We start from the raw sequence: 55,716 nt of genomic DNA on the forward strand, positions 1-55,716 counted from the left end.
CACCCGTGGTATCAAACCACGCAACAGCTCTTTCTTCCTTGCAGGGAAGTACGGCTGGTTTAACGACGCCAACGAAGATGGTAATCCGTTCAAAACTTCGGGCGGCTCGGTGAGCAACAAGGAGTGGGAAGACCCCGCAGCAGCGACGATCCCTGATGGCTATGTGCTGGCCAGTCAGGCGCAACGCATGATCGCAGGTATTCGCAAATTCTTCGGTGCTGTCAGCTCGCAAAGTGGCACGATCTCGGCATCCGCTGTCAGTTCTCAACGCTTTACGGCTCGCTCGCCCAACGGAGATTTTTATTCACCCAGCTTCAGCTCGGGGGATTGGTCCGGCACGGTCATCAAGTCGGGGCTTAAACTGAATACCGCCACAAACGCCATCGAATCTCTACCCACCGTTACTTGGGATGCGGGCCAGATTTTGACTGCCGGTTCTATTCTCACCTCAGCAGACACATCAGCCGATCCTTACCTCAAGCCTGCCGAGCGGAGGATTTTCACCTACAGGCGTGAAACAAGTGTTAGTCCAGGCATTGCTTTCACCTCTGCCAATCTGAGTCAGTTCGATACCGTGATGCGAAACGCTCTGAACAAGAATCCAGCCGACAACAGTACTGATAGTCTGGGCGAGCAACGGATTGACTATTTACGCGGAGTCCGCACGCAAGAGAATGCAACGACCAACGCCTTTCGTCGCCGCGCGAGTGTAATGGGCGACATCATCAACTCCGGACCTGTATTCAAGAAGGAAGTTGACGAGAACATTAAGGGGGATAGCGACTATCCGACTTTTGTGCAGTCGGTCGCCTCGCGGACCGCAACGGTTTATGTGGGCGCCAACGACGGTATGTTGCACGCACTTCGGGCTAGTGACGGGAAGGAACTGTTTGCATATGTGCCCTTGGCGGTGGCCACGACACTCAACCGATTGACGAATCCCAGTTACCAACATACACCTTTCGTGGATGGCGTGCCAAGCGTCGGCGAGGCCAAAATTGGAACGAAATGGCGCACGGTTCTGGCCAGCGGTATGGGTGGGGGAGCCCAGGGGGTTTTTGCGCTGGATGTAACCGATCCAGACCACTTTGAAGATGGCTCAACGGATCAGAGCAAAGTGCTCTTTGAGTTTACTGACCAAGACGACCCCACGATGGGCAATGTGCTGACCCAACCCCAGTTGGTGAAGGTCAAGATTCCTGCTACGACCTCTGGAGGCTCCCCCACCTACAAGTGGTTCATCGCTGTCAGCAGCGGATACAACAACTACGTAAATGACGGTACCGGTCGCTATCAAAGCGATGGCTCGCAAGCCATTTTCTTCCTGAGTCTCGACAAGGCTACGGGTGCTGCCTGGGCAGAAGGAACCAATTACTTCAAGATTGCCGTGCCAGCCAATAACACGACGACGGCAAATGGTTTGGCCAACCCTGGCGTTTTGCTCGGTACCCAGGGCGAAGTCACCGCTCTGTACGCAGGCGATTTGCAAGGCCAGCTTTGGAAGCTGGATCTGAGCGAGGGGCTGAATGCACAAAATATCACTGATGGAAAGATTCTCAGAGGCGGAACTACGCCGATGTTCACGGCCACGGCGCCTTCAGGGGCGCGCCAACCCATCACCACGCCGCCCATGATCGCCAACACCGGTCAAGGTGCCAATATGGTTGTGGTGGGCACGGGCAAGTTTATGGAAAAGACCGACGCCACCTCCACTGGGGTTCAATCCATTTACGGCATCTGGGATGACAACGGCACAGCGACTTCGGACTTTGGCCTGACGCGCAGTGCGCTGGCCGTCAACGGTCTGTCTGAAGGCTCCACTGCAGTGGCCATTACACCGCCGACGACGAGCTATACGTTGGGGCGGGGCACTGGACAAAAGCGGGGCTGGTATTTTGATCTTGCTGCGAATCGGGAGCGGATCGCCGTGGAAGGCGCGCAGGGCTTCTCGACCATCACAATCAATTCGACAATTCCCACTGGGGATTGCTCAGGGGACGGTGATGGCCGGAGCTACACCTTGAATCCCATCACAGGTATTCCGGCGCTGCCCGTAGACCTCGGCACCGGTGGGGGCATGCTCGGTATCCCCATTTATTTGAGTGTAGAACTCGATGGGGGTAATTATTCGACACGCTATACATCCGGCGCCAGAAGTTTCACGTCTGCAGAGCGGATCATCAGCCCTACTACGAAGCTAACGGGTGCGAATAACATCGCCAAGGTCAAATCCTCACAGCTTCTACAAGATACCGTCCGCTCTGGGCGGGTCAGCTGGCGGGAAGTGCGCGACTTTAAGGACTAATGATGCATCGATCAAAAAAAGAAACGGGATTCACCCTCATAGAGTTGATGATAACGGTGGCTATCGTCGGAATATTGGCCGCCGTCGGCTACCCTGCGTTCACCGATCAAATTCGCAAGGGACGGCGGGCCGAGTGCCGTAGCGGATTAATGCAATCCATGCAGCAACAGGAACGATATTTCAGTCAATTCAATCAGTATGTCACTTTTGCCGACGGCGCAACGACGGCAAAAACAAAAGCGTTCTCAGGTGATTCGCTCGCAAAGAGTGCTTGCAGTATTGCGGCAGTTCAGTGCACCAGTGGCGGAACGAACCTGCCCCTGAACCAATGTGTCGACCTGCAGGCTACGGTCCGCAGTGGTAGTGACCCTGTCAGCATGTTGTCCGTCAATAGCAATGGCGACAAAGGCTGCACTGTAGATGGAAGCACCAAAAAAGCGCCGTCAGACACCATTCCAGAGAAATGTTGGCCATGAATCGACAACGCCTTGGCATATTAGGATTCACTCTGATCGAGTTGATGGTTGTCATTGCCTTGATTGCCATACTGGCCAGTCTGGCTGCCCCTAGTTTTCAACGAAGTGTTGCCCAACGAAAAGTCAGTGAGGCTGCCAGTGACTTGATGGTATCAACGTTACAGGCGCGCAGTGCGGCAATCACTAACAATCAACAAGCCATTGTTGAACCATTGGTTGTAACCGACTGGAGTAGAGGTTGGCGCATTTATGTTGATGTAGACAAGGACAAGGCCTATACGGCGGGCACCGACACACTCGTCAGCACGGTACCTGCAAAGGCCGATAGCATAGGAACCAACGAAATAATTCCTAGCACCCTCACGCTCATTGGGTTCAATTCCACCGGGTATTTACTAGAGAGCACTGCAGGCAGAGTCGTTTTTTCCTCTGCCGTCATCCCTTCAAGTCAATACAGGAAGGGCGTCGCTTTTTCAAGAACCGGACGAGTTCGGCTTTGTGAAAGCAATTCAATAAAAAATGAATGTTCTGGTTCTGAATGATTTAATAATAATTAAATTATTAAGATAGATGTGAAGCGTGAAGGCGGAGGCCTGTCGGTTAATGTGGTTGTGAAATTGATGATTTCTCCCCTGTTGATTATTATTTGCAATTAATTGCAGTTTTCGTGCGATCGTGAGGCCGCGTGTGGAATGGCTCTGGGTGTTTATGAAGCAACTCTTTCATGCTTGGCATAGTCGTCTTGCTGCACAGCGCTGACTGCGGCAACTGATAGTGGTACACGGCCACAAGATTCAGAAAGGTCAGCTCCATATCTTTGGAGCGGGTTGAATCGGTGGGTATTCAAAACCTCCGCTATTCACGCTTTGAAGCGCCCCACCATGTCATTGGTTCTCAGGATGCCGGTCTGGGCCAGCCGGTGCTCGATGCCAAACTTCTTGTGCAGCCCATCGAACTCATCGTTGTCGCAGGCTCGAGTTCCCCGCTGGCAAACAGGTGATCTATGAACTCTCAGCTGTTTTGGGTCCGCAGTTTGGTGATCCTGATCGGATAGGCCCTGTGCAGTGTTCTGGGTAAGGCTTGTTTACTGGCGGCCATCTTGTAGGACTTGAGTTATACGAGCACCCAACACATGGCCCTGTCGCTGACGATCTGTAGGCGATGCGTCGTGTGCGAGCGGTCCCCTGATGGCTCGCGCCTTTTCCGATTAAAGGCAGTCTGCTCGGTAATGCGTGAAAGTGCTGGGCCAGGACACCTGTGGTCTCGTTGCTGGCAGGAATCTCGGCACGCACTAGCCGGGTTCGCGCGGGCGTTCTTATGTGGGGCAATCAGCGTGGCTTCATCCCCGGTTCGATTAACAAGACTCTATTAACTGTTGCAAAACTGCTCGGACCATGAAGAGGTCATAGTGTTTGGAGTCGATGCAATCGTCTGGGATGCGGCAACTAATCAACGACACAGGTCAATTTCCCTTCGTAGTCACTATCTTGAAATTTGGTGCGTCCCGCCTCAAGTTCAGTGCAATTCGGAGGACTTAGACCATGCGTCTCGACAAATTCACCACCAAATTTCAAGAAGCCTTGAGCGATGCCCAGAGCATCGCGCTGGGAAATGATCACGCCTACATTGAGCCTGTGCACGTGCTCCAGGCCATGTTGCAGCAGGACGACGGCCCCAAGGCGCTGTTGCAGCGGGCGGGCGCCAATGTGCCGGGCCTGTTGGCTGGTGCTGAGGCGGCTGTCAAGCGCCTGCCGCAGGTGCAGGGCAACGATCAGGTTCAAGGAGGCCCTGAGCTGGGCCGTGTCCTGCAGGCCACCGAAAAGGAGGCCATCAAGCGCGGCGATCAGTTCATCGCCAGCGAGCTTTTCTTGCTCGCCCTGATCGACAGCAAGGGCGATGCCGCCAAAGTTGCCAAGGACAATGGCCTCACGCGCAAGAGCCTGGAGGCCGCGATTGAGGCTGTGCGTGGCGGTCAGAAAATGGACAGTGCCGAGGCAGAGGGCCAGCGCGGCGCGCTGGCCAAATACTGCCTGGATCTCACCGAACGGGCACGCATGGGCAAGCTCGACCCCGTGATCGGCCGCGACGACGAGATCCGCCGCGCCATCCAGGTGCTGCAGCGTCGCACCAAGAACAACCCGGTGCTGATCGGCGAGCCGGGCGTGGGAAAAACCGCCATCGTCGAAGGCCTGGCCCAGCGCATCGTCGCGGGCGAGGTGCCCGAGTCGCTCAAGGGCAAGCGCGTGCTGTCGCTCGACATGGCTGCGTTGCTGGCGGGCGCCAAGTTCCGGGGCGAATTTGAAGAGCGACTGAAAAGCGTACTCAACGAGTTGGCCAAAGACGAGGGCCAGACCATTGTCTTCATTGACGAGCTGCACACCATGGTGGGCGCAGGCAAGGGCGAGGGGGCGATGGATGCGGGCAACATGCTCAAGCCTGCCCTGGCGCGTGGCGAACTGCACTGCGTGGGCGCGACCACGCTCGACGAATACCGCAAGTACATCGAAAAGGACGCCGCGCTGGAGCGGCGCTTCCAGAAGATCCTCGTGGGAGAGCCCAGCGTGGAGGCGACGATTGCCATCTTGCGTGGCTTGCAAGAAAAGTACGAAGTGCACCATGGTGTGGACATCACCGACCCGGCCATCGTGGCTGCGGCGGAGCTGTCCAACCGCTACATCACGGATCGTTTCTTGCCCGACAAGGCGATTGATTTGATCGACGAGGCGGCGTCCAAGATCAAGATCGAGATGGACTCCAAGCCCGAGGTGATGGATAAGCTTGACCGTCGCCTGATCCAGCTGCAGATCGAGCGCGAGGCCGTGCGCCGCGAGAAGGACGAGTCCTCGCAAAAACGCTTTGCGCTCATCGAAGAAGAGATCGCCAAGCTGCAAAAGGAAATTGCCGACTACGACGAGATCTGGCAGTCCGAAAAGGCCCAGGCACAAGGCAGCGCCCATGTGCGCGAAGCCATCGACAAGCTCAAGTTCCAGATCGAAGAATTCACCCGCAAGGGCGACTTCAACAAGGTGGCCGAGCTGCAATACGGCAAGCTGCCCGACCTGGAAAAACAACTGAAAGAAGCGCAGGCACAAGAGGCCGGCAAGGATGGTGCGCCCGCCACGCGCCGCCTGCTGCGCACGCAAGTGGGCGCCGAAGAGATCGCCGAGGTGGTGAGCCGCGCCACGGGCATACCTGTGGCCAAGATGATGCAGGGTGAGAAAGACAAGCTCTTGCAGATGGAGGCCAAACTGCACGAGCGTGTGGTGGGTCAGCAAGAGGCGATTGCCGCCGTGGCCAATGCCATCCGCCGCTCGCGTTCGGGCCTGTCGGACCCGAACCGCCCCACCGGCTCGTTCCTGTTCCTCGGCCCCACCGGCGTGGGCAAGACCGAGCTGTGCAAGGCGCTGGCGGGCTTTCTGTTCGACAGCGAGGACCACTTGATCCGCATCGACATGAGCGAGTTCATGGAGAAGCACTCCGTGGCCCGCCTGATCGGGGCACCGCCCGGGTACGTAGGGTATGAAGAGGGCGGCTACTTGACCGAGGCCGTGCGCCGCAAGCCCTACAGCGTGCTGCTGCTCGACGAGGTGGAAAAGGCCCACCCCGATGTGTTCAACGTGTTGCTGCAAGTGCTCGACGATGGCCGCCTGACCGATGGCCAGGGCCGCACCGTGGACTTCAAGAACACGGTGATCGTGATGACGAGCAACATCGGCTCCCACCTGATCCAGGCCATGGTGGGGCAAGACACGGACGACATCAAGGAAGCGGTGTGGGGCGAGCTCAAGAACCACTTCCGGCCGGAGTTCCTCAACCGCATTGACGAGACGGTAGTGTTCCACGCGCTCGATGCGCAGCACATTGCCTCGATTGCCAAGATCCAGCTGCAGTTGTTGCAATCCCGGTTGGCCAAGATGGATTTGGAATTGCAGGTGTCCGACGCCGCCTTGGCAGAATTGGCCAAGGTGGGGTTTGACCCGGTGTTTGGTGCACGGCCGCTCAAGCGCGCGATCCAGCAGCGCATCGAGAACCCGCTGTCCAAGCTGTTGCTGGAAGGGCGCTTCCCGCCCAAGAGTGTGATTCCGGTGACCGTGAACCCTGTGCTGGAACCGGGTGTGTTCCAGTTTGGTGTCGCTGCGCAAGAGTGATTCGGGCTCGGGAAGGGGGGTGGCGAGGGGTAGCGCTGCAATCCCCTTCCTGAAGATGTGAAGGAGAGGTGTCGTTTGGATGAATTTGTTGCGGGCGTTGTGCGCCTGTTGCTGCGGGTCGTGGTCATCGCCATGGGGCTGGTGCTCTTTGCCAGCCTGCTGGTTGCGGCCGTGTTGCTGGCACTGGTGTGGGCGCTGCGTGCAGGCTGGGCGCGCCTCACGGGGCGGCCGGTGACGCCGTGGGTGATGCGCGTGGACCCTCGCAAGGGCGTCAATACCGTTTTTCGTTCTACTGAGCGTTGGTCCTCCGCGCGACGTGGCGAAGCGCCTGTCGACGCTGCAGGAGACGCCTCTACATCGCGCCGTGGGGGCGTTCTGCCGGGGGCGGCCCAGGTCACCGATGTGGAAGCGCGTGAAGTCCGGTGATGTGTCGATGACAGTCCCTGCGCCATAGTCCGCCCACACACGCACGGGTTGTTCGCCAGCGGATTCCAACCTGGGCTGGTCAGCCTTTTTTTGGACGCGCCCATCGGGGTGTCTTCTATCATCCGACCATGACACCCGCCGACATCCACGCTCATTTCGATCTTCAATTCCAGGCCAGTCGCGCGCATGTGGATGTGCCTCTGCTGGTGCGCCGTGAGCGGCTGCTGCGTCTTCGCAAGATGCTGGATGAGAATGGTTCTGTGCTGGCGGCTGCCGTGCAGGCGGACTTTGGCATGCGTTCACCCCGCCTGACCGAGGTGGCCGACTTCTTTGTACTGCGCACCCTGCTTTCGCACACGCTGCGCCACTTGGCAAAGTGGATGAAGCCGCGAAAGGTGCATACGCCGATTTATCTGCAGCCGGCCCATGCCTTCATCCAGCGCCAGCCCATGGGAGTGGTGGGGGTGATTGCCCCTTGGAACTACCCTGTGCAACTGGCCCTGGCGCCAGCCATCACCGCGCTGGCGGCGGGTAACCGCGTGATGCTCAAGCCCAGCGAGCTGACGCCGCACACCTCGGCCCAACTGGCGTTGTTGGTGGCGCAGTTCTTCTCTCCCGATGAATTCTGTGTGGTTCAGGGCGACGCCAACCTGTCAGCCCTATTTGCCTCATTGCCGTTCGACCACTTGGTGTTCACCGGCTCCACCGCCGTGGGCCGCAAGGTGGCCCAGGCGGCAGCGCAGAACCTGACACCGACCACGCTCGAGCTGGGCGGCAAGTCGCCCTGCATCATTGACGGCCATTGCGACATGCAGGATGCGGCGCTCAAGATCGCGCACGGCAAGCTGATCAACGCTGGGCAGACCTGCATCGCTCCCGACTACGTGCTGCTGCCGCGCGGTCGTGAGGGCGAGTTCGCGCAGGCCTACCGGGCCGCGGTGGCGCGCCTGTTCCCCACCATTGAGGGCAACGCCGACTACGCCTCCATCATCACTCCCCGCCACCATGCCCGCCTGCGCACCATGCTGCAGCAGGCGCAAACGCAAGGGGCCGAGGTGCATACCGTCGACCCCACGGACGGCAAGCAGGTGGCCCCCACGGTGGGTACGCTGGGTGACGGTGCGAGCCGCCAGATGCTGCCCACGCTGGTGTTTGGTGCCACTTCCCAGATGCAGCTCATGCAGGAGGAGATTTTTGGTCCCATCCTGCCGGTGATCTCCTATGAGCTGTTGGACGACGCCATTGCCCACATCAATGCCGGGCCTCGCCCGCTCGCGTTGTACTGGTTCGGCCAGAGCGAGGCCGTGCGCGACGATGTGCTGCGCCGCACCGTCAGTGGCGGCGTGACGGTGAACGACACGCTGATGCACATCGCGCACGACAACCTGCCGTTTGGGGGAGTGGGTGATAGCGGCTGGGGCGCCTACCACGGCGAGCAGGGCTTTTTGCGCTTTTGCCACCAAAAGTCGGTGCTGGTTCAGTCGCTCTGGGCGATGGGCTCGCTGTTCTACCCGCCCTATGGTGCCAAGTTCGACCAGGTCATGGGGCTGCTGAGGCGCTGGTTGTAGTGCTGCGCGGAGCCTCTGCGGGCCCCTCCTGAACGTCATCATCGTGCTCGTCGTCGGCCCCGATGGTGGGAAGGGGCGGCTGGGTGATGAGCTGCACCATTGCATCGCGCAACTGGCCGGTGGATACCGGCTTGTGCAGCAGTAGCGCCGAGGTGGACTGCGCGTCGCGCAGTCGCTGGGGCGAAGTGTCACCCGTCATGATGATTGCGGGCACGTTGGCGCCCAGGTAGGCGCGCAGCGCCTGCAGCACCTGCTTGCCGGTCTCTTCATGGCGCAGGCGGAAGTCTGTGATGATGATGTCGGGCGTCACATCGTCCAGCGCTTCCAGGGCATCCGCGCTGGACTCTGCCGTCATGCACAGGCAGCCCCAGCTTTGCAGCAGTGACTGCATGCCCAGGCGCACGGCTTCGTCATCGTCGATGGCCAGCACCTTCAGGCCGCGCAGACTGCGGGCGTCCTGGGGCACTATGACATCGTCTTCCAGCGCGCCCTGCCACCGGTCCAGCCACAGCCTGAAGACCGAGCCCCTGCCCGGTTGCGAGCGCAACTCCACGGAGGTGCGCATTTCACGCGCGAGACGCTGCACGATGGCCAGGCCCAGGCCCAGTCCTTTACGGCGGTCACGCTCCGGATTGCCGAGCTGATGAAATTCTTTGAAGATGTCTTCCCACTGGTGCTCGGGGATGCCTGCACCGGTGTCCCACACTTCCAGCGCCAGCCGCTTGCCGCGCGTGCGGCAGGCAATCAGCACACCGCCTTTGGCGGTGTAGCGCAGTGCGTTGGAGATGAAGTTGTGCATCACCAGGCCTACCAGCGAGCGGTCGGCAAACGCGGCGGCGGAGGTCTCGCGGGTGCGGTACACCAGCCCGGCTGTGTCCGCCTGTGCGCCAAACTCCTGCTCCAGGGCCGTGAGCAGGGGCTGCACCGCGAAGGCGCCGGGCCGCACCTTGACCACGCCGGCCTCCAGCCGGGAGTAGTCGAGCAGGGTGGTGAGCATTTCAGCCGCGGCGCCTGATGCGGCATGTGCGTGCTTCAATACGGTGCGCTGATGCTCGTTGAGCGGGCTGCGATGCAGCGATTCCAGAAACAGGCCCATGGCATGCAGGGGCTGGCGCAGGTCATGGCTGGCGGCTGCCAGAAAGCGTGATTTGTCGCGGTCGGCCTGCTCGGCGGCCTCTTGCGCCGCAAGTGCCCGCTGCGACTCGGCCCGCAGCTGGCTGACCAGGCGCTCGTTTTCCAACTTGAGGGCGATGCTGCGCCGCGTGGCCCGGTCGGCCGTGCGTGCCTGCAGGCAGGTCAGCGCGTAGTACACGCCGGTCAGGAACAAGGCGGGCCACATCACAGGCCCGCCCGCCAGCGCCACGGACAGCATCACGCCTCCGATGGCGCTGGTGAGGTAGGTCACGTAGGCCCGGTACAGCGGTGCGCCCAGCCCCAGCGCCCCCGAAGACACTGTGCTGATGATGCCGATGGCATAGATGACGCTGTCGGACGTGCCCCAGTACAACACCACATAACCCAGGCTGCCCCAGCTCAGGCCCATGGCAGCCATGCAGCCGATGAGCTTGCGCGCTGCGCGCGGTGCGGGGTCTACAAAAGGGGCAATGCTGCGCAGCGTGAGGTACACCCCGGCCACCACCAGCGTGTGTGACACCAGCCACACCGTGATGGCCTGCGTGTCTGCCACGCGGGCCATGACCCACAGGGTGCCCAGGGCCGTGGCCAGCGATGCCAGCAACGTCATCGGAAAGTTCTGCCGCAGCAGGGCCACTTGTTCGCGCAGCACCTCGTCGCGCTCCCACACCGGCCAGCCCCAGCGCGTGGGCGGAATCACCGGTTCGAGGGGCAGCGGACTGGTCTCAGAGGGGGTCATGGAGCTGCGGGGTGGACAGGCCCAGGCGCTGGGCCGCCAGCAGCGCGGCGCTGCGGCTGTTCACGCCCAGCTGCGCAAAGATGGCGGCCACATGCACACGCACCGTGTTCTCGCTCAGCCCCAGGTCGCGGGCAATCACCTTGTTGGGGCGGCCTGTGCACAGCAGCGACAACACATCCAGCTGGCGCGCCGTGAGCGACGGCGTGTCGGGCCCACGCACCGTGGCGCTGTTGCCGCTGTTGATCGGAAAACAGGGCCGGCCCGACAAAGCGCAGCTGATGGCCTCAAGAATGTCCTCTGCACTGGCGGACTTGGGCAAAAAGCCGTCAGCGCCTCGCGCGCGCGCTTCGTGAATGGCATCGGGCGCAACGCTGGCCGACACCAGCACGATGCGCGCCCGCGGGCAGGCCTGCCGCAGCAGCCGCAGGCCGTCCAGGCCACTCATCCCGGGCAGCTGGATGTCCAGCAGCACCAGATCGGTGTCGGCCTGCTGCAGCGCGCAGGCATCGGCAATCGAGCCGGCCTCGGCAATGCTGCCCACGCTGGGGTGGTCCTGCACGATCAGGCGCAGCCCTGTGCGGAACAAGGTGTGGTCATCCACAAGCAAAAGACGGGCAGTCATACAGGCAAGTATTGCGCACAACCGGGTGTTGCGGGCTAGTCCATTTGTGCGATGGACGCACGGATGTGCACTTTCTAGACTTTCCGTCAAGCATTGAAAAGCACCTTGGGTGCGCACCAATGCGCAAACCTTCGTAACCACATTCCGTTTTCAAGGGTTCTCCATGACGATCAATGCACACACCCGTGGCGTCAGCACCACCGAAGCAGGCTTGCATCACAGCGAACGAAGACCGGCGGCCACCCCTGGCGCAGGCCACGCGGCCTCGGGCCTGGGAGGCAATGCCGTGGCGCACATCGTTCAGGAGCATTGCCCCGACCTGCTCGCTGCTGCGGGGGTGGTGATCGAGCACCTGGACGCTCAGGCCGGCACCTGGCAGTTCTCGGCCGATGAAGGGCAGACCTGGCGGGCCATCCGCACCGATCTCATCAACCGGCCCGGCAACATGGGCCTGGCACTGGATCGCGATGCACGACTGCGGGTGCTGCCCTTTGGTGGGCACCGGGTGACCGGTGCACGGGTGGCTTTTCATACCGTGCAAAGGAGCCATGGACAGGGCAGCGGCAGCTACCGTGCGTATGCCAGCGAAGACCGCGATGGCGGTTCGCGCACCGTCACGTTGGTGCTCAGCCTTGCGGCCATCAACGGTGCACCGCCTGCCGTGCACGTGCCGCGCCCGCGCAACAAGCGCGCGATGGTGCAGCGCGCCGCTGCTGCGGCCGCAGTATCGGCGGCGGGCAGCGGGCTGTCGGGTGCCATGGTGATGGCCTGAGAAGGTGCGAGTGGCTGGCGGGCTGCTTGCACCTCAGCGGGTGCAGGGACCCCGACTGGGGTGAAAAGCGGGGCCGGAAGGCGTGGTCCACGGGACCGCGCTAACCGTCTGTCAGGGTGGAAAAACCGTTTGCGGCGACAATGCCGGTCCTTTTGTTTTTTCATTCCCCGTTTTCGTTCGGTTTTTTCATGTCAAGTATCCAGGTTCGTCCCGCTACGCTTCGCGATGCCAAAGCCATTGCCCAGATCCACACTGTCTCTGCCCAAGAGGCTTACAAAGGGCTGGTGCCAGACGAGCAGTTGAAATCCATGTCGGTCGAAAAGCGCCAGGCCTACTGGCGCGAGGCCATTGAATATTGCGAGCCCCAGGTCCAGGTGGCGGTCGATGGCGAGAAGATCGTCGGCTTTGTCGGCTACGACCGCTCACGCGATGAAAAGTCCCGGCCCACCACCGGTGAAATCTGGGCCATCTACGCTGCCCCCACCCACTGGAACCAAGGCGTTGGCCTGGCGCTGTGGGACGCCGCACGTGACGGCCTGCACGAAGAAGGCTGCACCAACGTCACCGCCTGGGTGCCGCTGCGCAACGAACGCGCGCTGCGCTTTCATGAGCTGGCTGGCTTCAAGCGCGAGCTGTCCACCGCCAAGACGGCGGTGATCGGTGGTGTGAAGATTGAAGAAGTGCGGCTGAAGCGCCCCATCAACGCATAAAGTGCCGCGATACCCCGCTGCATCGCTGCGCCCCTTTCCAACCCCACGGGCTGTGCGCAGCACTGTCAGATGCTGATACCAACGACTCCTCCCACGATCCACTGGACCCACCAGGGCCAAGCTCAGCAAGCCCTGTGGCGCTCCGAGAGTGGCGCCTCTGCGCCGCGCCGGGTGGAGACGGCTGACGACACGCTGGCTGCTGACACGGCCTACCGCATGGCCTGCGAGGGTACGGGGTTGTTGTGGCAGGGCGATTTTCAGAACGCGCGGCATCTGCTGCAGGCGCTGATGCGCCGGGTCGACAAGAAGCCACGCAAGGCGGCTGCGAAGGCGTCTCAAAAGCTGGCGACCGCCACGGCGGCCGAGGCCTTCCATCTGCACCGGCAGGCGCAAGCGCAGCGTGCGCGGGTGCTGGCGTCGGTGCTGATTCCTCTGGAGGGTGACTACAGCATCGCGCTGCGCCGTGCGCCCCATTGGCGCCAGGCCTGCACCGAGGCCTGGGGGCCAGCGACCGGCGAGCGCTCAGTGGCCACGCTGCGTGAGCTGCTGGGGCTGGTGGGCGCGCACGAGTGGCGCAAGAAGGGGGTCGAAATCCCTGCGCTCGGTGCCCCGCCGCTTAACCGCATTCACCCTCACTACGGTGTGTTCTCGCCCGTGCGTGGCGAATATGTGGGCCTGGTGGCAGCGGCCCCGCTGCCCGGCAAGGCCCTGGCGTTTGACATCGGTGTGGGCACTGGGGTGTTGTCTGCCGTGCTGGCGCGCCGGGGCGTGCAACGTGTGGTGGCCACCGACCAGGATCCACGCGCACTGGCCTGTGCGCGTGAGAACCTGCAGCGCCTTCAGCTGCTGGACCGCGTGGAGCTGCTGCAAGCAGACCTGTTTCCATCGGGCCGTGCGCCGCTGGTGGTATGCAACCCGCCCTGGGTGCCTGCGCGGGCCAACTCTCCCATCGAACACGCCGTGTACGACGAAGGCAGCCGCATGCTCAAGGGCTTTCTGGCGGGGTTGTCTGCACACCTGGAGCCCGGCGGCGAGGGCTGGTTGATTCTCTCGGACCTGGCTGAGCACCTGGGCCTGCGCCCGCGCGAGCAGCTGCTGGCCTGGATCGCCGAGGCGGGCCTGGTGGTACGCGGCCGCAACGATGTGAAACCGGTGCATGCCAAGGCCGCCGACGCGCAGGACGCGCTGCATGCGGCGCGCTCGGCCGAGGTCACGTCCCTGTGGCGGCTGGCCGCAGCCTGAACCGAGCCGATCTGCTCACTCCAGCAGCGCGGGCTGCGTCGCGACAAAGGCTTCGGTGACCGGGCTTGCGGGCAGCAGCTGATCCAGCCGCTCGCGCAGGCTGGCGGCACGTTCTGCACCTGCAGCGAGCGCCACTTCCTCGAACATGGCGTCGCCCACATCCAACATGCTGGAACGGTCCTTGGCGGCGCGCAGTGCTTCGCGAAAGTGTTGCGCCAGCACCGGGTCACGGCGCGCAAACAGGCGCTCGCAGGTGTCGAACAGGTACATGCGGGCACCGGCCAGCGACCGCAGGGACTCGCCGGGTGCCGGGCGTTCGATGGAGGGCGCGGCGGGCTCTGGCGCGGGCGGCAGGTCTGCCGGTCCGGTCAGGTAGCCCTGGCGCATCAGGTTCTCGACAATCTGCGCGCCAATGCCGTTGTACATGGCCTGCAGGTCTGACAACGGCTTGCCGTCGACCAGCAGGAGCAGCGAGCGCTCGCGCAGACTCAGGGTGCGCACACCTGGCGAGAGTTCCAGGCGGGCTTTTTCGGTTTTCTGCAGCAGCATGGGGATCTCCGGGGTGGTCGGTCTCTGGATCGGAGATTGCACCAGCCGGGCGTGACGCCGTGATGACCCCTTGCCGCACAATCGTGGGTTGGTTCGGTACCCGCGCTGGCACGGCGTACCTGTCTGTATGCTCCTTATTTGATAGCTGCTGGGGTATGTTGCACTAGCACTTGGTTCAGGTTTTGTTTGATTTTTGCTGCTGCGTGCCTGTGCTGGCCCTCTTGGGGAGGGTGCGCATCGCGCCATCAGTCCCTCTGTGATGACCTTGCTGCTCGCCCCGATGGAGGGGCTTCTTGATTTTGTGCTGCGCGACGTGCTGACCCGCGTGGGCGGCGTGGACCGTTGCGTGTCGGAGTTCATCCGCATCACCGGCACCCTGCTGCCCGACAAGGTGTTCCTGCGTTATGTGCCCGAGTTGCAGCACGGTAGCCGTACGCTGGCGGGCGTGCCGGTGCGGGCGCAACTGCTCGGGTCGGACCCGGTATGCATGGCCGAGAACGCTGCAAGGCTGGCCGCGCTGGGCCCGGAGGGGATCGATCTGAACTTCGGCTGCCCGGCCAAGGTGGTCAACCGACACGGCGGCGGCGCGGCGCTGCTGCAGGAGCCAGAGCGCATCGCGGCCGTGGTGGCCGCCGTGCGCCGCGCCGTGCCCGCGCACCTGCCGGTGTCGGCCAAGATGCGCCTGGGCTTCAACGATACGGGGCTGATGCGTGAATGTGCCCAGGCCATGCAGGCGGGCGGCGCGGCTGAACTGGTGGTGCACGCGCGCACCAAGGCCGACGGCTACCGCCCACCGGCGTACTGGGAGCACATTCCCTCCATCCGCATGGCGGTCTCGATTCCGGTGGTGGCCAACGGCGAGATCTGGACGGTGGCCGACGCCCGGCGCTGCCGCGAGGTGTCAGGCTGCGACGCACTGATGCTCGGGCGCGGCATCGTGGCGGACCCCGGCCTGGCACGCGCCATTCGGGCTGCCGATGCTGGGCGTCCGGACTCGGACACCGTGGTGTGGGCCGATCTGGTGCCACACCTGGCCGCCTTTTGGCAGCTGGTGTGTGACGACCTGGAGCCGCGTCAGCGCGCAGGGCGCCTCAAGCAATGGCTCAACCTGCTGCGCCGCCGGTTTGCCGAGGCGGAAGTGGCCTACCAGCATGTACGCACCATGACGGACCAGCGGGCCATCACCGTGTGGGTGGCAGAACTGCAGGCCCGGGCTGACTGCGCCCAAGGGGCTTAAGCGGGCTACAGCAGGTGGTCCGGTGCCAAAGGGCCCAGCAGCTGCAGCATCAGCCGCAGCGGGGCACTGGCGTCGGGCTCGGTCGTGGCATCAGACAGTCCGCTGCCCTCGGGGGCGCGCCAGCGCAGTCCCTGGTCGGTGGTCTGCACCTGCCAGGCGGCTTCTTTCAGCGCCGTCTCAATCTGCGTGGTGGCGCGGCGCGACAGCTCCGTGCTGCGAATCAGCAGCGCCACTTCGGTGTTCTGCCGTTGCGAACGCATGTCCAGGTTCATCGATCCCACCGCGAGCAGCCGGCCGTCCACGATCAGCAGCTTGGAGTGCAGCATGGCGCGCGAGCCGCCTTGCGAACCCACAACACCCGCGCTGTGGTTGCCCATGCTGCCCGACACGCCCAGAGCTCCCCGCAGCACGCCGGGCAGTTCGCTGTGCATCTCGTACAGCTCAACCCCCATGGCTAGCAGCTGCGGCCGGTGGCGTGCGTAGCCGGCGTGGGCAATGGGCGCGTCGTTGGAGGCCAGCGAGTTGGTCAGCACCCGCACCCGCACGCCACGTGCCCGCGCGGCGGCAAAGGCGGCTTCCATGTCCGGCCCGGGCACAAAGTAGGGCGAGATGATGAGCAGGTCGCGCCGCGCCTGGCCCATGAGCTGCAGCAGCCCGTCCACCACGGTATCGGTCTGCGCTTCGGTGGCTTCGGGGCCTGTGCGGGGGTTGTCCGGGGACGCGCTGGCTAAAGAAGGGGCGGGGGGGCTGACGGCCACGGGGGGGGCTGTGGATGCCGCCGCGCGGCTTGCCACCGGTGCTGTGCGCGAGCCCGAGACCAGGGCGGCGGCAGCGGCCTTGGGGCCATTGCTGGTGCCTGTTGCGGCACCAACGGCGCCCGGGCCTGGCGGCGGCAGCGTTGCACCGGGGGCGGGGGAAGCCCCGTTGCCCGCACCGACGCCTTCGGCCGGTATCTTGGCCGGCTGGTCCACCAGCACCGCCGCTGCGGCCCACACGAAGGGCGTGCGCTCCAGGTCCATGGGCTCGTAGTTCCAGATGCGTGCGCGCTGCGCAGCGCTGGTGCCCGGGTCCACAGGGGGCGGCTGGCGGTCAGGGGCCGTGGTGCCGCCCTGGCCTGCGACGCGACGTCTTCGGCCTTCGTCAGCCGCACGAATGCTGTCGCGCAGGTGGTCGAGCTCGCTTTGGGTGATGAGCGACTGCACGGGATAGGCGCGCTCGTTGTTCCAGTAGCTGTCAAAGCTGCGGGACAGGTCCCGCACGATGGGGCCTGCGGCCAGCACATCCAGGTCCACGAAATTGCCCGAATCGGCGTTGCCAAAATAGGCATCGCCCAGGTTGCGCCCCCCGGTCACGGCCATGGCGTTGTCGGCAATGAAGAGCTTGTTGTGCATGCGCTGCTGCACGCGCGAGAAGTCGCCCAGCAGGCCCAGCATGCGGCCGATGGGTGACCCCCTGGCTCCCGTGACGGGGTTGAACATGCGCATCTCGATGTTGGGTACAAAGGCCAGCCGCATCACCTGCGCGTCGCGTCCCGTGCTGTGGAAGTCGTCCAGCAGCACGCGCACACGCACGCCGCGCTGGGCGGCAGCCACCACGCTGAGCAGCAAGCGCTCGCTGCTGGCGTCTGCATGGATGGCGTAGTACTGCAGGTCCAGGGTTTTCTGGGCCGCGTCCACCAGGGCCAGGCGGCTGCTGTAGGCGGCTTGCGGGCCGCTGAGCAGTGCAAACCCCGAAGCGTGCCGCGCCCCCTCGGCGGTCCTGCGGGCAGCCACTAGCTGGCCCAGCGGGGTATCGGCGGGGGTCACCCAGGCTGTCGACACCGGGCGATCTACATCCTTGGGCAGGCCCGCGCAGCCCGCAAGGGCCATGGCGACCACCACCATGACCATACCCAGCCAGCCGGGGCGGGCCCGCTGGGGCAGGGTGGAGGACGGGGAAGGCAAAGACAACATGGCGCGATTGTGACCGTGGAGCCGCTGGGCTCAGGTATAGCCGCACGCCGGTCGATGCGCTGTCGGACAGGGCGCCAAGGCGACGGCCAGGGGCCCCGTCTCGGGGTAAAGCCGTCGCAGGGGTGGGCTGCTACCAGCTCACTTCGCGGTCTGGCGTGGCACTGATCTTGTGGATGCTCAGGTCGGCGCCGTCAAACTCTTCTTCCTGCGTCAGTCGGATGCCCACCGTCTGCTTGAGGATGCCGTACACCACCACGCCGCCGAAAAGGGCCCACACCACGCCCAGGCCTGTGCCGATGAGTTGTGCCGACAGGCTGACCCCGCCCAGCCCGCCCAATGCCTTGCTGCCAAACAGGCCGGCAGCCAAGCCGCCCCAGGTACCGCACAGCCCGTGCAGCGGCCACACGCCCAGCACATCGTCGATCTTCCATTTGTTCTGGGTCAGGGTGAACATCAGCACAAAAATGGCCCCGGCCACCGCGCCGACCACCAGCGCACCCAGCGGGTGCATGAGGTCCGAGCCCGCACACACGGCCACCAGACCCGCCAGCGGGCCGTTGTGCACAAAGCCGGGGTCGTTCTTGCCCAGCACCAGGGCGGCCAGCGTGCCGCCTACCATGGCCATCAGCGAGTTCACTGCCACCAGGCCTGAGAGCTTGTCCACGGTTTGCGCGCTCATCACATTGAAGCCAAACCAGCCCACCACCAGCACCCAGGCGCCCAGTGCCAGGAACGGAATGTTGGACGGCGGGTGGGCCGAGATCGCGCCATCCTTGCGGTAGCGGTTGGCGCGCGAGCCCAGCAAGATCACCGCCGGCAGTGCAATCCAGCCGCCCATGGCGTGCACCACCACCGAGCCGGCAAAGTCGTGAAACTCCTCACCCGTGATGGCCTTGATCCAGCCCTGCACGCCAAAATGCTGGTTCCATGCAATGCCCTCAAAAAACGGGTACACAAAGCCCACGATGACCGCCGTTGCCAGCAGTTGAGGCCAGAACTTGGCGCGCTCTGCAATGCCGCCCGACACGATGGCCGGAATGGCCGCCGCAAAGGTGAGCAAAAAGAAGAACTTGACCAGCGCATAGCCGCTTTGCTGCACCAGCGACTCTGCGCCGATGAAAAAATGCGTGCCGTAGGCCACGGTGTAGCCCACCACAAAATAAACCACGGTGGACACCGAGAAGTCCACCAGGATCTTGACCAGCGCATTTACCTGGTTCTTTTTGCGGACCGTACCCAGTTCCAAAAACGCAAACCCGGCGTGCATGGCCAACACCATGATCGCCCCGAGCAAGATGAACAAGGCATCCGTGCCCTGTTTGAGTGCTTCCATAACGTCCTCGCGATAGTGATTGATCGACTCTGGTGCGTTTTCGTCGGACGCCACAGATTTGCACCAAGTTGAAGCAAGAAGCGCGCCAAGAGTTGGTGCAGCACTTTGCACCGAATTGGGGCTCTGCGCGCACCCATGGGTTTGCCGGTGGTTGATAAATACTGTATAAATAAAAGGGGTATCTATTTAGCTCCAGTGGCATCAGAATAGCTGGATGGAAACCCAGATGCTAACGCCAACTCCTGGACAGGACTACCCTCGCACCTGGAACGAATTTCTTGACTGGTTTGCCACCGAAGAGGCCTGCCAGGCGTTCCTGGAGAAGCTTCGCTGGCCCCAAGGCTTCGTCTGCCCGCGTTGCGGCAACGCTGGTGATGTGTACCGCGCCAGCCGCACTCGCCTGATGTGCCGCTCATGCCAGTATCAAGGCACAGTGACCTCTGGGACCATCTTTGACAAGACGCGCACACCGCTGCGTGTCTGGCTGGCTGCAGCTTGGTACCTGACCAATCAGAAACAAGGCGTGAGCGCCCTGGGGCTGCAGCGCGTATTGGGCTTGGGGAGTTACCAGACGGCCTGGACCATGCTGCACCGGTTCCGACGCGCCATGGTTCGCCCGGGCCGGGACAAGCTCAAGGGGCTTGTGGAGGTGGATGAAACGTACCTGTCCATTACGGATCGCAAAAATCCCGCCACCCTTGCAGGGCGCAAGAGCAGCACCACCAAAGTGTTGATGGTCATGGCGGTGGAGATCGTGGAGCCCAAGGGGTTCGGGCGCATCCGGTTGCGCCGCATCGACCGAGACTCCGCCACCCACGTCATCCCCTTTGTGCAGGAAGTGGTCGAGCCCGGAGCCCAGGTCCGCACGGATGGTTCGGCGGCATACCGCGCTCTGGGAGAGCTGGGTTACACCCACCAGCGCACCGTCATGCTCGGCTCGGGCGTACCTGCCCATGTCTGCATGGCGGGAGTGCACCGGGTCGCCTCGCTGGTACAGCGCTGGGTGCTGGGAACGCACCACGGTTCTGTGCAGCCAGAGCACCTGGATGCCTACCTCGATGAATTCGTGTTCCGCTTCAACCGGCGCACATCCAGCTCGCGCGGGATGCTGTTTTACCGCTTGCTGCAGCAAGCGGTGGTCACGCCGCCAGTGACGTATGGGGATGTCGTGAGCAAGAATACCGGGGAGAGGCAATCGGATACCATTGCTGGATGAAATCACAGTATCAACGGAGCTACTGGAGCTAAGCAGATACCCCTTATAAATAAACAGTATCATCAACCGATCTCAACCCATTTGTTGCTCGCCATGAGCCCATCCCCCGTCCCCGACGACGACCTGCCTGCACCGCCGCAGGAGATCCGCATCCCGCTGCAAGCCATTCGGGGGCGGGGTGCGGCCACGGCCATGGCGCACCGTTTTGCCAAAGACCAGCGCGAACGGGCGGACGATGGGTGGGGCCCTCTGCGGCCCCTTGGCGAGGCGCTGGGCCTGGAGCATGGCGGCGCGGAGCAAGCGGGTGCGCTGAACGGCGCGGTGGCTGGGGGTGGTGATGGATGGAGCGATGGATGGGATGGGGGTGACGGGGACAGTCGCTCCAGCCCCTCACCCGCCACCCGGGTGCATTTTGAGACCGCGCGCAGCGCCTTGTGTGCCAATGACTCGCCGGACATCTTCTTCGAGCTTTCGGTCAATCCCTACCGGGGCTGCGAGCACGGCTGCATCTACTGCTACGCCCGACCCACGCACAGCTACCTCAATTTTTCACCCGGGCTCGACTTTGAGACGCAGATCGTGGCCAAGCACAATATTGCGCAGGTGCTGCGTCAAGAGCTTGCGCAGCCGCGCTATGTACCGCGCCTGCTCAATATCGGCTCGGCCACCGACTGCTACCAGCCCGTGGAGCGTGACCTGAAGCTCACGCGCAGCGTGATCGAGGTGATGCGCGAGGCCCGGCACCCGTTCTCGCTGATCACAAAATCCAGCGGTGTGGAGCGCGATCTCGATTTGCTCGCCCCGCTGGCCGCACAGCGCCTGGCAGCGGTGTACGTCACCATCACCACACTCGACGCCACGCTGGCCCGGCGCATGGAGCCCCGTGCTGCTGCGCCCCACCGGCGGCTGCGCACCATCCGTGCCCTGGCTGAGGCAGGAGTGCCGGTGGGCGTGAGCGTGGCGCCCCAGATACCCTTCATCACCGAAGACATGGAACACGTGCTGGAGGCCGCGCGCGACGCTGGAGCGCGCACCGCGTTCTACACCGTGCTGCGGCTGCCGTGGGAGCTGGATGCGTTGTTTCGCGAATGGCTCACGGTGCACTACCCCCAGCGCGCGACGCGCGTCATGGCGCGGGTGCAAGACCTGCACCACCTCACCGAAGCCCAACGCGCCGCGGGCAAGGCCTATGACAGCGACTTTGTGACCCGCATGAAGGGCAGCGGGCTGTGGGCCGACCTGCTGCGCCAGCGCTTTGCCAACACCTGCCGCCGCCTGGGTCTCAACCGCGAGCGTGAGGGGCTGGACCTGGGGCAGTTCAGGCCGGGGCTGCTGAAGGGGCAGGACAGCCTCTTCTAGATCCCGTGCCTTTCTATGTGCACTGTGGACTGCCCGCCGCAGGCCGCAATGCGTTGCCTCGTCAGCCCCCCCACACCCGCTGCACCACCTGCGTGTACAGCGGAATGCCCACCAGGATGTTCAGCGGAAACGTCACCCCCAGCGAGAGGCTCACGTACAGCGACGGGTCGGCTTCGGGGATGGCATAGCGCACCACCGCAGGCACCGCGATGTACGACGCGCTGGCGGCCAACACCATGAGCAGCACTGCATCCCCCGTGGGCACCTGCAGCAGCCAGGCCAGCGCCAGGGCCAGGCAGGCGTGCGTCAGCGGCCCCAGCACCGCGTAGGCCAGCAGCCAGGGTGACTGCTTGCGCACCGCAGGCAGGTTGCGCGCGGTGGACAAGCCCATGTCCAGCAAGAACAGGCACAGCATGCCCTTGAACAGGTCGCCCGAGAACGGTTGCATGGCCGCCTTGCCGGCATCGCCAGTCACCATGCCGATTACCATGGCGCCCAGCAGCAGCAACTGGGTGCCGTCGGTGAACGACTCGTGCAGGATCTTGCCCACCGACAGGTGAGTCCCTGGCTTGCCAGGTGCGCCGCCTGCGCTGCCGCCAGCCAGTGCTGGGCCCCCTGCCGACGCCATGGTGACCACCGGTTGCACGCGCAGGAGGGGGCTTGAGGCGTTGACTTCCAACGACTGAGCCACCGACTGCCGCTGCCGCATCGCATTGGCCAGCATCACCGCCAGGATGATGGCGGGCGACTCCATCAGCGCCATGGCTGCCGCCATGTAGCCGCCGTAGGCAATGTGCTGTGACTCCAGGTACTGTGTGGCCGTCACAAAGGTCACGGCGCTGACCGATCCGTAGGTGGCTGCGACCGCTGCTGCGTTAAAGCCCGACAGCACACGCCGCAGCAGCGCATAGCCCACCAGCGGCACCACCACGGCCAACAGCACCGCCAGCCCCAGACTGCTGGCCACACTGGGTGTCAGGCCCGAGGCCGCTAATGCAAACCCGCCTTTCAGGCCTAGCGCCATTAGCAGGTAGATGGACAAGAACTTCGAGATCGCCGCCGGCATCTCCAAGTTGGATCGGACCAGGCCCGCAAACACTCCCAGGGCAAAAAACAAAATCGCAGGGTCCAGCAAGCTTTGCATCATCAACTCCTTGTTGGGGGCCGATGCTAGGGGTGTGCGGGTGCAAAGTAAAATCGATTTGAATGCGGTTATCTATAGATAAAAATCTATGAACATCACCTTTCGCCAGTTGCGGCTGTTCCTGGCGCTGGCCGAGACGGGCAGCGTCAGCGCCGCTGCCAAGGTCATGCATGTCACGCAGCCCACGGCCTCCATGCAGTTGCGTGAGGTGACCCAGGCCGTGGGCCTGCCGCTGTACGAGGTGGTCTCACGCCGTGTACACCTGACCGAGGCGGGACAGGCCCTGGCCCGCACTGCGCGTGCCATTGCGGGCGAGTGGGATGCGTTCGAGCAGCGCGTGTCGGGCGCCAAGGGCCTCACCAGCGGGCGCCTCAAGGTCGCCGTGGTCAGCACCGCCAAATACTTTGTGCCCCGCCTGCTGGGCAGCTTCTGCAAGCTGCACCCGCAGATCGATATCTCGCTGGAGGTCCTCAACCGCGACCACGTCATTTCCCGCCTGCGCAGCAACCTGGACGACCTCTACGTCATGTCCATGCCGCCTGCGGATTTGCCGCTGGAGGACCAGATCCTCATGCCCAACCCGCTGGTTGTCATCGCCCCCGCCGGCCACCCCCTGGCCGCCAAAAAACGCATCAAGCTCGCGCAATTGCAGACGGAGCGTTTCATCCTGCGCGAAAAAGGCTCCGGCACCCGCATGGCCACTGACGCCCACCTGCGCCAACTGGGCTTTGCGCCCAGCGCATTGCTGGAGCTGGGCAGCAACGAAGCCATCAAGGAGTCGGTGGAGGGCCAGCTGGGCGTCTCCATCGTCTCCCACCACGCCCTGGGGCCGCACCACGAGGGGCTTGCCGTGCTCAACGTGCAGGGCTTTCCCATCCAGTCGCAGTGGCACCTGGTTTGGCCCAAGGGCAAGCAGCTGTCACCCATTGCCGAGGTGTTCCGGGCGCATCTGGTGGGAGAGGTGGAGGGCTGGATGGCATTGCGGTAATTGCGCACCCTGCGGGCTCGCCGACGGAGGGGCCCTTGGTGATGACTGTGGGGGCACTTAACGCCAAATGCCGTGCTGCCAGCAAAGGGACGGCGCCGCCACAAGCCGGTGTTCGGTCTCAATGGACATGCCGGTGGTGAATGTCCGGGTAGTGTGGGTGCGTGTGCTTCAGGGGTTGGTGTGTGTGGCGGTGGCTGTGTTTGCCGCTGCCGCGATGCTCAACGCCATGCGCGTGCTGGTGGTGCTCGTCATGTTCGTGTTCGTGCTCGTGTTCCAGCGCTTCGTGCTGGTGCTCATGGCTGTGGTGCTCCGTGAGGTGCAACCACACCCCCAGGCCCATCAGCGCAGCGGCCATCCAAAACACCCATGACGTTGGCTCCGAGAACACCAACAAGGACACAACCACCCCCATGAAGGTCGCGGTAGAGAAGTAGGCTCCCGTGCGGGCTGTGCCGAGCCCGCGCAATGCCAGCACAAACAGCGCAAGGCTGATGCCGTATCCCAACAGGCCCACAGCCATCGTTGCAGACAGTGTGGCCCATGAGGGCCAGGCAGCGCCCATGCTGATAGCCAGCGCGGTGTTGACCGACCCCGCAATCAGGCCCTTGATACCGGCAACAAAGAGCGCGTCGGAGGCAGAAACCTTGCGTGTGAGGTTGTTGTCGATGGCCCAGCACAAGCAGGCAAGGCCCACCAGCCAAGAGCCCGTGCCGCTGGGTGGCCACGAAGAGTCGGTCTGCCAGCCCAATGCAATGCCTCCCGCCACGATGGCAACCATGCCCCCCACGATGCGCCGGTCGGCGTTTTCTTTGAACACCCACCAGGCAATGACTGCGGTCAGCACTGCTTCCAGATTCAACAGCAGCGAAGCCGTGGCGCCGCTGGTGGAGTGCAGTCCAAACATCAGCGCCACAGGCCCCATCACGCCTCCAAACAGCACGGCGCCCAGGAGCCAGGGCCACTCATTCAAGGGAACGCCAGAGGGTTTGAGCCCGCCATCGCGGACCACACGCACCAGGGCCAGCCCGAGGCCGCTGCCCAGATACAGAAGGCCTGCCAGCAGCACCGGTGGCAGGTCGCCCGTCAGGAGCTTGGCAAAAGGGGTGCTTGCGCCAAAGAGCACCGCTGCGCCCAGGGCGTAAATGACGCTTTGATTCATGGCGGAATTTTCTACCTGAAGTCGCCTGGCGTCTTCAGCGGCTGCGGGCAGTCAGGGCTGGAGTCACTCCACCACCGATACGCACGGGTTGCGCCGCCCATCCATGGCCAATGGAGTTCGTTGCCATGACCAGCAGTGACCAGCGATGGACCGCCCTTGGCGGGCACCGCTGTCAGTGGGCCGGTTTACACCAGCACGTCCCGCAAAGAGGCGTCCTTGTCGAACTGCGCCTTGGCAAACGGGCACAGCGGGACTACCTTGGTGCCCGTGGCTCTGGCCCATTGCACCAGCGCGTCCAGCAGCGCACGTCCCACACCCTGGCCGCTGAGCGATGGGTCCACCTCGGTATGGTCCACGATGATCATCGTGGCGTTGGTGCGGCTGTAGGTCATCTCGGCCAGGCGTTGGCCGTCGTGCGCGATGTAGAACGAGCCTTTGGCGTCCTGCTCCTGGTGGTGAATGGTGTGTGACATGGTGCGTTGCAGTGGCAAAGATGTGCGCCAGAGTATGGGGCATGGGTTGCGGCAGCCGCTGGGGCTGCTTGGCCCCGGGGCGGAGGGTCTGCCCGGGCGCACCGGGCTCCATTTGCTGATGGCGTGTGGCGCCTACCCGATCTGGAACGCCTCCGACAGAAACTCTGCTGTGGCGCGCACCCGGGCGGTGCGTTGCAGGTCGGGGTGCATCACCTGCCAGACCTCGTAGTCGGTTGCCCGGCGGCGCTCGGGCCAGATGCGCACCAGGCCTTCGCGCGCCCCCATCCACACCGGCATTTCACCCAGGCCAATGCCCGCCGCCACACCCTTGCGCACCAGCAGGCTGGAGCGCACGGCCAGCGCGATTCGTGCCTGGCGCGCAGGCACGCCCGCCATGGTGAGAAACGCGTTGTGCTCCAGGTAGGGGGCGTAGGCCACCAGGTGGTGGCCGCGCAGCTCGTCCTCGGGTACGGGCATGCCAAAACGCTCGACATAGCCCGCGCTGGCGAACAGGCCCACGGGCCACGATGCCACGCGGCGCACCACCAGGTCGGGGGCCTCGGGCCGCACGTTGCGGAACGCGATGTCCACCTGGCGGCGGCTGAGGCTGAGCAACTGGGTGGACACCTCCAGGTCCACGCGAATGTGGGGCCAGTGCTGTTGCAGGCGCTCAATGGCGGGCATGAGCAGGTCGATGGCGATCGAGTCGGTGCTGGTCACGCGCACTAGGCCGCCGGGGCTGGTGTCCTGGCCCTCGATGCGGGTGCGCAGGTCCAGGGCAGCGCTTTCCATGCGGCGGGCGGCGGCCAGCGCTGTCTCGCCCGCGGCGGTGAGCAGGTAGCCGTCCTTGGCGCGCAGGAAGAGCTTGGCGCCCAGCTCGGCCTCCAGCGCATTCAGCCGCCGCCCCACGGTGGCCTGGTCCACGCCCAGGCTGCGCGCGGCGGCGCGCAAGGAGGGCGCTCGCGTCAGGGCGAGAAAGATGCGGGTGTCGTCCCAGTTCATGGTCGTGCCGAGGTTGCGGATGAAAGCCGAGTGTGATGCAAATTTGCATCGCTGTAGAGCGAAATTGCTGCGTTTAAAGCACTGCGCACAGCCCTATCCTTGAAGGCATTGAAAGCCATGCCTGAGGAGCAACCCCCATGTCCACACCCATGACCGCACTGCCTGTGACCGAACAGCCCGCAACCACCCCACGCACCATGCAAGCCATCGTGTTCGATGACTTTGGCGGCCCCGAGGTGCTGGTGGCGCGCGAGATCCCTGTCCCCGAGGTGCGCCCGCACGACCTGCTGGTGCGCAACGCCGCCATCGGCGTCAACCGGGCCGACCTGCTGCACCGCAAAGGGGCCTATGGTCGCGCCTACTTCGGCGATGCTGACACCATGGGGCTGGAGATTGCGGGCACGGTGGTCGCCATGGGGCCCGAGGTGCAAGGCTTTGCCGTGGGCGACCGCGTGACGGGCATCGTGGGCGGCGGGGCGTACGCCGAGCTGTCGCGCATCGACCACCGCATGGCCATGCCGGTGCCTGCGGGCATGGACTTGGTGGCCGCTGGCGCCGTGGCCGAGGTGTTCGTGACGGCGCATGAGGCGCTGTTCCACCTGGCGCGCCTGCGCGCGGGCGAGTCGGTGCTGATCCATGCCGCAGCGGGCGGCGTGGGCTCAGCCGCCGTGCAACTGGCCCATGCGGCGGGAGCGCGCGTATTCGCCACGGCCGGCGGCGACAAGCGCGGCGCTGTGCTGGGCTGCGGGGCCGATGTGTTCATCGACTACCGCAGCGAAGACTTTCAGGCGGTGGTGGCGCAGGCCACGCAGGGCCGGGGCGTGGATGTGGTGATCGACTTCATCGGGGCTCCGTACCTGCAGCGCAACGTGCGGTCGCTGGCTGACGGCGGGCGTCTGGTGTCGGTGGGGCTACTGGGTGGTGCGCAGGGTGCGGAGCTGCCTATGGATGTGGTGCTGTACCGCCACCTGCAGATCCTTGGCACCGTGATGAAGTCCCGCCCGCCCGAGGTAAAACAGGCCATGGTCCAGCGGTTTGCCCAGCAGTGGCTGCCAGCCCTGGCCACCGGGGTGATCCGGCCGGTGATCGACAGCACGTTTGCACTGGCCGATGCCGCACAGGCCCATCGGCGCATGGAGTCTGGCGCCAGCATTGGCAAGATCCTGTTGCTGCCCGAGGCGCGCTGAGCGGGCAGGGCGTAGCGCCCAGTCCCCAGCTTTAGGCCCGCCTCAGCCCGCTGCGGCCGGCTTGCGGCACGCGCCAAACATGTCCAGCTCGGTGTTGTACGCCTCGGTCTTCACATCCATCAGGCCCAGCACCGAGTGGAAGTAGTGGTCGTGCGTGATGCGTCGCTCGCCCAGGTCTCGCTGCAGGCAGCCCGTGGTGAGGTGGGTACGGGCCTGCATGGCGGGTGACAGCCAGGTGATCCAGGGCACGTGTTTTTGCACGTCGGGCGCAATGGAGTAGGGCAGGCCGTGCAGGTAGATGTTGTTCTCACCCAGCGACTCACCATGGTCTGCTACGTAAATCATAGCTGTCTGGGCATGTTGTTCCTGCGCTCCCAGCCACTGGAGCACTGAATCGAGGAAATGGTCGGTCTCGACGATGCTGTTGTCGTAGGCGTTGACCACCTGCTCGCGCTGGCATTCCTGCAGCGCGGTGGAGGTGCACTCGGGGCCGAACTTCTTGTTCTCGGGCGCGGAGCGCTTGTAGTACGCGGGGCCGTGGCTGCCCATCTGGTGCATGACCACCACGGTGCCGCGCTGGCGCTGCTCAGCGGGCAGGGCGGCGATCTGGGCGTCCAGGTCCTTGAGCATCACGCGGTCCAGGCACTCGCCGCCTGCGCACAGTGCGGGGTCCTTCTGGGTGCTGGTGATGGTCTCGCCGACGCGGTCGCACACACCCTTGCAGCCCGACTGGTTGTCCACCCACAGCACGGCTAGGCCGGCATGGTGCAGCACGTCGATCAGGCTTTCGTAGTTGGCCGATCGGCCCTCGTAGCCCGTGCGGCCCAGGTGCGAATACATGCAGGGCACCGACGCGGCGGTGCTGGTGCCGCAGGACCAGGCGTTGCGGGCACTCACCAGGTCCTTGCGGGCCGACAGGCGGGGCGTGGTGTCGCGCTCATAGCCGTTCAGGCCAAAGTTGCCGCTGCGGCCTGTCTCGCCCAGCACCAGCACCAGCAGAGGGGGCTTGGCCTGGCCGGCGTAGCTGGCGCCCAGCTGGGCATCCCGGCCCAGGGGCAGGATCTTGCTGGTGTCCATGCGCAAAGGCTTGGTGGCAATGTTGCCCAGCGCGTACACGCTGTTGAGCGGGTTGATCAGGTAGCGCAGCTTGGTGTGGTTGCGCATGGTCGAGGCAAAGTCCTGGAACACCAGCAGCAGGCACACCACGATGACGGCGATGGAGCCCACCAGCAGCAGCCCGTTGTGCGCCACATGGCGCAGGGCCGTGAGGCGCTGCACGGGGCGGCGGTACAGCCACAGCAACGGCGGCGCAGCCAGGATGAGCACTGTGCCCAGCATGCGCAGGTTGAGCAGGTCGCCAGCTTCTTTCACGTCGGTCTGCATCACGTTGACCAGCATGCTGGCGTCGATCGCGATGCCGTAGGCCAGCATGAAGTAGGCACCAAACGCGGCCATCAGCACCAGCACCAGCACGGCGGGCTTGAGCGTCCAGCGCCAGGCCAGCAGGCTCAGCAGCGCCGCGTTGCCCGCTGCGACGATGAGCGCAAAAGCCAGCGCAAAGCCCCAGCCGCGCAGGCTGCCCTGACCGGGCAACTGGGCCACTTCTTGCCACAGCGGCACGTTGCAGGCTGTGGCCAGCCAGGTGCTGACCAGCACCACCACCCAGGCGGGGTGCATGGGGCGGGGTGGGGTGGGGGCAGACGGAGGCTCCGAACGTGAAGCCGAGGCAAAGGGCAGCAGGCGCCGCAGGGACAAAAGCATAACCCCCTAGTGTGCTGCCAGTTGCTTAAGTGCGCATTAATGTCCGGCGCCAAGACCCCGCGCATGGTGGGCCAAATGGTCGCCCACAAAGCTCTGCACAAAGTAGTAGCCGTGGTCGTACCCCGCGTGCCGGCGCAGCGTCAGCGGCTGGCCGATGGCCTGGCACGCGGCCTCGAACAGGTGGGGGTGCAGCTGGTCGGCCAGGAATTTGTCGTCCAGCCCCTGGTCGATGAGGATGCCCGCCGGGTAGGGTGCGATGGGCTGGTGCTGCATCAGTACCGTGGCGTCGTGCTCCAGCCAAGTGGTGCGGTCGGGGCCCAGGTAGCCGGTGAAGGCCTTTTCGCCCCAGGGGCACTGGGTGGGCGCGCAGATGGGCGCAAAGGCCGACACCGTCTTGAACCGGCCAGGGTGGCGCAGGGCGAGTGTGAGCGCACCGTGGCCGCCCATGCTGTGGCCGAAGATGCCCAAGCGCTGCGCGTCGATGGGCAGGTGCTGGCCCACCAGGGGCAGCAGCTCTTGCAGCAGGTAGCTCTCCATGCGCCAGTGGGTGTTCCAGGGGCTCTGCGTTGCGTCGAGGTAAAAGCCTGCGCCCACGCCAAAGTCCCAGCTGGCCGTGGCGCCGGGCAGGGCCGACACGGCCTCGCCGCGCGGGCTGGTGTCGGGTGCGATCAGGGCCAGGCCCAGCTCGGCGGCCAGGCGCTGGGCGCCGGCCTTGATCGCAAAGGTCTCTTCGGTGCAGGTCAGGCCCGCCAGGTACAACACCGCGGGCACTGGGCCCTGTTGTGCCTGGGGCGGCAGGTACACCGAGAACTTCATCGGCAGGCCGATGGTGGTGGAGGCGTGCTGGTAAAAGCGCTGCTCGCCGCCAAAGCAGGCGTGGCTGCTGAGCAGGTCCAGGGGAGTGGTCATGGTGATTGCTCTTGAATTGATAGCTGCTCAGGCAATAAATCGTAGCGCTTGAGGCAGTTTTCGCTTGTAGGGACCCTAAAAGACGGCTCCAAGCCGTTTTTCATGGCCCGCTGGGGCCAGCACCCAGAGTGCCCGGTTGTCTCTGGGGGGGTGGGCGCTGGCGAGTAGCCGGGTTACGCGGCGTACTTGACGACCGAGCGGATCGACTTGCCTTCGTGCATGAGGTCAAACGCTTCGTTGATGTCCTTCAGGCCCATGGTGTGGGTGACGAAGGGCGCAAGCTGGATCTTGCCGGCCATCGCGTCTTCGACCATGCCGGGCAACTCGCTGCGGCCTTTGACTCCGCCAAACGCCGTGCCCAGCCACTTGCGGCCGGTGACGAGCTGGAAGGGGCGGGTGCTGATCTCTTGCCCCGCGCCTGCCACGCCGATGATGACCGACTGGCCCCAGCCCCGGTGCGCGCATTCGAGCGCAGCGCGCATCACGTTCACGTTGCCGATGCACTCAAAGCTGTGGTCCACGCCCCAGGTCGTCATCTCCACGATGACCTGCTGGATCGGCTTGTCGAAGTCCTTGGGATTCACGCAGTCGGTCGCGCCAAAGGTGCGGGCCAGGTCGAACTTGGAGGGGTTGGTGTCTATGGCGATGATGCGCCCGGCCTTGGCCAGCTTGGCGCCCTGGATCACGGCCAGGCCAATGCCGCCCAGGCCGAACACGGCCACGGTGTCGCCCTCTTGCACTTTAGCGGTGTTCTTGACGGCGCCCAGGCCCGTGGTCACGCCGCAGCCCAGCAGGCACACCTGCTCGGGGTTGGCGTTGGGGTTGACCTTGGCGAGCGACACCTCGGCTACCACGGTGTATTCGCTGAAGGTGCTGCAGCCCATGTAGTGGTAGATGGGCTGGCCGTTGTAGCTGAAGCGCGTGGTGCCATCGGGCATCACACCCTTGCCCTGCGTGGCGCGCACGCTCACGCACAGGTTGGTCTTGCCGCTCTTGCAGAACAGGCATTCGCCGCATTCGGCGGTGTAGAGCGGGATCACATGGTCGCCGGGCTTCACGCTGGTCACGCCCTCGCCCACTTCCACCACGATGCCCGCGCCTTCGTGGCCCAGCACCACGGGGAACAGGCCTTCGGGGTCGTCACCGCTCAGGGTGAAGGCGTCGGTGTGGCACACGCCGGTGTCGGTGATCTTGATGAGCACTTCGCCCTTCTTGGGCGGGGCCACGTCGATCTCGACGATCTGCAGGGGTTCTCCGGCTTTGAAGGCGACGGCGGCGCGGGATTTCATGGGGTGGCTCCTTGGGTGGGCGGTGGGGACTGGGATGGGAACGGGGGCGAAGGCTACTTCAGGTACGAACGAAGCAGCGTGAGTGTCTCGTCCAGCGCCTGAGGCGCTGCGGAGGGCTGGGCCATCAGCGTCTCACGCACATGGCTGTCCAGCAGATCGGCCATCAGCCCGTGCACGGCGCCGCGCATGGCCGCCAGCTGCTGCAGGATGGGGGCGCAGTCGCTGCCCGCCTCCACGGCGCGCTCCAGCGCTTCCGCCTGGCCACGGATGCGGCGCAGGCGGGTGATGGCGCGTTGCTTGTCTTCGGCGGAATGGGGCATGGGGGCGGCGCCCGTCACGGCCAGGGGTGGCGGGAGGGGCGTATGGAACGAGATACTGGGCGGTAGTATAAATCTTAAGCGCTTGATAGATAAGCGCTATGAGTGCAAAAGATACTTTTACTAGGGGGTAGTATGTGCTGCCGTTCGCCTTTGCCCCTCGCCCCCGGGGTTTACGCCGCGCTGCGGCCGTGTAGTGCCGCAGCCTGGGCTTCCGCGTCGGCGCCCGCGGGCAGCCGGAGCGGGCACGACGGATCGGTGGCGGCGCGCCACACCGCCTGCGCCACGTCGGCAGCATGGGTGACCAGCGCATGGGATTGCGCCCACCCCGCGAAGACACGCTGGGCTACGGCGTCGTAACTCTCAGGAACCGAGCCCATCCGCGGGCGGGCGTTCTCCCCAAAGCGGGTTTGCGGTGCGCGCCCCGGGAGGACCAGACGTGCCTGCACGTTGAAGGACTCCAGCTCCAGCGCCAGCGATTCGGTGAACGCGTTGACTGCCGCCTTGCTCGCCCTGTACACAGACAGCAGCGGTAACGGCTCCAGCGTCACGCTCGACGTCACATTCACGATCACCCCGGAGCGCCGCTGCCGGAACTGCGGCAGCACCGCCTGCGTCATCGCGATGGTGCCGAGCGTGTTGGTCTCGAACACGTCCCGCACGGTCGCCATCGGTGTGCCCTCCAGCGCATTCAGCAGCCCGATCCCGGCGTTGTTGACCAGCACGTCGATGGGGCCGGCCGCAGCGATGGCGTCGCGGATGCTGTCCTCGCGGGTCACGTCCAGCGCCACGATGCGCAGGCGCTCGCTGGTCGGAAGCAGTTGTGGCTGCGGCGTGCGCATGGTGGCGACCACGTTCCAGCCTTGGTCCAGGAAGTGGCGGGCGGTTTCGAGGCCGAAACCGGAGGAGCAGCCGGTGATGAGGACGGTTTTCATGGGGATTCCAATCAGTGGTTGAGGTGCCCCAACGATAGGCCGGAGCGACAGGACTGGATACACTGAAAAGTCGCAAAATATGTTCTGAAAGTCCAGATGTCCGACCCCTTTGCCGATGTGGTGGCCCTGCTGCAGCCGGGCGCGCCTTTCTCCAAGGTCGTCACCGCCGCAGGGCTATGGCGTGTGCGCCGCAGCGAGCCTGGGCGTACGTTCTACTGCGCCATCCTTGACGGTGCATGCCAGCTGGAAGCGCAAGGGCACAAGCCTGTGGCGCTGCACGCGGGGGATTTCGTTCTCATCCCTTCCACCCAAGGCTTCGCCATGTCCAGCCTGCCGCCCCCTGGGCCGGACCAGCCAGAGGCGGTGCCGGTGGTCTTGCCGGACGGCGAATTCCGCCTGGGCAGCACCCCGGCGGCGCCGGAGGTGCGGTACCTGGTCGGCTACTGCGTGTTTGGCGCACCCGACGCGGACCTGCTGGTGACGCTGCTGCCCCAGCTGGTGTACGTGCGCGGAGACAGCCGCCTGGCGACCCTGGTGCAGCTGGTGGCTGAGGAATGCCGGGCAAACCGCCCCGCCCGCGATGTGGTGCTCGCCCGCCTGCTCGAAGTGCTGCTGGTCGAGGCGTTGCGCTCGACGGCCGGGACGGCGGCCTCAGCAGGCCTTGCGCGGGGGCTGGCGGACGAGCGGCTGGCGGCGGCATTGCGCAGCATGCACGCCAGCCCTGCGCAGCCCTGGACGGTTGCGCAGCTGGCCAGGGAGGCGGCGTTGTCACGCTCCGCCTTCTTTGAACGCTTCAGCCGCGTGCTGGGTGTGGCGCCCATGGAATACCTGCTGACCTGGCGCATGGCGTTGGCGAAAGACCTGCTGCGGCGGGAGGATTGCGGCATGGCAGAGATTGCAGAGCGCACGGGCTACAGCTCCGTCAACACCTTTGGCGTGGCGTTCACCCGCCATGTGGGCATGCCGCCTGGGCGCTACGCGCGGGCGCAGGTTCGGGAGCATGCCCCCGACTCCGCGGCGGTCGCTGAAGCGCACGCGTGAAGCAACAAAAAAGCCCGCAGGCAGTGCCTGCGGGCTTGATGGTTGCGAGCGGTCGGCGCAGTGCGCCGCACCGATCAGCGGCTGGCCAGGGGAGGCACGTCGCGGCGCACGGAGCCGGTGAACAGTTGGCGTGGGCGGCCGATCTTGTACTCGGGGTCGCCGATCATTTCGTTCAGCTGGGCGATCCAGCCCACGGTGCGGGCCAGGCTGAAGATGCCGGTGAACAAGTTCACCGGGATGCCGATGGCGCGCTGCACGATGCCGGAGTAGAAGTCCACGTTCGGGTAGAGCTTGCGCTGCACGAAGTAGTCGTCTTCCAGGGCGATCTTTTCCAGTTCCTTGGCCAGCTTGAACAGCGGGTCGTTTTCCAGACCCAGCTCGGCCAGCACTTCGTTGCAAGTCTCTTGCATGAGCTTGGCGCGGGGGTCGTAGTTCTTGTACACGCGGTGGCCAAAGCCCATGAGCTTGACGCCGGAGTTCTTGTCCTTGACCTGCTTGATGAAGTCGCCGATCTTTTCCACGCCGCCTTGGGCCTGGATGTCGTACAGCATGTTCAGGGCAGCTTCGTTGGCGCCGCCGTGGGCAGGGCCCCACAGGCAGGCCACGCCAGCGGCGATCGCCGCAAACGGGTTGGTGCCCGACGAACCGCACAGGCGTACGGTGGAGGTCGAAGCGTTTTGTTCGTGGTCAGCGTGCAGGATGAAGATGCGGTCCAGCGCGCGTTCCAGCACGGGGTTGACCTTGTACTCTTCGCAGGGCGTGCCGAACATCATGCGCAGGAAGTTGCCGGCGTAGCTCAGGTGGTTCTGCGGGTACATGTACGGCTGGCCCATGCCGTACTTGTAGGCCATGGCGACCAGCGTGGGCATCTTGGCGATCAGGCGGATCGCGGCGATCTCGCGGTGCTGCGGATTGTTGATGTCCGTGCTGTCGTGGTAGAAGGCCGACAGGGCGCCCACCAGACCGGTCAGAACGGCCATGGGGTGCGCGTCGCGGCGGAAGCCACGCAGGAAGAACTGCATCTGCTCGTTGACCATGGTGTGGTTGGTCACGCGGCTGGTGAAGTCGGTCTTTTGTGCTGCGTTGGGCAGATCGCCGTACAGCAGCAGGTGGCAGGTTTCCAGGAAATCGCAGTTTTCGGCCAACTGCTCAATGGGGTAGCCGCGGTACAGCAACTCGCCCTTGTCGCCATCGATGTAGGTGATGGCCGACTGGGTGGCTGCTGTGGACAGGAAGCCCGGGTCATAGGTGAACATGCCCGTCTGCGCATACAGCTTGCGGATGTCGATGACGTCCGGGCCGATGCTGCCCTGATAGACCGGCAGGTCCACGCTGGGGCTGCCGTTACTGAACGACAGGGTGGCTTTGTTGTCAGCTAGCTTCATTGTTACTTTCCTTGGGTAGGTTGCCGATGTTGATCCGGTCTTGGGGCTGGGCCGCCGTGTCAGGCGTGCAGTGCCATGGCACCGCTGCCTTGTCGCAGCATGCCAAGCACTTCGCGCGCTTCTTCCGTGTCTTGCTCGCCTGCGGGCTCGCGCCGTCGCAGCAGCAGGTCCAGGAGGTCGTTGTCCGCCAGGTCCATCAGCACACGCATGCCCTGCGCATGGCGCTGGGTCAGCGTCGATTCGTAGCGGGTGAAGAACTGTTCGATGAACAGATCGTTCTCCAGCAAGCCGCGCCGGCAGCGCCAGTGCAGCTTGCTCAATTCACGCCCATCCAGCAGCTGCGATGCCGCTTCTGGCGTGATGGCGGTGGTGGACGGGGATTCCATGGCCTGCAACTTGGGTGATCCAGGTCAGATGGCGCGGCGCACCATCAGTTCCTTGATCTTGCCGATGGCCTTGGTGGGGTTCAGGCCCTTGGGGCACACGTCCACGCAGTTCATGATGGTGTGGCAGCGGAACAGGCGGTACGGGTCTTCGAGGTTGTCGAGGCGCTCGCCCGTTGCGTCGTCACGGCTGTCGGCGATGAAGCGGTAGGCCTGCAGCAAGCCGGCGGGGCCCACGAACTTGTCGGGGTTCCACCAGAAGCTGGGGCAGCTGGTGGAGCAGCTGGCGCACAGAATGCACTCGTACAGGCCGTTGAGCTCGTCGCGCTCTTCGGGGCTTTGCAGGCGTTCCTTCTCGGGCAGCAGGCCTTCGTTGATCAGGTAGGGCTTGATCGAGTTGTACTGCTTGAAGAACTGGGTCATGTCCACGATCAGGTCGCGGATCACCGGCAGGCCGGGCAGGGGCTTGAGCGTGATCACGCCCTTGAGCGTGTTCATGTTCGTCAAACAGGCCAGGCCGTTCTTGCCGTTGATGTTCATGGCGTCAGAGCCACACACGCCTTCGCGGCAGGAGCGGCGGAACGACAGCGTGGGGTCTTGTTCCTTGAGCTTGACCAGGGCGTCCAGCAGCATGCGCTCGTGACCGTCGAGTTCGATCTCGATGGTCTGCATGTAGGGCTTTGCGTCCTTGTCCGGATCGTAGCGGTAGATTTGGAATGTGCGCTTTTGCATGGTTCTGCTCTCGTGGGGCTACTGTTTAGAACGTCCGGACCTTGGGAGGAACGCTGTCCACCGTCAGGGGCTTGAGGTTCACTGGCTTGTAGGTCAGGCTGTTGTCGGCGCTGTGCCAGAGGGTGTGTTTCATCCACTCGGCATCGTTGCGGCCCAGCGGTGCCGTGGGGTGGTCGGCAGGCTGCTCGTAGTCGTACACGGTGTGCGCGCCACGGCATTCCTTGCGGGCGGCGGCCGACACCATCGTGGCCTGGGCCACTTCGATCAGGTTGTCCACTTCCAGCGCTTCGATGCGTGCGGTGTTGAACACCTTGGACTTGTCCTGCAGCGTGATGCCCGCCACGCGGCTGCGCAGTTCGGCGATCTTCTTGACGCCTTCATCCATGCTGACCTGCGTGCGGAACACGCCTGCGTGCTGCTGCATGGTGGCGCGGATGTCGCCCGCCAGAGCCTGCGAGTAGATGCCGCTGGTGGATTGGTCGAGCTGGTTCAGGCGCTCCAGCGTGCGGTCGGCCGCATCGGCTGGCAGGGGCTTGTGCTCCTTGTTCTTGTTGTTGAACTCGACGATGTGGCGCCCAGCGGCCTTGCCGAACACCAGCAGGTCCAGCAGAGAGTTGGTGCCCAGGCGGTTCGCGCCGTGCACGCTCACGCAGGAGCATTCGCCCACGGCATACAGGCCATTGACGACCTTGTTGCCGGTGCCGTCATGGGTGACGACCTGGCCGTTGATGTTGGTAGGCACGCCACCCATCTGGTAGTGGATGGTGGGCACCACGGGGATTGGCTCCTTGGTGATGTCCACGTTGGCGAAGTTGACGCCGATCTCGTACACCGAGGGCAGGCGCTTGTGGATCGTGTCGGCACCCAGGTGGTCGAGCTTGAGCAGCACGTAGTCCTTGTTGGGGCCGCAGCCACGGCCTTCCTTGATTTCCTGGTCCATCGAGCGGGACACGAAATCGCGGGGTGCCAGGTCCTTCAGCGTGGGCGCATAGCGCTCCATGAAGCGTTCGCCGTTGCTGTTGAGCAGGATCGCGCCTTCGCCGCGGCAGCCTTCGGTCAGCAGCACGCCCGCGCCGGCCACGCCGGTGGGGTGGAACTGCCAGAACTCCATGTCCTGCAGCGGGATGCCGGCACGTGCGGCCATGCCCAGGCCGTCGCCGGTGTTGATGAAGGCGTTGGTCGATGCAGCAAAGATGCGGCCAGCGCCACCGGTGGCCAGCAGCACGGTTTTGGCTTCCAGGATGTACAGGTCGCCGGTTTCCATTTCCAGCGCGGTCACGCCCACCACGTCGCCATCGGCGTCGCGGATCAGGTCCAGGGCCATCCACTCGACGAAGAAGTTCGTCTTGGCCTTCACGTTCTGCTGGTACAGCGTGTGCAGCATGGCGTGGCCGGTACGGTCAGCGGCGGCGCAGGCGCGTTGCACCGGCTTTTCGCCGTAGTTGGCAGTGTGGCCGCCGAAGGGGCGCTGGTAGATGGTGCCGTCGGGGTTGCGGTCGAACGGCATGCCGAAGTGTTCCAGCTCGTACACCACATTCGGTGCCTCGCGGCACATGAACTCGATGGCGTCCTGGTCGCCCAGCCAGTCGGAGCCCTTGATGGTGTCGTAGAAGTGGTAGTGCCAGTTGTCCTCGGACATGTTGCCCAGCGATGCGCTCACGCCGCCCTGCGCTGCCACGGTGTGCGAGCGGGTGGGGAACACCTTGGACAGCGAGGCCACGTTCAGGCCTGCGCGGGAGAGTTCGAGGGCGGCACGCATGCCGGAGCCGCCGGCGCCGACGATGACGACGTCGAACTTGCGCTTGGTGATGTTAGCTTTGGTGTAGCTCATTGTTTTTTGCCTTCAGTCGCGGGGATCAATCAGAGACGCCACAGAACCTGGATACCCCAGCCAGCGCAGCTGACCAGCCAGACGATGCTGAACACTTGCAGTGCCAGGCGCAGGCCCACAGGCTTGATGTAGTCCATCAGGACTTCACGCAGACCGATCCACGCGTGCCAGGCAATCGAGACGATTACGGAGAAGGTCAGCACCTTCATCCACTGTGCCGAAAAGATGCCAGCCCATTTGTCGTAGCCAATGGGGCCTTTGGAGAAGATCACCTGGGCCAGCAAGGCCAGGGTGAACAGGGCCATCAGGACTGCCGTGACGCGCTGGCTGAGCCAGTCGCGCAGGCCATAGTGGGCGCCGACGACGACGCGCTTGGAACCGTAATTGACGGACATGGAAATTTCCTCTCGTTCTTTGGCAGGCGCTGTCCGGCAGCGCCCGCCGTTGATGGGTTGATCAGTACAGGCCGAAGAGCTTGGCGCCCAGCACCAGTGCCAGCGGAATGCTGATCGCAAGCACGGCCAAGGCCGAGGTCTTGCCGAATTCCTTATTGACGGCGCTGTGGCTCACATCCATCCACAGGTGACGCAGGCCGGCGGTGAAGTGGTGCAAGTACGACCAGATCAGCGCCAGTGCCACCAGCTTGATGAACCAGCCGGGCACGAAGCCGATGCCGATGCTGAAGGCAGCCGTGAACTTGGCGAACGAGATTTCAGACGACACCGAGGTATCGAACATCCAGATGATGAAAGGCAGCAGCAGGAACATGATCAGCCCGCTGCCGCGGTGCAGGATCGAAACCCACGCTGCAGGTGTCATGCGGTAGGTGGTCAGGTCCTTGAAGGCATTGATGTTGCGGAATTCAGGCCGTTTTTTGGCGAGTTCTGTCATGTTGTGTGCTTTCGTGGATGTAACTGCTTTGTAATTTGAAGATGCAAAGAACGCAAAATTCTATTGCAACGCAACAATGAGGGTTTTGATCTCGTAGGAATTTTCGACGGGAATACTCAGTTGCCAGTCTGTTGTCAGCTCAATTCATTACGGTAGTGGTGGGTGTCCGTGAGGTACAGCCCCCGACGTAACTCCATGGGAACGTCGTTGTAGGTGTAGGCAATCCGCTCGACGCTCAGAAGCGGAGTGGCCGAGGTGATCTGCAGCAGCTGGGCCTGTTCTTCGTCGGGGAGCACGGCGCGGATTTTTTCTTCGGCGCGAACCATGCGCACGCCAAAATCCAGTTCGAACATCGCGTACGTCGGACCCTGGTAGTTGGCGAGCTGTTCGGCCGTGAGGCCCTTGAAGGCCTGCCCGGGCAGCCAGATGTCTTCCAGGATGGTGGGTACCCCCGCAAACGACAGGATGCGCTTAGCCTGCATCACGGCGTCGCCGCTGCGCAGCGCGAGTGCCCGGGCTACGTCGGCGCTGGCGCGCACACGGCGGCAGTCGATCACGCGGCGTTGGGCAGGGCCCTCCACCCGGGCGTCGCCGGTGTCCGGCAGCAGCTTCAGAAAGCGGTACTGCACATGCTGCTCGGCATGGGTGGCCACAAAGGTGCCTTTGCCTTGCCGGCGCATCACCAGGTTTTCGGCCGCCAGTTCGTCAATGGCTTTGCGCACCGTGCCCTGGCTCACGCGAAAGCGTGCGGCCAACTCCATCTCGCTGGGGATGGCCTCGCCAGGCTTCCATTCGCCCTGCTGCAGGCTCTGCAGGATCAGTCCCTTGATCTGCTGGTACAGCGGACTGAACGCTGGCGTGACGACTCCCGCCGTGCTTTGGGGGGCGGCGGGGTTGTCTGCTGCGAACGGAAGCGATGACATGGCGTGGGATCTGTAGGCTGTGCTTGTGTGGTGGCGTGGCAGTGCGGTTGCCACATGACAATCGAACGGCGAACAGGGTGCAATCATATCTTATATAAGACATAAGACAAATTGACCCAGGGGGCCAATCGGGGGTAAACTCCAATGCTGTTTTGCGGGGCACGGGCTACTGGTGACAGGCGCTGGTGCTTGCGTTGCACTCACACCTGTTTTCCTCACTTCCTGGAGTTTTCACCATGAGCAAGAAGCCCGTTCGCGTAGCTGTCACCGGCGCCGCTGGTCAAATCGGTTACGCACTGCTGTTCCGTATCGCCTCCGGCGAAATGCTGGGCAAGGACCAGCCGGTCATCCTGCAACTGCTCGAAGTCCCCGTCGAAGGTCCGCAGAAAGCGCTCAAGGGCGTGATGATGGAGCTGGACGACTGCGCGTTCCCCCTGCTGGTCGAGATGACCGCGCACAGCGACCCCATGACCGCCTTCAAGGATGCCGACTACGCCCTGTTGGTCGGCTCGCGTCCCCGTGGCCCTGGCATGGAACGCGCCGAGCTGTTGGCCGTCAACGGCGCCATCTTCACGGCGCAAGGCAAGGCCCTGAATGCCGTGGCGTCGCGCGACGTGAAGGTGCTGGTTGTGGGCAACCCCGCCAACACCAACGCCTACATCGCCATGAAGTCGGCCCCTGACCTGCCACGCAAGAACTTCACTGCCATGCTGCGCCTGGACCACAACCGTGCTGCCAGCCAGATTGCTGCCAAGACTGGCAAGGCCGTGGCCGACATCGAGAAGCTGACCGTGTGGGGCAACCATTCGCCCACGATGTACGCCGACTACCGCTTTGCCACCATCAAGGGCGAAAGCGTCGCCAAGATGATCAACGACCAGGAATGGAACGCCAACACCTTCCTGCCCACCGTGGGCAAGCGCGGCGCGGCCATCATCGAAGCCCGTGGCCTGTCGTCGGCCGCATCGGCTGCCAACGCCGCCATCGACCACATGCGTGACTGGGCTCTGGGCACCAACGGCAAGTGGGTCACCATGGGTATTCCATCGGACGGCCAGTACGGTATCCCCAAGGACACGATGTTCGGTTTTCCCGTGACCTGCGAAAACGGCGAGTACAAGATCGTTGAGGGTCTGGAAATTGACGCGTTCTCGCAAGAGCGCATCAACATCACGCTGGCCGAACTGCAAGGCGAGCAAGACGGCGTCAAGCACCTGCTGTAAGCACGCTGGTGAACGACGCAATGCAGCCGACGCCTGTGGCATCGGGCCTTCGGGCCGTCCAAGCTCCCCTGCCGGGGCAGGGCGCTGCGTCCGTCCATCCGCGCGATGTGCTGCTCGGCGCCCAGGCGCAGACCGGGTTTCTGCCGGTTTGCGACCACTACAGCGGCGTGGAAGCGCGCATGCGCAAAAGCCTGCAGTTGCAGGCCCAGATGACGCAGGAGTTTGGCACCTGCGTCTTTGATGTCACCCTCGATTGCGAAGACGGCGCGCCCGTGGGGCTGGAGTCCGCGCACGCTGCACTGGTGGCGCGCCTGGCGGCCACTGCCGCCCCGGCGGCCCGCGTTGCGGCCCGTGTGCATGCAGTGGACCACGCCGCGTTTGCCAATGATGTCGCCACCATCGCGGGCGAAGCCGGGCACCGGCTGTGCCACCTGATGGTACCCAAGGTCGAGTCGGTGGACGACGTGTTGCTGGCTGAGCGTGCACTGGAGCGCGCGTCGGCGGCGCATGTGCCGCTGCATGTGCTGATCGAATCCCCCGCTGCCGTGCAGCGCGCGTTTGAAATTGCCGCCCACCCCCGCGTGCAGAGCCTGAGCTTTGGTCTCATGGACTTTGTGTCGGCCCATGGTGGTGCCATTCCTGCGCAGGCCATGACCTCCGCTGGCCAGTTCACGCACCCGCTGGTGGTGCGCGCCAAGCTGGAAATCGCCTCCGCCTGCCATGCGCACGGCAAGGTGCCCTCACACTGCGTGGTCACCGAATTTGCGGACCTGCCCGCCTTGCAGGGCGCTGCGAGCCGTGCATCCCGCGAACTGGGCTACACGCGGATGTGGAGCATTCATCCTGCACAGATCCGCACCATCCTGCTGGCCTTTGCGCCGCAGCAGGACGATATTGATACCGCGTCACGCATCATTGCGGCGGCCGACTTGGCTGATTGGGCCCCCATCAGTGTGGATGGGGTGCTGCATGACCGTGCCAGCTACCGCTTTTATTGGCAGATTCTGGAGCGCGCTCATAGTACGGGGCGCGCGCTACCCTTGGCGGTGCGTCATTGGTTTGATGCATCTGCTTTCGTTCCATCGTGAACCCTCCCGACTATTTCCACGCAGGACTCCCATGAAATTCGTCATCGCCTCCGCCTTCATGCTGCTGGCTCCGGCCTTTGCTCTGGCGCAAACCTCGGCCCAGCCAGCGGCCCCGTCCGAAACCAAAGCGGCTGCCAAGCCCGCAGCCAAGCCTGCCGTCAAATCGGCAGCCAAGCCGGCAGAAGCCAAAACTGCGGCGAAGGCTCCGGCCAAGGCGTCGGCCAAGAGCCACGCCGTCGCTAAGTCTGAACCTACCAGCAGCCGCACACAGCTCAAGAGCGCCACCAACCAGGTGGCCGCCGGCATCATTGCTGCCGAGGCAGCGCTGTCCCCTGCCGAACTGGCGATTGCCGAGCGCGTGCATGTGGGGCGCATGCCCTGCGAGCTGGGCGCTTTTGTCACGGTGACCGCCGATACGGCCACGCCCGGTCACTTTCATGTGGAAGGCAAGGGCTTCAAGTACTACATGTCGCCCGTCGCCACTTCGACTGGCACCGTGCGCCTGGAAGACCAGAAGGGCGGTGCCGTCTGGCTGCAGATCGCCAACAAGTCCATGCTGATGAATCAGCGTGCGGGACAGCGACTGGCGGACGAGTGCATGAGTCCTGAGCAGGTGGTGGTGGCCGAGGCCATCAAGAAGAACCCTCCCGTGAGCGTTTTGGATCCCTTGCCTGTTGCCAAGTAATCCGTCGTCAGCGACCCCGAAAAAAATCAAAACCCTGTGTGTGCCGGCGTGATGGCTTCCGAGGCCGTTGCAGCCAGGCATGCAGCCCCACTTTAGAACGCAACTGGAGAGAAACATGTTGAAAGCCTACCGTGAACACGTCGCCGAGCGCGCAGCTCTGGGCATCCCCCCGCTGCCTTTGGAAGCCAAGCAGGTTGCCGAACTGATCGAACTGATCAAGAGCCCACCTGCGGGTGAAGATGCCTTTCTGCTGGACCTGTTGACGCACCGCGTGCCCCCGGGCGTGGACGATGCCGCCAAGGTCAAGGCGAGCTTCCTGGCCGCCGTGGCGCACGGCGACATCAAGGTAGGCCTGATCTCCAAGGCCAAGGCCACGGAGCTGCTGGGCACCATGGTGGGTGGCTACAACGTGCACCCGCTGATCGAGTTGCTGGACGATGCCGAAGTGGCGGGCGTGGCTGCTGAAGGCCTGAAGAAGACGCTGCTGATGTTCGACTTCTTCAACGATGTCGCGACCAAAGCCAAGGCGGGCAATGCCAAGGCCCAGGAAGTCATCAAGAGCTGGGCCGATGCCGAGTGGTTCACCACCCGCCCCGAAGTCGAAAAGAAGATCACCGTCACCGTGTTCAAGGTGCCTGGTGAGACCAACACCGACGACCTGTCGCCCGCGCCCGATGCCTGGAGCCGCCCCGACATTCCGCTGCACTACCTGGCCATGCTCAAGAACACCCGCGAAGGCGCGGCGTTCAAGCCTGAAGAAGACGGCAAGCGCGGCCCGATGCAGTTCATCGAAGACCTGAAGAAGAAGGGCCACCTCGTGGCCTACGTGGGCGACGTGGTGGGCACAGGCTCCAGCCGCAAGTCGGCCACCAACAGCGTGATCTGGGCCACGGGCCAGGACATTCCGTTTGTGCCCAACAAGCGCTTCGGTGGCGTGACGCTGGGCGGCAAAATTGCTCCCATCTTCTTCAACACGCAAGAAGATTCCGGCTCGCTGCCGATTGAAGTCGATGTGTCCAAGCTCGAAATGGGCGACGTGGTCGACATCCTGCCTTATGACGGCAAGATCGTGAAAAACGGCGAGACCGTGGTTGAGTTCAAGCTCAAGAGCGACGTGTTGTTTGACGAAGTGCGCGCCGGCGGCCGTATCAACCTCATCATCGGCCGCTCGCTGACCGCCAAGGCTCGCGAATTCCTGAGCCTGCCCGTTTCCACACTGTTCCGCCTGCCAACCGCGCCTGTGGCAACCACCGCAGGCTTCACGCTGGCGCAGAAAATGGTGGGCCGTGCCGTCGGTCTGCCCGAAGGCCAAGGCGTGCGCCCCGGCACGTACTGCGAACCCAAGATGACCACCGTGGGCTCGCAAGACACCACCGGCCCCATGACTCGCGACGAGCTGAAGGACCTGGCCTGCCTGGGCTTCTCGGCCGACCTGGTCATGCAATCGTTCTGCCACACCGCCGCTTACCCCAAGCCTGTGGATGTGAAGACCCACCGCGAACTGCCCGCGTTCATCAGCAACCGTGGCGGCGTGGCGCTGCGTCCTGGCGACGGTGTGATCCACAGCTGGCTCAACCGTCTGTTGCTGCCTGACACCGTGGGTACGGGCGGCGACTCGCACACCCGCTTCCCCATCGGCATTTCGTTCCCCGCAGGTTCTGGCCTGGTGGCCTTCGGTGCCGCTACCGGTGTGATGCCCTTGGACATGCCCGAGTCGGTGCTGGTGCGCTTCAAGGGCGAAATGCAGCCCGGCGTGACACTGCGCGATTTGGTGCATGCCATCCCGCTGTATGCGATCAAGGCCGGTCTGCTGACCGTGGCCAAGGCTGGCAAGAAGAACGTCTTCTCCGGCCGCATTCTGGAAATCGAAGGCCTGCCAGACCTGAAGGTCGAGCAAGCATTTGAGCTGTCGGACGCGTCTGCAGAGCGCTCCGCCGCCGGTTGCACCATCAAGCTCAACCCCGCTCCGATCAAGGAGTACCTCACCAGCAACGTGGTGCTGATGAAGAACATGATCGCCGACGGCTACGCTGATGCACGCACGCTGCAACGCCGCATCGAGAAGGTGGAGGCCTGGCTGGCTAACCCCAACCTGCTCGAAGCCGACAAGGATGCCGAATACGCAGCCGTCATCGAAATCGATCTGGCCGACATCAAGGAACCCATCCTGTGCTGCCCGAACGACCCTGATGACGCCAAGACCCTGTCGGATGTGGCTGGCACCAAGATCGATGAAGCCTTCATCGGTTCTTGCATGACCAACATCGGCCACTTCCGCGCAGCCGCCAAGCTGCTCGGCGGCAGCCGTGACATCCCCGTCAAGCTGTGGGTGGCCCCGCCCACCAAGATGGATGAGAGCGAGCTGATCAAGGAAGGCCACTACGCCAACTTTGGCGCCGCTGGCGCTCGCACCGAAATGCCCGGTTGCTCGCTGTGCATGGGTAACCAGGCCCAGGTGCGCGAAGGCGCTACCGTGGTGTCCACCTCCACCCGCAACTTCCCCAACCGCCTGGGCAAGAACACCAACGTGTTCCTGGCTTCGGCCGAGCTGGCCGCCATTGCGTCCAAGCTGGGCAAGATCCCCACGGTGGCCGAATACCACGAAGCCATGGGCATCGTGAACAAGGATGGCGCCTCGATCTACAAGTACCTGAACTTCGACCAGATCGAAGAGTACGCGGACGTGGCCAAGGGCGTCGCTGCCTGATTGCCTCCGCTCGGCGGTGCATGTGCACAAAGCGGCCCTTCGGGGCCGCTTTTTTATTGGCGGGTCCACGGCCCCTGGCGGCTGGGCTTCCGTCCGTTTGCGTGGGCTTTGCGAGGCACGGGGCTAAGGCCACGACGCCTTTCGCGGAACGTTCACTTCGCGCGGTGCTCAGAGTCCGCACAACCATTCCAACGCGACCCCACGATGTTCAAGTCCTTTTTCTTCGCCCGCCGCTGGTGGACCTGGTCCCTCTTGGGTTCCATCGTCATCCTGTTGGCCACGGCCTACCGTGTTCAGCTAGACGTGCAGATCAACGACTGGTTCGGCAGCTTCTATGATCTGATCCAGGAGGCTCTGGGCAAGCCCGGCAGCATCACCGCTGAACAGTTCTGGGGGCAGCTTTCGACCTTTGCGCGCATTGCCATGATCTACGTGACGACGGCGGTGCTGGTGGATTTTTTCAGCAAGCACTACATCTTTCGCTGGCGCCAGGCGATGAATGAGCACTACATGGCGGCCTGGCCGCGCCTGCGGCACATCGAGGGCGCGGCACAGCGCGTGCAGGAAGACACCATGCGTTTCGCCCGCACCATGGAGGACCTGGGCCTGAGCTTTATGCGCAGTCTCATGACGCTCGGGGCCTTTTTGCCTGTGCTCTGGACGTTGTCCGACAAAGTCACTGCGCTGCCCTTGATTGGCGCCGTGCCGCATTCCCTGGTCTGGGTCGCACTGGCCTGGTCATTGGGGGGTACGCTGCTGCTGGCCTGTGTGGGGGTGAAGCTGCCGGGGCTGGAGTTTCACAACCAGCGCGTGGAGGCGGCGTACCGCAAGGAACTGGTGCTGGGCGAGGATGACCCGAACCGGGCCTCTCCACCCACGGCGGCCGAGCTGTTCGCGGGCGTGCGCCGCAACTACTTCCGTCTGTTCTTTCACTACCTGTATTTCGATGTGGTGAAGTGGTCCTACCTGCAGGTGAGTGTGCTGGTGCCCCTGGTGGCGTTGGGCCCCACGCTGATTGCAGGCGTGATCACTTTGGGCGTGATGCAACAGATTGCGCGGGCCTTTGACAAGGTGCTGGAGTCCTTCCAGTTTCTGGTGCTGAACTGGAGCACGGTGGTGGAGCAGATCTCGATCTACAAGCGCTTGCGCGCTTTCGAGCGGCAGATGCTGAAGGCGGTGCCGGAGGCGGCTTGAGCACTCGCCACGGAGCCAACCCGAACGCGTGAGGGCGGTGCAGTTGCGGCTGCGCCGACATGGGCTTCGCGCTTGTGCTGACAGGAGCGAATGGGCGTGTGACCGACCCCGGCGCTAGCGCACCTGCTTCTTTTCGAGCTTGCGCGTGAGGGTGCGACGGTGCATGCCTAGGCGCCGAGCTGCCTCTGACAGGTTGAAGCCTGTTTCCGCCAGCACCTCGTTGATGCGTTCCCATTCCAGCGTCTTGATGGAGCTGGAGCGGTTGGTCAGCTCCACCTCGGCATTGCCTTCCTTGAGGCCAAATGCAGCTTCGATGTCGTCAGTGTTGGAGGGCTTGGCGAGATAGTGGCAGGCGCCCAGTTTCACCGCTTCCACGGCGGTGGCAATGCTTGCAAAGCCCGTGAGCACAACGATCAGCATCTCGTCGTCCGCAGCGTGCAGCGTCTGCACGCAGGCCAGGCCAGAGGCCTCGCCCTTGAGCTTGAGGTCCACCACCGCATAGCCGGGCTGGTGCTGCTCCAGCAACACCTCCACGTCGGCAAGGCTCGCGGCCTGCAAAACGCTGTAGCCGCGGCGTTCAAACGAGCGGGCCAGCGTGCGCGCAAAGGCTTCGTCGTCTTCGACGATCAGCAGCTGTCGTTGCGCTTCTTCAGTGTCCACGGTGGGTTCTTTCGTTCATTCATACCTTCGGGGGCAGCGCAATCGAGGCCAAGGGCAATTCGATGGTCACCTGCGCGCCGCCTTCGGGCCGGTTGCGCGCCTCCACGCTGCCGCCCAGGGTACGGGCCACATTCAGCACCAGGTACAGGCCCAGACCACCGCCAGGGCGGTTTTTGGAGGACTGGTAGGGGGTGCCCAGCTTGGACAACATGTCGGGTGCAAAGCCGGGGCCGGCATCGGTCACGGTCATGCACAAGGCGTCTGCATTGCGCGTGACTGACAGCTGAACCCAGCCTGGCGAGGCGTCGCGTGCATTGTCCAGCACATTGAAAACCATCTGCTTGAGGGTGGTGTCCGACACCATGGGCGTGTCGGCGCCAAAGTCATTGAGGTAGTCAAACTGGGGGATCGTGCGGGTGCTGCGCCATTCCTGCGCCAGCGCATCCACAAACGTGCGCACGGTCGTCTGCACCGACGCCTCGCCGCGCGTTTCACCCGCCGACAGCAGGATCCCGCTCACGATGCTCTTGCATCGCTGCACCTGCGTTTGCATCTCGGCAATGTCTTCCTTGAGCGCGGCGTTGCTGGCCAGTCGTTTGTCGTGCTGCCAGTCGCCCAGGATGACCGCCAGGGTGGACAGCGGGGTACCCAGCTCGTGAGCGGCGCCGGACGCCAGCAGTCCCATGCGCACGATGTGCTCTTCCTCGACGCGGCGACGCCGCGCTGCAGCCAGGCGGGCATCACGCTCGCGCAGGTTGCGGTGGATGCGGGTAATGAACACCATCACCAGCATCGCGTTGAGCACAAAGCACACCAGCAGCCCGAGCACATACAGGCTCGACAGGCCTTGGTGCAGGTCCTGCGGCAGGGCCAGTGGCAGGTGGTGGTCTGCCAGCGCCGCAAAGCACAGGATGGTGATGATCACAATGGACCAGATGTAGGCACCGCGCAGCAGCACGGCGCCGAGCGTGATCTGCAGCAGGTACAGGAACACAAACGGGTTGCTGGTGCCGCCGCTCAGGTACAGCTGCACCGTGAGCACCGCCACATCAATCAGCAGCGCCAGGAACAGCTCGACGTTGCGCACCGCCCGGCCCGTACGCAGGCGCAGCAGGCTCACCACGTTGAAAACCGCCAGGCAGCCGACGACGAGCAGCATCTCCTGCAGCGGTAGTTTCAAGCCCAGGCTGTAGTGCGCCATCTCGATGGTGAACACCTGGCCCACCACCGCAATCCACCGCAGCTCGATCAGTTGCTGGAGGTTCTTGATACCGGCAGCCGCATCGGCGGAGCGTGCATTGCGCGGCACGGTGGCCAGCGCAGGGTCAGGGCGTGGAGGGAGGGTGTTCATCGTGGGGCGGTAGGCGGCTGGCGGCCCGTGGGCCCAGGCGGCGCTCATAGCGTGCCACATACCAGCCGGCGACGACCACCATGAGCGCAAGACCATACCAGGTCAGGGCGTACACCAGGTGGCTGTTGTGAAACCGTATGACGGTCAAGCCTGCGCGGGGCCAGCTGGGCGCTGCTGAAGAAGGCGCCGTTGCACCTGGAAGCCCGGCGTCCACAAAAAACGGAGCGGCCCGGGGCAGATCCAGCGTGCGGCTGATGGCAGCCACATCGCGCGAGTACCAGCGCTGCTGCGCCGGGTCGTTGGTGCGCAGAAAGCCGCCGCCTGGCTCGGTCATGCGCAACAACCCCTGGACGGTGGCCGGGCCATCGACGGGGGGCGACGCCTCCAGCCATTGGGCGCGTTGCTCCTGGGGCACAAAACCCCGGTTCACCAGCACCTGGGTGCCGTCATCCCGTTCCAGGGCCGTCATCACCCAGAACCCCGCGCCCAGCTCGGTGACGGCCTGCGTCAGCACCGTCTTGCCTGGCAGCCAGCGGCCCTCAAAGACCACTGGAAGGTACTCATGCTGTGCGGCACTGATGCCGGGCCATTGCGCCACGGGGGGCAGGGCGACCGGTGCGGCGTGTACCCGTTGGTCCACCCTTTCGATGAGGTCCAGCTTCCAGGTGCGGCGCTGGACCTGCCAGGTGCCCAGCGACACAAAGCCCAGGAACAGGGCCATGCCCAGCACCAGCAGGACTGCGCGGCGCAAGCCCCGGCGCGGCAGTGCCATGGTGGTGGGGGCTGCGTCCATCAGGGCGTGGAGTGTCCGGGCGCCTCGTGCGTGGGTGGCGTGGGCGTGGGGTGCTCCGGCATCATGTTGGCGTTCATGTGGAACATCACCCACAGGGTGCCTGCGATGGCAATGGCCACAAACACCACGGTGAAGATGGTGGACAGCAGCGTCCAGCCCCCTTCGATCTTGCCGTTCATGTGCAGGAAGAACACCATGTGCACCAGGATCTGGATCACGGCGAAGCCGCCCAGCACCAGCACGGCGGTGTTGCGGTCGGCAATCACCTTGGTCATCACCAGCCAGAAGGGAATGGCGGTGAGAATGATGGACAGCACAAACCCGATCATGTAGCCGGAGAAGGTGCTGTGCGGGCCTGTGTCGTGGTGGTGATCGTCGTGTCCATGCGCATCGTGCGCGTGCGTTGCGTGTTGTGCGCTCATTTACAGCACCCCCATCAGGTACACAAAGGTGAAAACGCCGATCCAGACCACGTCCAAGAAGTGCCAGAACATGGACAGGCACATCAGGCGGCGGTTGTTCTCGGGGATCAGGCCATGCTTGCCAATCTGGATCATCAGCACCACCAGCCAGATCAGGCCGAAAGTGACGTGCAGGCCGTGGGTGCCCACCAGTGTGAAGAACGCCGACAGGAAGGCACTGCGTTGTGGGCCAGCGCCCTCGTGCAGCAGGTGCGAGAACTCATACAGCTCCAGCCCCAGGAAGCACAGGCCAAACAGGCCTGTCACCGCCAGCCACAGCAGCGTACCCTTCACGTCGCCCAGCTGCTTGCGCAGCATGGCAAAGCCAAAGGTGATGGACGACAGCAGCAGGAAGGCCGTGTTGAGGGCCACCAGGGGCAGGTCAAACAGCTGCGCGCCCGTGGGGCCTGCCGCATAGCTGCGGCCCAGCACGCCGTAGGTGGCGAACAGCGCTGCAAAGATGAGGCAGTCGCTCATCAGGTACAGCCAGAAGCCCAGGGCCGTGCCGTTTTCAGGATGGGGCTCGTGCGCGAGGTGGTACTCGCGCGGGGCCAGGGCGCCTGCTGCGGCGCCAGCGTGGATGCGGATATCAGACATGGCGGGCCAGTTGGAGTGTGCGGGCTTCTTCGGTGGAGATCACGTCGGACGCCGGGATGTAGAAGTCACGCTTGTAGTTGAACGTGTGGACGATGGCGGCCAGCAGCAGCGCGGCAAACGACACGCCCGCCAGCAGCCACATGTGCCAGATCAGCGCAAAGCCGAACACCAACGACAGCCCCGAGATGACCACGCCAGCGCCGGTGTTGGCCGGCATGTGGATGGGCTGGAAGCCCGCCAGAGGACGCTTGTAGCCGTGCTTCTTCATGTCCCACCAGGCATCGATCTCGTGCACCACCGGCGTGAATGCAAAGTTGTAGTCGGGCGGGGGCGACGAGGTGGCCCACTCCAGCGTGCGGCCGTCCCAGGGGTCACCCGTCCAGTCGCGCAGTTGTTCGCGCTTGAGGTAGCTGACCACCAGCTGGATCAGGAAGCAGCCAATGCCGGCGGCAATCATGGCCGCGCCAATGGCAGCGATCACGAACCAGATCTGCAGCGACTGGTCTTCGAAGTGGTTGGCACGGCGGGTGACACCCATCAGGCCCAGCACATACAGCGGCGTGAACGCCACCCAGAAGCCCACCAGCCACAGCCAGAAGGAGCGCACGCCCCAGGTGCGGTCCAGCTTGTAGCCAAACGCCTTGGGGAACCAGTAGTTGATACCGGCAAACATGGCAAACACCACGCCGCCGATGATCACGTTGTGGAAGTGGGCAATCAGGAACAGGCTGTTGTGCAGCACGAAGTCGGCGGGGGGCACGGCCAGCAGCACGCCCGTCATGCCGCCAATGGCGAACGTCACCATGAAGGCCACGGTCCACATCATGGGTAGCTCATAGCGGATGCGGCCCTTGTACATGGTGAACAGCCAGTTGAAGATCTTCGCGCCCGTCGGGATCGAGATGATCATCGTCGTGATACCGAAGAAGGTGTTCACGCTCGCACCCGAGCCCATGGTGAAGAAGTGGTGCAGCCACACCAGATACGACAGGATGGTGATACACACCGTGGCGTACACCATGGAGGTGTAGCCAAACAGGCGCTTCTTGCTGAAGGTGGCGACCACTTCAGAGAACACACCGAAGGCGGGCAGCACCAGGATGTACACCTCAGGGTGGCCCCAGATCCAGATCAGGTTCACGTAGAGCATGGGGTTGCCGCCCAGCTCATTGGTGAAGAAGTTGGTGCCGACATAGCGGTCCAGCGACATCAGCACCAGTGCGGCCGTGAGCACGGGGAACGAAGCCACGATCAGTGCGTTGGTGCACAGGGCGGTCCAGGTGAACACAGGCATCTTCATCAGGCTCATGCCTGGCGCGCGCATCTTGATGATGGTCACGATCAGGTTGATGCCCGAAAGCGTGGTGCCCACCCCGGCAATCTGCAGTGCCCAGATGTAGTAGTCCAGGCCGGTGCTCGGGCTCTGCGCCCCCAGGTTGGACAGCGCCAGCCAGCCGGAAGTGGAGAACTCGCCCAGGAACAGCGACACCATCACCAGCACGGCACCGGCCGTGGTCATCCAGAAGCTGAAGTTGTTCAGGAACGGGAAGGACACGTCGCGCGCGCCGATCTGCAGCGGCACCAGGTAGTTCATCAGCCCTGTGACCAGCGGCATTGCCACGAAGAAGATCATGATCACGCCGTGGGCGGTGAAGATCTGGTCGTAGTGGTGCGGCGGCAGGTACCCCATGTTGTCGCCAAAGGCCATGGCCTGTTGGAGGCGCATCATCACCGCGTCAGCAAAGCCGCGCAGCAGCATCACCAGGCCCAGGATCATGTACATGATCCCGATCTTCTTGTGGTCGATGCTGCAGATCCAGTCGCGCCACAGCGGGCCCCACAGGCGGAACTTGGTGATGCCCGCCATGACGGCGATGCCGCCCAGGACCACGGCAATGAAGGTCCACAACACGATGGGTTCGTGCGCCATCGGTACGGTGTCCCAGCTCAGGCGGCCCAGCGCCCAATGGGATGGAGAAAGGGTTTCAGAGGTCATAGGGAGACTCATTGGCGGATGCTGGTGCCGGAAGTGGGAGCCGGCGCATTGCGGGTTTCGAGTGCAGCCACCACCTGGGCGGCGTTTTGCACGGTGCAGACGTCCTGGGGCAGGTTCAGCCCCGCAGCGCGCATGTAGGCGTCGCCGCCCTGGGCATCAATCGCCATCATGTGGTGCATGCACATCTTTCCGTCTTCGACGCAGCGGTTGAGCACCTTGTCGTACAGGCCTTCCTCCACCGAGGCAAAGCGCTGCACCGGGTCGCGTTCGCTGGGCTTCACCAGGTTCAGGTAGGTGCCCTTGTCCAGGGGCTTGCCTTCGGTCTTGGCCTTTTTCACCCACTGGGCAAAGTCCTCGTTGCTCAGGCCATGGAACTTGAACGTCATGCCCGAGAAGCCCGCGCCGCTGTAGTGCGACGACATGCCCTTGAACACGCCGGGCTTGTTGATCACCGCGTTCAGCTCGGTCTGCATGCCGGGCATGGCGTAGATCATGCCGGCGAGGTCGGGCACGTAAAACGCGTTCATGGTGGACGTGGCCGTCAGCTTGAACAGGATGGGGCGGTCCACCGGGGCCGCCACTTCATTCACCGTGGCAATGCCTTGCTCGGGGTAGAAGAACAGCCACTTCCAGTCCATGGCCACCACCTGCACTTCGAGCGGCTTCACATCGGCGGGCACGGCGCGCTGCGCGTCGATGCGGTCGAGAGGCCGGTAGGGGTCGAGCTTGTGGGTCCCGATCCAGGTGATGGCGCCCAGCGCGATGATGATCAGCAAGGGCACGGTCCAGATCACCAGCTCCAGCGTCGTGGAGTGGTGCCATTCGGGGTCGTACTCGGCCTCGGTGTTGCCCTGGCGGTATTTCCAGGCAAACAGCAGCGTCAGCGCGATGACTGGCACGATGATGATGAGCATCAGCAGCGTGGCGGTGATGACCATCTGCCCTTGCTGGGCAGCGATGTCGCCGGCGGGGTTGAGCACGACAGCCTTGCTGCAGCCTGCCAGGCTGCCCAGGGCCGACAGAGCGAGCAGCCAGGTGGGCCCACGAAGTTGGGGAAGTTTGAGCATGTGAAGAGCGCGATCAGTGCGTTTGTTTCGGGTAAACGCGGATAACGGGATGCGTGCGAATGTACTAGCGCTAGCTTTTTTGTCGATTGGACATTTTGTCCAAGGTCAACCCAATTCGCAAAATTTGCACCAATTTGGTGCAAATTGCGGTTTCCATGACATTTCCAGCCCCTGGCATAGTGAAAGCGCACTTGTGGGCGGCAGAAGTTGCGTGTAGAACGAGGTGGTCTCACCCCGTCAGTTAGCTACACAACGTCAAGGAGCCATGTTCATGAGCAGCCCCGCCACTGCCACCTATCCTGCGGCCGGTTTTCACGAAAGCGCCGCCTCTCTCTCGCGGGCTGATACGCATGAAGACGTCACCCCCAGCGAAATCGCTGTGGGCGTGATCATCGGGCGCTCGTCCGAGTATTTCGACTTCTTCGTTTTCGGGATCGCCTGCGTTCTCGTCTTCCCGTCCTTCCTGTTTCCCTTCCTGTCCCGCCTGGACGGCACGCTGATGGCCTTCGCGCTGCTGGCCGTGGCCTTCGTGGTCCGTCCGGTGGGTACAGCCATCTCCATGGCCATCCAGCGGCGCTGGGGGCGGGGCACCAAGCTGACCATTGCGCTGTTCGTGCTGGGCGTCTGCACCGTGGGCATGGCCTTTTTGCCGGGCTACAAGGATGTGGGCACTACAGCCATCGTGGCGTTGCTGATCCTGCGTGTGGGCCAGGGCCTGGCGCTGGGCGGCTCGTGGGACGGCCTGCCGTCGCTGCTGGCCATGTCGGCCCCCAAGGAGCGCCGGGGCTGGTACGCCATGATTGGCCAGCTGGGCGCGCCGCTGGGCTTTGTTCTGGCTGCGGGCCTGTTTGCCTACCTGTACAGCAGCCTGACGGTGCAAGAGTTTCTGGCCTGGGGCTGGCGCTATCCGTTTTTTGTGGCCTTCGCCGTGAACGTGGTGGCCCTGTTCGCGCGCCTGCGCTTGGTGGTGGGGCAGTCTTACTCCGAACTGCTCAAGGACCGCGAGCTGCAGCCCGTGCCCGTGAGCCGCGTTATGCGTGACGAAGGCAGCAACGTGCTGCTGGGGGCTTTTGCGGCGCTGGCCAGCTTTGCGCTGTTCCACCTGGTCACGGTGTTCCCGCTGTCGTGGATCACGCTGTACTCCGACCAGCCCGTCACCCAGATCCTGGGCGTGCAGATCGTGGGCGCCTTCCTGGCCGCTGGCGCCATCATGGTGTCGGGCTGGCTGTCGGACCACCTGGGCCGCCGCAAGCTGCTGGGCGGCATGGCCGTGCTGATTGGCGTGTTCAGCTTCATGGCGCCTGTGCTGCTCAACACGGGCGAAGTGGGCAGCACCATGTTCCTGCTGCTCGGCTTTGTGCTGCTGGGCCTGTCGTACGGCCAGGCATCGGGCACGGTCACGGCCAATTTCTCGCCCCAGTACCGCTACACCGGTGCGGCCTTGTCGGCCGACCTGGCCTGGATCATTGGCGCTGCGTTTGCACCGTTGGTGGCCCTGTATCTGTCGTCGCAGTTCGGTCTGCTGGCGGTGACGGTGTACCTGCTGTCGGGTGTGGCCTGCACGCTGGGCGCGCTGAACCTGAACCGCCGCATGGAGCGGCGCGACCGCTGAGTTACATCGGTGATCTGCTATTGAATGTATAGCTTGTAGCGCATGTTCCACTAGCGCTACAGGCGTAAAAGACCAAAAAAAAGCGCCCGGTTCTGCCGGGCGCTTTGCTTTTTGGCGGCTCACAAGGCCCGGCTCATTCCAGTG

Annotated in this window: 49 protein-coding genes and 1 pseudogene (1 of these 50 running past the window's edge); 21 read left to right on the forward strand and 29 right to left on the reverse strand. The window is 63.9% G+C overall.

Annotation, left to right across the window (positions count from 1 at the left end):
- The 3 genes in view from C8C99_RS03685 to C8C99_RS03695 are tightly spaced (at most 2 nt apart) and all read left to right on the forward strand, a layout consistent with a single transcriptional unit that may run on beyond the window.
- On the forward strand, positions 1-2,305 hold the 3' end of the coding sequence (locus C8C99_RS03685) for a PilC/PilY family type IV pilus protein (protein WP_158274155.1). It extends 2,438 nt beyond the left edge of the window; only the last 2,305 of its 4,743 coding nucleotides appear in the window; the start codon falls outside the window, past its left edge; the stop codon is at positions 2,303-2,305.
- 2 nt (positions 2,306-2,307) lie between these two features.
- Positions 2,308-2,781: a type IV pilin protein gene (locus C8C99_RS03690; protein ID WP_158274156.1), complete on the forward strand. Its 474-nt coding sequence runs from the start codon at positions 2,308-2,310 to the stop codon at positions 2,779-2,781.
- The gene (locus tag C8C99_RS03695; protein WP_158274157.1) at positions 2,778-3,323 is read left to right on the forward strand and encodes a GspH/FimT family pseudopilin; all 546 of its coding nucleotides are present in this window, start codon (positions 2,778-2,780) and stop codon (positions 3,321-3,323) included. The genes C8C99_RS03690 and C8C99_RS03695 overlap by 4 nt, the downstream gene beginning before the upstream one ends.
- A gap of 100 nt (positions 3,324-3,423) precedes the next feature.
- Here C8C99_RS03695 and C8C99_RS03700 read toward each other — a convergent pair.
- A pseudogene (locus tag C8C99_RS03700) lies at positions 3,424-4,113 on the reverse strand (hypothetical protein).
- A gap of 209 nt (positions 4,114-4,322) precedes the next feature.
- Here C8C99_RS03700 and clpB point away from each other — a divergent pair.
- From clpB to C8C99_RS03715, 3 genes are all read left to right on the forward strand, one after another.
- Complete coding sequence (clpB, locus tag C8C99_RS03705) at positions 4,323-6,929, forward strand: ATP-dependent chaperone ClpB (RefSeq protein WP_056642719.1); 2,607 nt, start codon at positions 4,323-4,325, stop codon at positions 6,927-6,929.
- A 75-nt stretch (positions 6,930-7,004) separates the two neighbouring features.
- Entirely contained in the window at positions 7,005-7,355 is a 351-nt protein-coding gene (locus C8C99_RS03710; RefSeq protein ID WP_056642721.1) for a hypothetical protein, read from the forward strand.
- A gap of 128 nt (positions 7,356-7,483) precedes the next feature.
- Positions 7,484-8,923 carry a coniferyl aldehyde dehydrogenase gene (locus C8C99_RS03715; RefSeq protein WP_108624990.1) on the forward strand — a complete coding sequence of 480 codons (1,440 nt, stop codon included), beginning with the start codon at positions 7,484-7,486 and terminating at the stop codon, positions 8,921-8,923.
- On the opposite strand, the gene C8C99_RS03720 is transcribed toward C8C99_RS03715, so the two are convergent.
- Positions 8,895-10,796: a hybrid sensor histidine kinase/response regulator gene (locus C8C99_RS03720; protein ID WP_108624991.1), complete on the reverse strand. Its 1,902-nt coding sequence runs from the start codon at positions 10,794-10,796 to the stop codon at positions 8,895-8,897. The genes C8C99_RS03715 and C8C99_RS03720 overlap by 29 nt on opposite strands.
- A complete protein-coding gene (locus C8C99_RS03725; protein ID WP_056642730.1) occupies positions 10,783-11,418 on the reverse strand; it encodes a response regulator transcription factor in 636 nt (211 codons plus the stop codon). Before C8C99_RS03725 ends, C8C99_RS03720 begins: the two co-directional genes overlap by 14 nt.
- Positions 11,419-11,581: 163 nt before the next feature.
- On the opposite strand from C8C99_RS03725, the gene C8C99_RS03730 reads away from it, so the two are divergent.
- From C8C99_RS03730 to C8C99_RS03740, 3 genes are all read left to right on the forward strand, one after another.
- The gene (locus tag C8C99_RS03730) at positions 11,582-12,190 is read left to right on the forward strand and encodes a hypothetical protein (protein ID WP_108627028.1); all 609 of its coding nucleotides are present in this window, start codon (positions 11,582-11,584) and stop codon (positions 12,188-12,190) included.
- A gap of 188 nt (positions 12,191-12,378) precedes the next feature.
- Positions 12,379-12,900: a GNAT family N-acetyltransferase gene (locus C8C99_RS03735; RefSeq protein WP_056642754.1), complete on the forward strand. Its 522-nt coding sequence runs from the start codon at positions 12,379-12,381 to the stop codon at positions 12,898-12,900.
- A gap of 69 nt (positions 12,901-12,969) precedes the next feature.
- Complete coding sequence (locus tag C8C99_RS03740; RefSeq protein ID WP_108624992.1) at positions 12,970-14,142, forward strand: class I SAM-dependent methyltransferase; 1,173 nt, start codon at positions 12,970-12,972, stop codon at positions 14,140-14,142.
- Between the two features lie 15 nt (positions 14,143-14,157).
- On the opposite strand, the gene C8C99_RS03745 is transcribed toward C8C99_RS03740, so the two are convergent.
- A complete protein-coding gene (locus C8C99_RS03745) occupies positions 14,158-14,691 on the reverse strand; it encodes a hypothetical protein (RefSeq protein WP_108624993.1) in 534 nt (177 codons plus the stop codon).
- Between the two features lie 259 nt (positions 14,692-14,950).
- On the opposite strand from C8C99_RS03745, the gene C8C99_RS03750 reads away from it, so the two are divergent.
- Positions 14,951-15,928, forward strand: a complete 978-nt coding sequence (locus C8C99_RS03750) for a tRNA-dihydrouridine synthase (RefSeq protein WP_108624994.1) — start codon at positions 14,951-14,953, stop codon at positions 15,926-15,928.
- A 5-nt stretch (positions 15,929-15,933) separates the two neighbouring features.
- Here the strand turns inward: C8C99_RS03750 and C8C99_RS03755 are convergent, their stop codons facing one another.
- Both C8C99_RS03755 and C8C99_RS03760 read right to left on the reverse strand, forming a co-directional pair.
- Positions 15,934-17,880 carry a phospholipase D family protein gene (locus C8C99_RS03755; RefSeq protein WP_108624995.1) on the reverse strand — a complete coding sequence of 649 codons (1,947 nt, stop codon included), beginning with the start codon at positions 17,878-17,880 and terminating at the stop codon, positions 15,934-15,936.
- 130 nt (positions 17,881-18,010) lie between these two features.
- Positions 18,011-19,213 (reverse strand): ammonium transporter, encoded by a 1,203-nt coding sequence (locus C8C99_RS03760; protein ID WP_108624996.1) that lies wholly within the window; start codon positions 19,211-19,213, stop codon positions 18,011-18,013.
- Between the two features lie 214 nt (positions 19,214-19,427).
- Between C8C99_RS03760 and C8C99_RS03765 the strand changes: the two genes are divergently transcribed.
- Both C8C99_RS03765 and C8C99_RS03770 read left to right on the forward strand, forming a co-directional pair.
- Positions 19,428-20,429, forward strand: a complete 1,002-nt coding sequence (locus C8C99_RS03765) for an IS1595-like element ISCsp2 family transposase (protein ID WP_108624997.1) — start codon at positions 19,428-19,430, stop codon at positions 20,427-20,429.
- A 93-nt stretch (positions 20,430-20,522) separates the two neighbouring features.
- Positions 20,523-21,788, forward strand: coding sequence for a PA0069 family radical SAM protein (locus tag C8C99_RS03770; protein ID WP_108624998.1), 1,266 nt, complete (start codon positions 20,523-20,525; stop codon positions 21,786-21,788).
- A 61-nt stretch (positions 21,789-21,849) separates the two neighbouring features.
- Here C8C99_RS03770 and C8C99_RS03775 read toward each other — a convergent pair whose 3' ends face one another.
- On the reverse strand, positions 21,850-22,932 hold the full coding sequence (locus C8C99_RS03775) for a sodium-dependent bicarbonate transport family permease (RefSeq protein WP_108624999.1): 1,083 nt from the start codon (positions 22,930-22,932) through the stop codon (positions 21,850-21,852).
- An 88-nt stretch (positions 22,933-23,020) separates the two neighbouring features.
- Here C8C99_RS03775 and C8C99_RS03780 point away from each other — a divergent pair, with 88 nt between their 5' ends.
- Positions 23,021-23,920, forward strand: a complete 900-nt coding sequence (locus C8C99_RS03780) for a LysR family transcriptional regulator (RefSeq protein ID WP_108625000.1) — start codon at positions 23,021-23,023, stop codon at positions 23,918-23,920.
- Positions 23,921-24,038: 118 nt separating this feature from the next.
- Here the strand turns inward: C8C99_RS03780 and C8C99_RS03785 are convergent, their stop codons facing one another.
- The 3 genes from C8C99_RS03785 to C8C99_RS03795 all read right to left on the reverse strand — a co-directional run bounded on the left by C8C99_RS03785 (position 24,039) and on the right by C8C99_RS03795 (position 26,554).
- Positions 24,039-25,079 carry a DMT family transporter gene (locus C8C99_RS03785; RefSeq protein WP_108625001.1) on the reverse strand — a complete coding sequence of 347 codons (1,041 nt, stop codon included), beginning with the start codon at positions 25,077-25,079 and terminating at the stop codon, positions 24,039-24,041.
- Positions 25,080-25,264: 185 nt separating this feature from the next.
- Positions 25,265-25,552, reverse strand: coding sequence for a GNAT family N-acetyltransferase (locus C8C99_RS03790; RefSeq protein WP_108625002.1), 288 nt, complete (start codon positions 25,550-25,552; stop codon positions 25,265-25,267).
- A gap of 132 nt (positions 25,553-25,684) precedes the next feature.
- Positions 25,685-26,554 carry a LysR family transcriptional regulator gene (locus C8C99_RS03795; RefSeq protein WP_108625003.1) on the reverse strand — a complete coding sequence of 290 codons (870 nt, stop codon included), beginning with the start codon at positions 26,552-26,554 and terminating at the stop codon, positions 25,685-25,687.
- A gap of 197 nt (positions 26,555-26,751) precedes the next feature.
- Here C8C99_RS03795 and C8C99_RS03800 point away from each other — a divergent pair, with 197 nt between their 5' ends.
- Positions 26,752-27,741 carry an NAD(P)H-quinone oxidoreductase gene (locus C8C99_RS03800; protein WP_199226491.1) on the forward strand — a complete coding sequence of 330 codons (990 nt, stop codon included), beginning with the start codon at positions 26,752-26,754 and terminating at the stop codon, positions 27,739-27,741.
- Positions 27,742-27,783: 42 nt separating this feature from the next.
- Here C8C99_RS03800 and C8C99_RS03805 read toward each other — a convergent pair whose 3' ends face one another.
- The 5 genes from C8C99_RS03805 to C8C99_RS03825 all read right to left on the reverse strand — a co-directional run bounded on the left by C8C99_RS03805 (position 27,784) and on the right by C8C99_RS03825 (position 32,952).
- Positions 27,784-29,502: a phosphoethanolamine transferase gene (locus C8C99_RS03805; RefSeq protein ID WP_108625005.1), complete on the reverse strand. Its 1,719-nt coding sequence runs from the start codon at positions 29,500-29,502 to the stop codon at positions 27,784-27,786.
- Positions 29,503-29,538: 36 nt separating this feature from the next.
- Positions 29,539-30,411 carry an S-formylglutathione hydrolase gene (gene fghA / locus C8C99_RS03810; RefSeq protein ID WP_108625006.1) on the reverse strand — a complete coding sequence of 291 codons (873 nt, stop codon included), beginning with the start codon at positions 30,409-30,411 and terminating at the stop codon, positions 29,539-29,541.
- A gap of 173 nt (positions 30,412-30,584) precedes the next feature.
- The gene (locus C8C99_RS03815) at positions 30,585-31,700 is read right to left on the reverse strand and encodes an S-(hydroxymethyl)glutathione dehydrogenase/class III alcohol dehydrogenase (protein WP_015015063.1); all 1,116 of its coding nucleotides are present in this window, start codon (positions 31,698-31,700) and stop codon (positions 30,585-30,587) included.
- Positions 31,701-31,753: 53 nt separating this feature from the next.
- A complete protein-coding gene (locus C8C99_RS03820) occupies positions 31,754-32,020 on the reverse strand; it encodes a metal/formaldehyde-sensitive transcriptional repressor (RefSeq protein WP_108627029.1) in 267 nt (88 codons plus the stop codon).
- Between the two features lie 170 nt (positions 32,021-32,190).
- Complete coding sequence (locus C8C99_RS03825; RefSeq protein WP_108625007.1) at positions 32,191-32,952, reverse strand: SDR family oxidoreductase; 762 nt, start codon at positions 32,950-32,952, stop codon at positions 32,191-32,193.
- A 96-nt stretch (positions 32,953-33,048) separates the two neighbouring features.
- Here C8C99_RS03825 and C8C99_RS03830 point away from each other — a divergent pair, with 96 nt between their 5' ends.
- Entirely contained in the window at positions 33,049-33,993 is a 945-nt protein-coding gene (locus C8C99_RS03830; protein WP_108625008.1) for an AraC family transcriptional regulator, read from the forward strand.
- A gap of 74 nt (positions 33,994-34,067) precedes the next feature.
- Here the strand turns inward: C8C99_RS03830 and C8C99_RS03835 are convergent, their stop codons facing one another.
- From C8C99_RS03835 to C8C99_RS03865, 7 genes are all read right to left on the reverse strand, one after another.
- Positions 34,068-35,378: a citrate synthase gene (locus tag C8C99_RS03835; protein WP_056064903.1), complete on the reverse strand. Its 1,311-nt coding sequence runs from the start codon at positions 35,376-35,378 to the stop codon at positions 34,068-34,070.
- A gap of 59 nt (positions 35,379-35,437) precedes the next feature.
- Positions 35,438-35,764 carry a succinate dehydrogenase assembly factor 2 gene (locus tag C8C99_RS03840; protein ID WP_108627030.1) on the reverse strand — a complete coding sequence of 109 codons (327 nt, stop codon included), beginning with the start codon at positions 35,762-35,764 and terminating at the stop codon, positions 35,438-35,440.
- 24 nt (positions 35,765-35,788) lie between these two features.
- Entirely contained in the window at positions 35,789-36,493 is a 705-nt protein-coding gene (locus C8C99_RS03845) for a succinate dehydrogenase iron-sulfur subunit (protein WP_056642496.1), read from the reverse strand.
- Positions 36,494-36,518: 25 nt separating this feature from the next.
- Complete coding sequence (gene sdhA, locus C8C99_RS03850) at positions 36,519-38,324, reverse strand: succinate dehydrogenase flavoprotein subunit (protein ID WP_108625009.1); 1,806 nt, start codon at positions 38,322-38,324, stop codon at positions 36,519-36,521.
- A gap of 29 nt (positions 38,325-38,353) precedes the next feature.
- The gene (gene sdhD / locus C8C99_RS03855) at positions 38,354-38,719 is read right to left on the reverse strand and encodes a succinate dehydrogenase, hydrophobic membrane anchor protein (RefSeq protein WP_056642490.1); all 366 of its coding nucleotides are present in this window, start codon (positions 38,717-38,719) and stop codon (positions 38,354-38,356) included.
- A gap of 61 nt (positions 38,720-38,780) precedes the next feature.
- Positions 38,781-39,215, reverse strand: coding sequence for a succinate dehydrogenase, cytochrome b556 subunit (gene sdhC, locus C8C99_RS03860; RefSeq protein ID WP_056642487.1), 435 nt, complete (start codon positions 39,213-39,215; stop codon positions 38,781-38,783).
- Between the two features lie 134 nt (positions 39,216-39,349).
- Positions 39,350-40,138 (reverse strand): GntR family transcriptional regulator, encoded by a 789-nt coding sequence (locus tag C8C99_RS03865; protein WP_056642485.1) that lies wholly within the window; start codon positions 40,136-40,138, stop codon positions 39,350-39,352.
- 236 nt (positions 40,139-40,374) lie between these two features.
- Between C8C99_RS03865 and C8C99_RS03870 the strand changes: the two genes are divergently transcribed.
- The 5 genes from C8C99_RS03870 (at position 40,375) to sbmA (ending at position 47,035) form a co-directional block, all read left to right on the forward strand.
- Entirely contained in the window at positions 40,375-41,361 is a 987-nt protein-coding gene (locus tag C8C99_RS03870) for a malate dehydrogenase (RefSeq protein ID WP_056642482.1), read from the forward strand.
- A gap of 20 nt (positions 41,362-41,381) precedes the next feature.
- Positions 41,382-42,449 carry a CoA ester lyase gene (locus C8C99_RS03875; protein ID WP_233247155.1) on the forward strand — a complete coding sequence of 356 codons (1,068 nt, stop codon included), beginning with the start codon at positions 41,382-41,384 and terminating at the stop codon, positions 42,447-42,449.
- Between the two features lie 31 nt (positions 42,450-42,480).
- A complete protein-coding gene (locus C8C99_RS03880) occupies positions 42,481-43,134 on the forward strand; it encodes a hypothetical protein (protein ID WP_056642479.1) in 654 nt (217 codons plus the stop codon).
- A 115-nt stretch (positions 43,135-43,249) separates the two neighbouring features.
- Positions 43,250-45,841 carry a bifunctional aconitate hydratase 2/2-methylisocitrate dehydratase gene (gene acnB / locus C8C99_RS03885; protein ID WP_108625010.1) on the forward strand — a complete coding sequence of 864 codons (2,592 nt, stop codon included), beginning with the start codon at positions 43,250-43,252 and terminating at the stop codon, positions 45,839-45,841.
- 204 nt (positions 45,842-46,045) lie between these two features.
- Positions 46,046-47,035: a peptide antibiotic transporter SbmA gene (gene sbmA, locus C8C99_RS03890; protein WP_056642473.1), complete on the forward strand. Its 990-nt coding sequence runs from the start codon at positions 46,046-46,048 to the stop codon at positions 47,033-47,035.
- Positions 47,036-47,149: 114 nt separating this feature from the next.
- On the opposite strand, the gene C8C99_RS03895 is transcribed toward sbmA, so the two are convergent.
- The 7 genes from C8C99_RS03895 to cyoA are packed head-to-tail and all read right to left on the reverse strand — an operon-like array spanning position 47,150 to position 53,960.
- Complete coding sequence (locus C8C99_RS03895) at positions 47,150-47,695, reverse strand: response regulator transcription factor (RefSeq protein WP_056064872.1); 546 nt, start codon at positions 47,693-47,695, stop codon at positions 47,150-47,152.
- Between the two features lie 19 nt (positions 47,696-47,714).
- Entirely contained in the window at positions 47,715-49,046 is a 1,332-nt protein-coding gene (locus C8C99_RS03900; RefSeq protein ID WP_108627032.1) for an ATP-binding protein, read from the reverse strand.
- Positions 49,021-49,839 carry an SURF1 family protein gene (locus C8C99_RS03905; protein WP_108625011.1) on the reverse strand — a complete coding sequence of 273 codons (819 nt, stop codon included), beginning with the start codon at positions 49,837-49,839 and terminating at the stop codon, positions 49,021-49,023. The genes C8C99_RS03900 and C8C99_RS03905 overlap by 26 nt, the downstream gene beginning before the upstream one ends.
- The gene (cyoD, locus tag C8C99_RS03910) at positions 49,839-50,261 is read right to left on the reverse strand and encodes a cytochrome o ubiquinol oxidase subunit IV (protein WP_108625012.1); all 423 of its coding nucleotides are present in this window, start codon (positions 50,259-50,261) and stop codon (positions 49,839-49,841) included. The genes C8C99_RS03905 and cyoD overlap by 1 nt, the downstream gene beginning before the upstream one ends.
- A complete protein-coding gene (gene cyoC / locus C8C99_RS03915; protein ID WP_056642462.1) occupies positions 50,262-50,897 on the reverse strand; it encodes a cytochrome o ubiquinol oxidase subunit III in 636 nt (211 codons plus the stop codon).
- A complete protein-coding gene (cyoB, locus tag C8C99_RS03920) occupies positions 50,890-52,893 on the reverse strand; it encodes a cytochrome o ubiquinol oxidase subunit I (RefSeq protein WP_108625013.1) in 2,004 nt (667 codons plus the stop codon). Before cyoB ends, cyoC begins: the two co-directional genes overlap by 8 nt.
- A gap of 8 nt (positions 52,894-52,901) precedes the next feature.
- A complete protein-coding gene (cyoA, locus tag C8C99_RS03925; RefSeq protein WP_108625014.1) occupies positions 52,902-53,960 on the reverse strand; it encodes a ubiquinol oxidase subunit II in 1,059 nt (352 codons plus the stop codon).
- Positions 53,961-54,231: 271 nt separating this feature from the next.
- Between cyoA and C8C99_RS03930 the strand changes: the two genes are divergently transcribed.
- Positions 54,232-55,572 carry an MFS transporter gene (locus C8C99_RS03930; RefSeq protein WP_056065185.1) on the forward strand — a complete coding sequence of 447 codons (1,341 nt, stop codon included), beginning with the start codon at positions 54,232-54,234 and terminating at the stop codon, positions 55,570-55,572.
- The last annotated feature ends 144 nt before the right edge of the window (positions 55,573-55,716 follow it).

Origin of the sequence: Acidovorax sp. 107 (genome assembly GCF_003058055.1) — a bacterium.
GTDB lineage: Bacteria > Pseudomonadota > Gammaproteobacteria > Burkholderiales > Burkholderiaceae_C > Acidovorax.

What these genes read in the sequence shown, in the direction of transcription:
- C8C99_RS03690 (WP_158274156.1), top strand. Translation starts at nt 2,308, where the DNA reads ATGCATCGATCAAAAAAAGAAACGGGATTCACCCTCATAGAGTTGATG.
- C8C99_RS03695 (WP_158274157.1), top strand. Translation starts at nt 2,778, where the DNA reads ATGAATCGACAACGCCTTGGCATATTAGGATTCACTCTGATCGAGTTG.
- clpB (WP_056642719.1), top strand. Translation starts at nt 4,323, where the DNA reads ATGCGTCTCGACAAATTCACCACCAAATTTCAAGAAGCCTTGAGCGAT.
- C8C99_RS03715 (WP_108624990.1), top strand. Translation starts at nt 7,484, where the DNA reads ATGACACCCGCCGACATCCACGCTCATTTCGATCTTCAATTCCAGGCC.
- C8C99_RS03720 (WP_108624991.1), bottom strand. Translation starts at nt 10,796, where the DNA reads ATGACCCCCTCTGAGACCAGTCCGCTGCCCCTCGAACCGGTGATTCCG.
- C8C99_RS03725 (WP_056642730.1), bottom strand. Translation starts at nt 11,418, where the DNA reads ATGACTGCCCGTCTTTTGCTTGTGGATGACCACACCTTGTTCCGCACA.
- C8C99_RS03730 (WP_108627028.1), top strand. Translation starts at nt 11,582, where the DNA reads ATGACGATCAATGCACACACCCGTGGCGTCAGCACCACCGAAGCAGGC.
- C8C99_RS03735 (WP_056642754.1), top strand. Translation starts at nt 12,379, where the DNA reads ATGTCAAGTATCCAGGTTCGTCCCGCTACGCTTCGCGATGCCAAAGCC.
- C8C99_RS03740 (WP_108624992.1), top strand. Translation starts at nt 12,970, where the DNA reads ATGCTGATACCAACGACTCCTCCCACGATCCACTGGACCCACCAGGGC.
- C8C99_RS03745 (WP_108624993.1), bottom strand. Translation starts at nt 14,691, where the DNA reads ATGCTGCTGCAGAAAACCGAAAAAGCCCGCCTGGAACTCTCGCCAGGT.
- C8C99_RS03750 (WP_108624994.1), top strand. Translation starts at nt 14,951, where the DNA reads ATGACCTTGCTGCTCGCCCCGATGGAGGGGCTTCTTGATTTTGTGCTG.
- C8C99_RS03755 (WP_108624995.1), bottom strand. Translation starts at nt 17,880, where the DNA reads ATGTTGTCTTTGCCTTCCCCGTCCTCCACCCTGCCCCAGCGGGCCCGC.
- C8C99_RS03760 (WP_108624996.1), bottom strand. Translation starts at nt 19,213, where the DNA reads ATGGAAGCACTCAAACAGGGCACGGATGCCTTGTTCATCTTGCTCGGG.
- C8C99_RS03765 (WP_108624997.1), top strand. Translation starts at nt 19,428, where the DNA reads ATGGAAACCCAGATGCTAACGCCAACTCCTGGACAGGACTACCCTCGC.
- C8C99_RS03770 (WP_108624998.1), top strand. Translation starts at nt 20,523, where the DNA reads ATGAGCCCATCCCCCGTCCCCGACGACGACCTGCCTGCACCGCCGCAG.
- C8C99_RS03775 (WP_108624999.1), bottom strand. Translation starts at nt 22,932, where the DNA reads ATGCAAAGCTTGCTGGACCCTGCGATTTTGTTTTTTGCCCTGGGAGTG.
- C8C99_RS03780 (WP_108625000.1), top strand. Translation starts at nt 23,021, where the DNA reads ATGAACATCACCTTTCGCCAGTTGCGGCTGTTCCTGGCGCTGGCCGAG.
- C8C99_RS03785 (WP_108625001.1), bottom strand. Translation starts at nt 25,079, where the DNA reads ATGAATCAAAGCGTCATTTACGCCCTGGGCGCAGCGGTGCTCTTTGGC.
- C8C99_RS03790 (WP_108625002.1), bottom strand. Translation starts at nt 25,552, where the DNA reads ATGTCACACACCATTCACCACCAGGAGCAGGACGCCAAAGGCTCGTTC.
- C8C99_RS03795 (WP_108625003.1), bottom strand. Translation starts at nt 26,554, where the DNA reads ATGAACTGGGACGACACCCGCATCTTTCTCGCCCTGACGCGAGCGCCC.
- C8C99_RS03800 (WP_199226491.1), top strand. Translation starts at nt 26,752, where the DNA reads ATGCAAGCCATCGTGTTCGATGACTTTGGCGGCCCCGAGGTGCTGGTG.
- C8C99_RS03805 (WP_108625005.1), bottom strand. Translation starts at nt 29,502, where the DNA reads ATGCTTTTGTCCCTGCGGCGCCTGCTGCCCTTTGCCTCGGCTTCACGT.
- fghA (WP_108625006.1), bottom strand. Translation starts at nt 30,411, where the DNA reads ATGACCACTCCCCTGGACCTGCTCAGCAGCCACGCCTGCTTTGGCGGC.
- C8C99_RS03815 (WP_015015063.1), bottom strand. Translation starts at nt 31,700, where the DNA reads ATGAAATCCCGCGCCGCCGTCGCCTTCAAAGCCGGAGAACCCCTGCAG.
- C8C99_RS03820 (WP_108627029.1), bottom strand. Translation starts at nt 32,020, where the DNA reads ATGCCCCATTCCGCCGAAGACAAGCAACGCGCCATCACCCGCCTGCGC.
- C8C99_RS03825 (WP_108625007.1), bottom strand. Translation starts at nt 32,952, where the DNA reads ATGAAAACCGTCCTCATCACCGGCTGCTCCTCCGGTTTCGGCCTCGAA.
- C8C99_RS03830 (WP_108625008.1), top strand. Translation starts at nt 33,049, where the DNA reads ATGTCCGACCCCTTTGCCGATGTGGTGGCCCTGCTGCAGCCGGGCGCG.
- C8C99_RS03835 (WP_056064903.1), bottom strand. Translation starts at nt 35,378, where the DNA reads ATGAAGCTAGCTGACAACAAAGCCACCCTGTCGTTCAGTAACGGCAGC.
- C8C99_RS03840 (WP_108627030.1), bottom strand. Translation starts at nt 35,764, where the DNA reads ATGGAATCCCCGTCCACCACCGCCATCACGCCAGAAGCGGCATCGCAG.
- C8C99_RS03845 (WP_056642496.1), bottom strand. Translation starts at nt 36,493, where the DNA reads ATGCAAAAGCGCACATTCCAAATCTACCGCTACGATCCGGACAAGGAC.
- sdhA (WP_108625009.1), bottom strand. Translation starts at nt 38,324, where the DNA reads ATGAGCTACACCAAAGCTAACATCACCAAGCGCAAGTTCGACGTCGTC.
- sdhD (WP_056642490.1), bottom strand. Translation starts at nt 38,719, where the DNA reads ATGTCCGTCAATTACGGTTCCAAGCGCGTCGTCGTCGGCGCCCACTAT.
- sdhC (WP_056642487.1), bottom strand. Translation starts at nt 39,215, where the DNA reads ATGACAGAACTCGCCAAAAAACGGCCTGAATTCCGCAACATCAATGCC.
- C8C99_RS03865 (WP_056642485.1), bottom strand. Translation starts at nt 40,138, where the DNA reads ATGTCATCGCTTCCGTTCGCAGCAGACAACCCCGCCGCCCCCCAAAGC.
- C8C99_RS03870 (WP_056642482.1), top strand. Translation starts at nt 40,375, where the DNA reads ATGAGCAAGAAGCCCGTTCGCGTAGCTGTCACCGGCGCCGCTGGTCAA.
- C8C99_RS03875 (WP_233247155.1), top strand. Translation starts at nt 41,382, where the DNA reads ATGCAGCCGACGCCTGTGGCATCGGGCCTTCGGGCCGTCCAAGCTCCC.
- C8C99_RS03880 (WP_056642479.1), top strand. Translation starts at nt 42,481, where the DNA reads ATGAAATTCGTCATCGCCTCCGCCTTCATGCTGCTGGCTCCGGCCTTT.
- acnB (WP_108625010.1), top strand. Translation starts at nt 43,250, where the DNA reads ATGTTGAAAGCCTACCGTGAACACGTCGCCGAGCGCGCAGCTCTGGGC.
- sbmA (WP_056642473.1), top strand. Translation starts at nt 46,046, where the DNA reads ATGTTCAAGTCCTTTTTCTTCGCCCGCCGCTGGTGGACCTGGTCCCTC.
- C8C99_RS03900 (WP_108627032.1), bottom strand. Translation starts at nt 49,046, where the DNA reads ATGAACACCCTCCCTCCACGCCCTGACCCTGCGCTGGCCACCGTGCCG.
- C8C99_RS03905 (WP_108625011.1), bottom strand. Translation starts at nt 49,839, where the DNA reads ATGGACGCAGCCCCCACCACCATGGCACTGCCGCGCCGGGGCTTGCGC.
- cyoD (WP_108625012.1), bottom strand. Translation starts at nt 50,261, where the DNA reads ATGAGCGCACAACACGCAACGCACGCGCACGATGCGCATGGACACGAC.
- cyoC (WP_056642462.1), bottom strand. Translation starts at nt 50,897, where the DNA reads ATGTCTGATATCCGCATCCACGCTGGCGCCGCAGCAGGCGCCCTGGCC.
- cyoB (WP_108625013.1), bottom strand. Translation starts at nt 52,893, where the DNA reads ATGACCTCTGAAACCCTTTCTCCATCCCATTGGGCGCTGGGCCGCCTG.
- cyoA (WP_108625014.1), bottom strand. Translation starts at nt 53,960, where the DNA reads ATGCTCAAACTTCCCCAACTTCGTGGGCCCACCTGGCTGCTCGCTCTG.
- C8C99_RS03930 (WP_056065185.1), top strand. Translation starts at nt 54,232, where the DNA reads ATGAGCAGCCCCGCCACTGCCACCTATCCTGCGGCCGGTTTTCACGAA.